The sequence below is a fragment of the Enterococcus sp. AZ194 genome (genome assembly GCF_051713825.1).
Lineage (GTDB): Bacteria > Bacillota > Bacilli > Lactobacillales > Enterococcaceae > Enterococcus_K.
In genome coordinates this window covers 1,920,344-1,978,014 of sequence record NZ_JBIOQR010000001.1, presented here as the reverse complement: position 1 = coordinate 1,978,014, position 57,671 = coordinate 1,920,344, and the positions used below count along the sequence as shown (strand labels likewise).

Genomic DNA, 57,671 nt, shown 5'->3' with positions numbered 1-57,671 from the left:
TGCAGTCGAAAAAGATGGTAAATTTGCGATGGCAGGTGACGGACAAGTCACAATGGGCGAATCAGTTGTTATGAAGGGCACGGCTCGAAAGGTTCGTCGGATTTATAACGATGAAGTCGTTGTTGGCTTTGCTGGAAGTGTAGCGGATGCCTTTACACTAGAAGAAAAATTTGAAGGCAAGCTAAATGAATATAACGGAAATCTTCAACGGGCAGCAGTTGAGCTAGCACAAGAATGGCGAACGCAACAATCTATGCAAAAGCTTGAAGCGATGCTGATTGTAATGAATAAAACAGAGATGCTGTTAGTTTCGGGAACAGGAGAAGTGATTACTCCAGATGATGGTATATTGGCAATTGGCTCAGGTGGAAACTTTGCTTTATCTGCCGCTCGCGCAATGAAACAGTACGGTGGAGAGTTATCGGCCAAACAGATTGCTGAAAATGCGTTGAATATAGCCGCAGATATATGTGTCTTTACAAACCACAATATTATTGTAGAAGAATTATAAAAGAGGGATAAAGATGAATGAATTAAATCGAACACCAAAAGAGATTGTATCCGAATTAGATCAATATATTATCGGCCAACAAGCAGCAAAAAAATCTGTAGCGGTTGCCTTACGTAATCGTTATCGCCGATTGCAATTAGATGAAAAGATGCAGCAAGATATCACACCTAAAAACATGTTAATGATTGGGCCAACAGGAGTCGGTAAAACAGAAATTGCGCGTCGTTTGGCCAAGGTTGTCAACGCACCATTTGTAAAAGTTGAAGCGACAAAATTTACAGAAGTAGGTTACGTGGGACGTGATGTCGAGTCTATGGTTCGTGATCTAGTAGAAAACGGGATTCAAATTGTTGAAAAACAACAATACAGCAGAGTCTATAGTCAAGCTTTGAAAAAAGCCAATCAACGTTTGGTAAAAGTTCTGGTTCCTGGAATCAAAAAGGAACAAAAACAAAGTGGCAATCAGTTTGAACAAATGATGAATATGTTTAATGCTGCACAACAGCCGCAAGAGCCTCAAGAAGAAGTCACTGATGAAATCCGTGTGAATCGAAAGAATATCCTGGAACAACTAGAAAAAGGCCTTTTGGATAGTCGAGAAGTGAACATCGAGATTGAAGAACCTAAAAAAGCTGCGCCTGCGATGAACAATGGTTTAGAGCAAATGGGGATTGATTTGAACGAAACATTAGGGGCATTGTCTCCTAAGAAGAAAGTTGAACGAACAGTCACAGTTAAAGAAGCTCGTGAGTTATTAATTCAAGAAGAGTCATCTAAATTAGTCAATGATGCAGATATCCACAGTGAAGCGATTCGTTTGGCAGAATCAAGTGGGATTATTTTCATTGATGAGATTGATAAAATCACGTCAAAATCTCAACAGTCTGGTGAAGTCTCACGTGAGGGTGTCCAACGAGATATCTTACCGATTGTGGAAGGTTCACAAGTGAATACCAAATATGGGGCGATTCAGACAGATCATATCTTATTTATTGCTTCTGGTGCCTTCCATTTGTCTAAACCAAGTGATTTAATTCCTGAATTGCAAGGCCGTTTCCCAATTCGTGTTGAATTAGATGATTTGACAGCAGATGACTTTGTTAAGATTCTGACAGAACCAAATAATGCCTTAGTGAAACAATATATTGCTTTAATTGGGACGGAAAATGTTTCTGTTACCTTTACCATTGAAGCGATTGAACGAATTGCCAATATTGCCTTTGATGTAAACCGCGATACAGATAACATTGGTGCAAGACGTTTACACACAATTCTTGAAAAATTATTAGAAGATTTGTTATTTGAAGCGCCTGATATGCAAATGGGTGAAATCACGATTACAGAAAGTTATGTGAACGACAAGTTAGCGTCGATTGCTCAAAACGAAGATTTAAGTCGCTACATTTTATAAGACAATGGAGGAGTAAAAATGAGTACCTTACTGGAAAAAACACGTAAAATTAATAAGCTGCTCCAAAGAAAAAATACGTTTGATATGCAAGCTGAGCTTCCTTATGACAAGATGGCGATGATTTTAGGTGATATTTTAGATAGCAATGCATATATAATCAGCGGTGAGGGCGTTTTGTTAGGGTATAACGAAAAACATGACGTGAACAACGAACGGGTTAAAAGTATGTTTGTTGAAAAACAATTTCCAGATTCTTATACAGATGCAGTGGATCAGCTGATTCGGACAGAGTCTAATATTCCGATTGCTAGTGACTTGACGGCGTTTCCTGTAGAATCTAGAGAAAAATATCCGTTTGGTTTGACGACAGTTGTTCCTATATTTGGAGCAGGTGAGCGTTTGGGGACGATTATTCTGGCGAGAATTGAACAATCATTTAGCGATGACGATTTGGTTTTAGCGGAGTATGGTGCGACCGTTGTTGGGATGCAAATTTTGTACCAACAATCACGGAATATTGAAGAGGATGTTCGTAGTACAACGGCTGTTCAGATGGCAATAAACACTCTTTCTTACAGCGAATTAAAGGCGGTTCAAGCGATTTTCAAAGCTTTAAACGGCGATGAAGGTCGTCTGACTGCTTCAAATATTGCAGATGAGATTGGGATTACGCGTTCGGTGATTGTGAATGCGCTCAGAAAATTAGAATCAGCAGGGATTATTGAATCACGCTCTCTTGGTATGAAGGGGACCTATTTAAAAGTCTTAAATAAACGATTCAATGAAGAGCTTGCAAAGCATAATTATTAGGGGGATTTCACTATGACGGTTACAATTCAAAACGACCAACTCATTGCAACAATTGCCGAAGCTGGGGCTGAATTAATTAGCTTGAAATCAAAAGAGACGAACATTGAGTATATTTGGCAAGGGAACCCAGAGTTTTGGGGGCGACACGCGCCAGTCTTGTTTCCTTTTGTGGGGAAATTAAAAGAGAATCGTTATGAGTATCAAGGTAAGACCTATTCTATGGGACAACATGGGTTTGCACGAGATATGGACTTCGCGGTGATTAATCAAGGTGCTGAATCTGTTAGTCTATCTCTGAAAAGTACAGCAGAAACCAAAAAGAGTTATCCATTTGATTTTGAATTAGTGATTACTTACGAATTGGGGGGTGAGGGAATCACGACGCATTATCAGGTTGAAAACACAGGAAAAGAAGAGATGTTTTTTGCAATTGGTGGTCATCCAGCGTTTAATGTGCCTTTAGAAGAAGGTTTGACGTTTGAGGACTATTATATGGCCTTTTCGCCACAAAAATCTCGGTTAAGACTTCCTTTAGATGGACCTTATATCGATTTAGATCAACGGACTTTGGGGCAAACAAATACGAATTTAGCCTTAAATAGGCAATTGTTCGAACAGGATGCGTTGATTTATGAGACAAAAGGGTTAAATGCCTTTTCTATTCGAAGCGAAAAATCTTGTCATAGTGTGACATTAAGCTATAAAGAGATGCCTTATGTGGGGATTTGGTCGCCTTATCCTAAAGAGGCACCCTTTGTTTGTATTGAGCCATGGTGTGGGATTGCGGATACCTTAATAGCAACTGGCAATTTGATTGAAAAATATGGAATTAATCAGTTGGCTGCTAATGAGCTATTTCAAACGAAGTATTCGATTACGGTAAGCTAAAATAAGCTTTGGCCGAAAAAAGTGCTATAAATCCAATTGCGGATTTATAGCACTTTTCGCCTGTTCAATCAAGAAAATCGTTCTGTTTATGTGAGCGTTTTGAACTAATTTTTGAGAAATCAATGTATTTCTCGAAGCTGTGTTAACCTTCTACTAATTTTTCTCGACGTTTTGATAAAAATAAGTGTGTGAGAGCCGCTGAATTCGGCGCTCACACACGATTGATTATTTTTCTTTTTTACTACTATTTAAGCCAAAGGGAACGCGGCTTTCTGTTTTGTTGGCAATACGTTGAATATTTTCTCTGTGTCGATAAAAGATAAAAATAGTGACAGCAAGAGCGATAATCGTTAGTAGCCAGTTTTGCTCAGGTAAAATGACTGGTAAAAAGAGTGGCAATAGAATGGTCGAAAGGGTAATTAGAACGGCACTGACCATACTTGTCAGGCTAACCATGCTGGTGATACATAAACAAATAACAAAAATTGCTGATGAATACAGAAAGAATAAAGGGCTATAACCTAAGAGCATCCCTGCACTGGTAGCAACGGCTTTACCACCTTTAAAACCAGCAAAAATTGGAAAGGTGTGACCTAAAATTGCACAAACACCGAACCAAAGGGGATTGACGGCTGTCTCGTGGAAAAGTAAAGGAAGACTTGTAGCTAAGGTTCCCTTTAGTATATCCATGGCTAAAACAACGATACCGGCTTTTTTTCCAAGTACGCGAAACGTATTGGTGGTACCGCTATTGCCGCTTCCAAATTGTCGAACATCTTTTTTGAAGAATAGTTTTCCAATCCAAACACCGGAAGGAATTGAACCTAATAGGTAGGCAAGAAGGAATAAAATAACTGTTTTCATTACAAGACCTCTTTTTCGTTTAACGTATGGCTCATTTTATCATGAAAGGTTTCTTGGAACAATCCTAAATTAAGCGCCAAAATTAATTCGGCGTAAAAATAGGCAAAACTTAGAATTTGGTGTAACATAATAGGTATTGTGGAGTATACCTCTAGTTTATAAGTAAGGGAGTAAGCAAATATGGCTTTTCAAAATCCAACACAAGAAGTAATTAATACGTATCTAAAAGAAGCAAAAAACATTGCTATCGTCGGTTTGAGTCAAAAAAAAGATCGAGTGAGTTATGAGATTGCTGAATTATTACAGGAAAAGGGTTATAAAATTTTTCCGGTCAATCCGATATTAGCGGGTCAAGAAATTTTGGGCGAACCAGTTGTTGAAAAATTGACAGATATTACAGAACCGATTGATATTGTTGACATTTTTAGACGTAGTGAGTTTTTACCAGAAGTGGCTCAAGAGTTTATTCAAACGGATGCGAAGGTTTTCTGGGCGCAATTAGGATTGTTTAGTCAAGAAGCCGCGGATATCCTTGAAGCGGCAGGTAAAAAAGCAATCGTTATGGATCGTTGCGTGAAAATTGAATTAAGAAATTTGTAAAGTTCACGAGGGTTTTTTAAGGACCCTCTTTTTTTTGGCAACTATTTAGAGTATGATATTAACGATACGGTCAAGACCGTGTATGCTGTGTAGAAGGAGAGTTTGCTTTGGCAAAAAAAATCAACAACGAATATAATGATGCCTCGATCCAGGTACTTGAAGGATTGGAAGCCGTCAGAAAACGTCCAGGAATGTATATTGGTTCGACAGATAGTCGAGGACTTCATCATCTAGTTTATGAAATTGTCGATAATGCGGTGGATGAAGCATTATCAGGCTACGGAAACGAGATTGGTGTAACCATTCATAAAGATAATAGTATTAGTATTCAAGATACCGGTCGAGGGATGCCAGTTGGGATGCACGCTTCGGGGATTCCGACTGTAGAAGTCATCTTTACTGTACTTCATGCGGGAGGGAAATTTGGCCAAGGTGGCTACAAAACTTCAGGCGGGTTACATGGTGTAGGGGCAAGTGTCGTTAATGCCCTTTCTAAATGGTTGACAGTCACGATCGTTCGCGATGGGGTTGAATACCAACAAAAGTTTAAAAATGGTGGGAAACCAGATGGTACGCTGAAAAAATTAGGTAAGACACGTAAGCCGAATGGAACATTGGTTCATTTTTTACCAGATGATACGATTTTCTCGACAACCAAATTTTCATATGAAACGTTAGCTGAACGCCTACGAGAATCAGCCTTCTTATTAAAAGGTGTAAAAATTAACTTAACGGATGAACGCGGTGAAGAAACAGTCGTTGAGTCCTTCCATTTTGAAGAAGGTATTAAAGAGTTTGTTAACTACCTGAATGAAGAAAAAGATACACTAACGCCAGTTATTTACTTTTCTGGTGAAAAAGAAGGCATCGAAGTTGAGGTCGCTTTCCAATATAATGATGGGTATTCTGAGAATGTTCTTTCCTTTGTTAACAACGTTCGAACAAAGGACGGCGGAACACATGAAGTCGGCATGAAGACGTCTATGACCAAATCATATAACGAGTATGCTAGAAAAGTCGGTTTGTTAAAAGAAAAAGATAAAAATCTTGAGGGAAGCGACTTTAGAGAAGGTTTAGCAGGGATTCTATCCATTCGTGTTCCTGAACATTTACTTCAATTTGAAGGTCAGACCAAAGAAAAACTGGGTACGCCGATTGCTCGTTCAGTGGTAGATAATGTTTTAGGTGAACAGATGGGCTTTTATCTGCTTGAAAATAGCGAGATGAGTCAGATGTTGATTCGTAAAGCGATTAAAGCACGTGAAGCGCGTGAGGCAGCTAGAAAAGCGCGTGAGGAAAGTCGTACAGGGAAAAAACGCAAAAAAGGCGAGTCCCTTTTATCAGGGAAATTAACACCAGCGCAGTCTCGTAATCCAAAAAGAAATGAAATTTACCTAGTGGAGGGGGATTCTGCGGGTGGTTCGGCTAAACAAGGCCGAGACCGGAAATTCCAAGCTATCTTACCCTTACGTGGGAAAGTAATCAATACAGAAAAAGCCAAAATGCAAGACATTCTGAAAAACGAAGAAATCAACACCATGATTTATACAATTGGTGCGGGAGTAGGTCCAGAGTTTTCGATTGAAGACTGCAACTACGATAAAGTCATTATTATGACCGATGCGGATACAGATGGTGCCCATATTCAAGTCTTGTTATTAACTTTCTTTTACCGTTATATGAAGCCGTTAATTGAAGCTGGCAAAGTGTACATTGCCTTACCTCCTTTATATAAGGTGTCAAAAGGAGCTGGCAAAAAACAAGTAACCGAATATGCTTGGACAGATGAAGAGCTTTCAGAAGTTACTAAGAAGATTGGTAAGGGCTACATGCTGCAACGATACAAAGGGTTAGGGGAAATGAATGCAGATCAGCTGTGGGAAACGACTATGGATCCAGAAACACGGACGTTGATTCGTGTCAGAATTGATGATGCAGCCCAAGCTGAGCGTCGTGTAACAACATTGATGGGGGATAAAGTTGAGCCTCGTCGTAAATGGATTGAAAAGCATGTCCAATTTACTATGGAAGAAGACGGCAGCATCTTGGATAAAAAAGAAGAAGCTGAAGGGCACGCGCATGTCGAGAATGAAGCATTAATCGACGAAGCAGTGAATGAAACACAACAAATGCTTAAAGAAGAGCAAGATATAGAAGAAATTTCGTTATTTGGTGAAGAATAGGAGGTTGCCCAAATGGAGAAACGACTAGATGTACAAGAATTAACATTAGAAGAAGTAATGGGTGACCGTTTTGGCCGCTATTCAAAATATATTATCCAAGAACGTGCTTTACCAGATATCAGAGATGGATTGAAGCCGGTACAACGTCGGATTTTATTTGCAATGAACAAAGATGGCAATACCTATGATAAGGGATTCCGTAAGTCAGCAAAATCTGTTGGGAATATCATGGGGAATTATCATCCCCATGGAGACAGCAGTATTTATGAAGCGATGGTTCGGATGAGCCAAGATTGGAAACTTCGTCAAGTGCTGATTGAAATGCACGGGAACAACGGAAGTATGGATGGAGATCCACCAGCAGCGATGCGTTACACAGAGGCGCGTTTGTCAGAGTTAAGTGGGGAATTGTTAAAGGATATCGAAAAAGATACAGTTGATTTGGTTTGGAACTTTGATGATACAGAAAAAGAACCAACCGTTTTACCAGCGAAGTACCCGAACCTATTAGTTAATGGGTCGACAGGAATCTCCGCAGGGTATGCCACTGAAATTCCAACCCATAATCTGACAGAAATTATTGATGGCACGATTTATCTAATTGACCATCCAACCGCTAAGTTAGAAAAATTGATGGAATTTATTCCGGGCCCAGATTTTCCAACTGGGGGAATCTTACAAGGGAAAGAAGAAATCCGTAAAGCATATGAGACAGGTAGAGGGAAAGTTATTTTACGTTCTCAAACGCGTATTGAAGCATTAAAAGGAAGCAAACAGCAGATTGTTATCTCAGAAATTCCATATGAAGTCAACAAAGCGAACTTAGTTAAGAAGATGGATGAGATTCGTTTGAACAAAAAGATTGATGGAATTGCTGAGGTTCGTGATGAAAGTGATCGAACTGGGTTACAGATTGTGGTTGAATTGAAGAAGGATGCGAATGCTGAAGGAATCTTAAATTATTTGTTTAAGAATACAGATCTTCAAATCAATTATAACTTTAATATGGTGGCCATCGATAACATGACCCCTCAACAAGTCGGCTTAAAACACATCTTACAAAGTTACATTGATCATCGAAAATTGGTGATTACAAAACGAAGCTTGTTCGAGTTAGAAAAAGCCCAAAAACGCCAACATATCGTTGAAGGGTTGATGAAGGCTTTATCAATTTTAGATGAAGTGATTGCGACTATTCGTGGAAGTAAAGATAAAAAAGATGCTAAGATGAATTTGGTAGCTGAATTTATGTTTACAGAAGAGCAAGCGGAAGCTATCGTCAACTTACAGCTATATCGTTTAACAAATACCGATATTACGCAATTACAACAAGAGTCAGAAGAATTAGCTGCCGAAATTTTTGAACTTCAAAAAATTCTAAATGATGAGAAAGAACTATTCTCTGTCATCAAAAAAGAACTACGTGAAGTGAAAAAGAAATATGGCAATGCGCGAATGACGAAAATAGAGGACGAAATTCAAGAAATTAAGATTGAAACAGAGGTCTTAGTCACTCAAGAAGATGTGGTCGTAACCGTTACGCATGAAGGTTACATCAAACGAAGCAGCTTGCGTTCGTACTCGGCCTCAAAACCTGAAGAGTTGGGGATGAAGGACGGTGATTTTGTTCTTTATACAGGGCAAGCCAATACGTTAGATCATCTACTACTTATCACGAATAAGGCCAATGTGATTTATCGACCGATTCATGAATTACCAGATCTGAAATGGAAAGAAATCGGGGAGCACATCTCACAAACGATTTTAAACCTTTCTATTGATGAATCAATTATTGCGGTCTTCCCATATAAAGAAATTAATCCAATGGCAACTTTTGTGTGCATCAGTAAACAAGGACTCATCAAACAATCAAGAATGAGTGATTTTGAACCTTGGCGCACGTATAAGAGCCGACCGACTTCTTGTATGAAATTTAAAGAGGCCACAGATGAGTTAACAGCTGTCTTTTTGACTGAGCAACAAGAAGAGTTAGATGTCTTCTTAGTTAGTCATCGTGGGTTTGGTTTGCGTTATCCGCTAACCGAAGTGCCAGTAGTTGGAGCAAAAGCAGCTGGAGTGAAATCAATGAATCTAAAAGAAGGTGATTTTGTTGTCAGTGGGTTATTGGTTTATCCAGAAGGTGATACCCCAGTAGTCATTGTTACACAACGTGGCGCAGTCAAACGTATGCTTGCTCAAGAGCTACCACAATTAGGTAGAGCTAAACGTGGTTTAATGGTATTAAGAGAATTGAAAAAGAATCCGCATCGTGTTTCCTATATGGGTGAAGGGGATGATCAACCACTACTCCTAGTCAACCAAAAGGGACAACAACTAGAGATTAATCCGAAACAATCACCAATTAGTGATCGGATGTCAAATGGTTCCTTTGTCTTAGATGAAAAACAAGGTGGAGAAATTATGGCGGTTCATCAGATGAAACAAGTTGCTTTTGTAACTGATGATAAAACTGTTATATAGATTTTAGTACAAACTGCATCTGTTTTAATACAGATGCGGTTTGTTTTTGCTCAAAAAAAGACCTAGTTACGGTGTTCACAAAAAACTGAATAAATTTTTCACAAAGGACAAACCCTTACGTACCAAGGTATTTGGTTTTGTTTTATAAAAAAAATCGTATTGTGTTAAAAAAAAGACAATGAAATCATTGCAATTGATAGAGGATGTGTTATACTAATCACGTAAAGCTGTTATAATCAAATAACAGAATTTTTAAGGAGGCCCATGAAATGGAACAATGGAAAGGCTTTAAAGGCGACAAATGGCAAACATCTGTAGACACTAGAGATTTCATTCAAAGAAACTACACAGAGTACAAAGGTGACGATAGCTTTTTAGAACCAATCGCACCAAGTACAGACAAATTATGGACAAAACTACAAGAATTATTTGAAGTGCAACACCAACAAAACGGTGTGTATGACATGGATAACGATATCCCTGCAACAATCACTTCACATGAACCTGGATACTTAATTAAAGAAGAAGAAAAAATTGTTGGTTTACAAACTGATGTACCATTAAAACAAGCATTCATGCCTTTTGGCGGTATCAACATGGCAAACAATGCATTGTCATCTAATGGTTATGAAGTAAACGACGAAATGACAAAAATTTTTACTGAGTGGAGAAAAACACATAACCAAGGTGTTTTTGATGCTTACACTCCTGAGATGAGATCTGCTCGTAAAAACAAAATCATCACTGGTTTACCTGATGCTTATGGCCGTGGCCGTATCATTGGTGACTACCGTCGTATTGCCTTATACGGGATTGACCGTTTAGTTGCTGAAAAGAAAAAAGACTTAAGCAACACTGGTAACAAAGTAATGACTGATGATGTGATTCGTTTACGCGAAGAAATCTCAGAACAAATTCGTGCAATGGTTGACTTAAAAGAAATGGCTGCAACTTATGGCTGTGATATTTCTAAACCAGCTGCAAACGCTCGTGAAGCAATCCAATGGTTATACTTCGGTTACCTTGGCGCAATCAAATCACAAAATGGTGCTGCGATGTCTATCGGACGTATCTCAGCATTCCTAGATATCTATATCCAACGTGATTTAGAATCAGGAGCTATCACTGAATTTGATGCACAAGAAATGATTGACCACTTAATCATGAAATTACGTATGGTTAAATTTGCTCGTACACCAGAATATAACCAATTATTCTCTGGTTACCCAATTTGGGCAACATTATCAATCGCTGGTATGGGCTTAGACGGCCGTTCATTAGTAACTAAGAATGACTTCCGTATCTTACACACATTAACAAACATGGGTCCTTCACCAGAACCAAACTTAACTGTTTTATATTCGTCTCATTTACCAGAAGGCTTTAGAACATTTGCTTCTAAGATTGCTAAACAAAGTTCATCAATTCAGTTTGAAAATGATGACTTACTACGCGCTAACTGGGGATCAGATGACTGTGCAATCGCATGTTGTGTGTCTGCAACAGTTATGGGTAAAGATATGCAATTCTTTGGTGCTCGTGCCAACTTAGCAAAAGCAGTTCTTTACGCAATCAACGGTGGGGTTGATGAAAAATCTAAGATGCAAGTTGCACCTAAGTTCCGTCCAATGACTGGCGATAGCTTAGACTACGATGAATTCATCGACAGATTTAAAGATATCATGGACTGGTTAGCTGAATTGTATGTAAATACATTAAATGTTATCCACTATATGCATGATAAATACGCTTATGAAGCGCCACAATTAGCCTTTATGGAAAGTGACTTAAAACGCACATTCGCAACAGGTATTGCTGGGATTTCACATGCAACTGATAGTGTTATGGCTATCAAGCATGGTAATGTAAAAGTTATCCGTGATGAAGATGGGTTGGCAGTGGATTATGTTCCTGCAAATGAATTCCCAACTTACGGAAACGACAATCAAGAAGCAGATGCTATGGCAAACTGGATTCTTGATTACTTCATGACTCAAATCAAACGTCAACACACTTACCGTAACGCTCGCCCTACAACTTCATTATTGACAATTACGTCAAATGTTGTTTATGGTAAAGCAACAGGAAATACTCCTGACGGGCGTCGTGCTGGTAAACCATTGGCTCCAGGGGCTAACCCAAGTTATCAAGATGGTAAATTCTTAGGTGAGAAAAATGGCTTGTTGGCTTCATTGAATTCAACTGCACGCTTAGATTACACTCACGCATTAGATGGAATCTCTAACACTCAAACAATTAATCCAAATGGTTTGGGTAAAGATGATGAAACAAGAATTAACAACCTACGTAACGTAATGGATGGCTACTTTGATAAGGGTGGTTACCACTTGAACGTGAACGTATTTACAAACGAATTATTATTGGATGCTCAAGCTCATCCTGAAAAATATCCAAACTTAACTATCCGTGTATCTGGATACGCTGTGAAATTCCGTGATTTAACTCCTGAACAACAAGCGGATGTTATTTCAAGAACATCACACGACAGAATGTAATTAACTAAAAAGGGTGACCCTGTGTCACCCTTTTTATTCGAAAGAAGAGGGATATACTATGTCAACTCCTATAAAAGGTAGAATTCATTCTACAGAAAATTTTGGTACCGTAGATGGACCAGGTGTACGCTTCATTGTTTTTGCTCAAGGTTGTCGCATGAGATGTCAATTTTGTCATAATCCAGATACCTGGAAGATTGGTTCTGGGGGGCGTGAGGTAACAACAGATGAGGTCCTAGAGGAAGCTCTTAAATATCGTTCATATTGGGGTGAAAAAGGTGGAATCACTGTAAGTGGTGGCGAACCTTTACTTCAATTAGATTTTTTGACTGATTTATTTAAGAAAGCTAAAGCGTTGGGCATTCATACAACCATCGATACCTGTGGAAAACCTTTTACAAGAGAAGAACCATTTTTTAGTGAATTTAATGAATTGATGAACTATACTGATCTTTTGTTGTTTGACATTAAACATATCGATGATGAAAAACACAAGGAATTAACTTCTTTAGGAAATGAAAATATTCTTGAAATGGCTAAGTATCTATCTGAAATCGATAAACCAGTTTGGATTCGCCACGTATTAGTGCCAGAGCGTAGTGACTATGATGAATATTTGATCCGACTTGACACATTTATCAAGACATTAAATAATGTCGATAAAGTGGAAGTCCTGCCTTATCATACAATGGGTAAGTATAAGTGGGATGAAATGGGCTTAAAATATCCTTTAGATGGAATTAACCCACCAACTGAAGATCGTGTTCAAAATGCGAAAGAATTACTTCACACAAGTGACTATACAAAACATTTAACACGTTAAAAAAATGACAGGAAAGAGCCAAAGATAGTTGCTCTTTTCCTGTTTTTTGCTTATTATTAAAGATGAATCCATTAAAAGGAGCAAAAGAATATGTCAAAAATTTTAGTTTTCGGTCATCAAAATCCAGATACAGATGCGATTGGCGCAGCGATTGCCTTTTCTCATTTGCAAAATGAATTAGGAAAAACTACTGAAGCAGTTGCTTTAGGAACACCAAGTGAGGAAACACAATATGCGTTAGATCACTTTGGTCTGACTGCTCCACGAGTGGTCGAAGCTGCAGGTGCTGGTACGGACGTAATGTTAGTCGATCATAACGAGTTTCAACAAAGTATTTCTGACATTGCAGAAGTCAATGTGTTGTCAGTGGTTGATCATCACCGTATCGCCAACTTTGAAACAGCAAATCCTTTATACTATCGTGCGGAACCCGTGGGCTGTACAAGTACAATTGTTTTAAAAATGTTCAAAGAATCAGGCGTGACGATTCCCAAAGCTATCGCTGGGATGATGGTTTCAGCAATTATTTCTGATACATTATTGTTTAAATCACCAACCTGCACAGATGAAGATGTTCGAGCAGCAAAAGAGTTAGCGACATTAGCTGAGATTGATTTAGATGTGTATGGTTTAGAAATGCTAAAAGCTGGAACAAAATTGAGCGATAAATCGGCAGAAGTTTTGTTAGACTTAGATGCTAAAAGTTTTCCAATGGCGGATAAAAACGTCCGTATCGCCCAAATCAATACAGTTGATTTGTCTGAAGTGATGGATCGTCAGGCTGAATTAGAAGCAGCAATGGCTGAGACAAGCACAGCAAATGGGTATGATTTGTTTATTTTGGTTGTGACAAATATCTTAGATAGTGATTCAGAGCTATTAGTATTTGGTGAACCAAAAGAAAAAGTCGAAGAAGCTTTTGCGACAAAACTAGTCAATAATCGTGCGTTGCTTAAGGGTGTTGTTTCTCGTAAGAAACAAGTTGTTCCACAATTAACTGAAGCATTTGCTTAATCGATTAAAAAACTTTCTAAGTGGAGCAACTTTTATAGAGGAGGCTCCACTTTTTTTATTTTGAAAAATATGAAAAACGAAGGAAACAAGGATGAATTATTTTTATCAGGGAACAAATGAAAAGCACTATAGAGAAGTTGTTAAAAATCCATTATTTAATGAATTGGTCAGCTATATGTCCGAACAAACAGAGCAGCGTTTAATCTTACGCCAGTTACATGCGCAGTTTCCTGAAAAAAACTTTGAAAAGTTTTTGGATAAGTTGATTTCTTTAGGGATAGTTGTGCGAGAAAACCGCCAATATACATTAGGTTTTCCGATATATAAGGAGACCGTTGCGGTCAATAAGTTGAGCCAAATGTTGGCTGAGATAGTCAAAAATGAAACGATGGAAAATCAGGAAGGTTATCTTGGTGAGATTGTTTGGAATAAATTGTTTCCAGCAGCAGATTACTTTTATGGTGTAGTGGTTGAAACTGATTTCTATACAAAGTCCGAAGTTGGAAACGAAGACCTTCAGTTTGTCAGTCTTGCACTAACAGATAAGCCAATTACTTTGCCAGATTATTTTTCATTCATTCGTCAGCAAAAGGGCTTACCCGAAACGTTTCAAGGCTTGCATCAATTGATTGGAGATGTCAATGAAGTTTACTTTTTTAATCAAGTTGAGATGGTTTTAGAAAAAGTTGAAAAAGGCCGCTTACGAACGTCTAGAAGAAACATCTTTTTAGAGTCTTTGGAAAAAACAGGAGTCGTTGAAGTTGGTGATGAGGTTCGTGTTTTGTGGCCAACTATTGACTATAAGCTGATTGAGAAAATGCCAACAGAAAAATTGACGCATTGGCTGACGGGGATTCCCGCTTCATCTGCTGAGGAACATGATTATTTATTAAAGTGTGTGTTTAAAGAACTTTTAAAAGTTCTTGGAATATCTGCTCTTTATTACATCAAAAAATAAGTAAAATAGACTGGATGAGAGTGCGCTATGGAGACTAGCTTTCTTGTTCAGTCTATTTTTAGTGTTGATCTTGGCGTTTGCGAACTTTTTTTGTCCAGAACCCACCAGAAATATATTTGGGTTCATAGGAGATAATAAAGGCATGTTCTTCAATTTCTTTGATTAATTGATAAAGGGCACGCTCCATTTTTCTAGAAGATAAAATCTCGAGGACGAGTCGTTCACCTTCAAGCCCTTGAGCATAAGTGACAGTAACACCATAGCCGCTTTCACGAAGTATTTTGGGAAGATTTTTTTGTTCTTCTGTTGTTGAAGGTAGAATAGCGGTGACCATAATATAACCTAATGCAAGTTTATCTTCAATTCGTATGCCAACACTAATTCCCACCGCATAACCAAGCGCATAAACAAATAAATTCAAGGGATTATCCAGCCTATTTAAGACCATGGATAGTCCTAGAATATAAATGGTGATTTCAGCCATGCTGACAATTGGTGCAATCAGTCGGTAGCCCTTCATAGTCAGCATAAAACGCAGCGTATTTAAGGTTATATAGGCAAAGTTGATAAAAAATATCATCAAAAGCATTTTGACATCAATCATAGAATCTTCCCCTTTCCTAGTAAGCATAGCAAAAAAAAGTCTATAGGGGAAAAGATAAGTTGGGAAGTTATAAAACCTTAAGGGGTCTTACTCAAACCAGAAATCCAACAAAATAAAGGGACAGGCTTATTTAGTTATGGAAAAAACGCGCGGTAATCTTTGTAGGTTCCATTGAAATCGGAATGAGGCGAATGCAAGAGGGGGAGGCTAAGTGTGTCGTTTGTTTGTCGAAGGTTTTAAGACTAGTCAAAATTGAGCAAAAAATGCAGGTCATATGGTAATATGAATGAGAGGTGAAGAATGATGAATCCACTAGTTCGTAAACGAAAAATTAAAGAAGTACCTATTTTAGAGGTTGTTCTTCAAGAAAAACAATCAGAGGCCTTGCCGTTAATTATATATTATCATGGGTGGCAAACCAGTAAAGAATTGGTTTTAACCCAAGGCAGAAAGTTAGCTGAAAAAGGCTTTCGAGTGGTATTACCTGATGCTATGGGACATGGGGAGCGAAAACAACCAGTTTCACCGATTCCTTCATTGACCTTTTGGAATAGTATCCACTATAATTTATTTGAGTTTCAATCACTAAGAGATTTTTTTATAAAAAAAGGGCTGGCTACTGACATCGTTGGTGTTGGTGGTGTCTCGATGGGTGGGATGACAACCTGTGCATTGTTAACACATCATCCAGAAATTTCAGCTGCAGCCTGTGTTATGGGCTCGCCAGCACCGATTCTTTATCGGGAAAATATTATCAAACGAACAGCTGAGATGGGCATTGATTTACCTGATGATTATGAGGCGCTTTTAAGTTGGATTGAAGCCTATGATTTAAGTGAGCATAAAGAGAAACTCGATAGTAGACCACTGTTTATCTGGCATGGAACGGTTGATGAAAAGATTCGTTTTGAGGATACTGCTCAATTCGTTCGGAAAAATAAACATACGGAAAATGGCAAAAACATCGAGTTTCATGTGGCTGTGAATGAGCCGCATTTGGTTAAGGTACCAACAATGGATAAAATTAGTTCTTTTTTTGAAGCGAAGCTGTTATCCTAGAAAATGTGCAGTCGGCTTAATGATATATTTTAACTTAAAGGAGAGATCGAAATGGCAACCTTATCAGATGTAGCAAAATTAGCAAATGTATCTAAAATGACTGTTTCGCGCGTCATCAATCATCCTGAACAAGTAACAGATGAGTTAAAAGAGCTTGTCTTTCATGCGATGAAGGAGCTAGACTATAAACCGAATATTGCTGCAAAAGCCTTGGTTTCTAATCGTTCGCAAATCATTAAGTTGTTTATTTTAGAGGAGATTGACACAACAGAACCCTATTACATGAACTTGTTGATGGGCATTTCAAAAACGGTTGGCGCGGCCCACTATTCACTTCAATTAGTCACAAATAACGCTTTTGACTTAGGTGCTTGTGATGGTTATATTATTACGGGCTTTCGTGAATCCGACTTTGAATGGATTAATCGTTTGGAAAAACCGGTCGTTCTATTTGGAGAGAATACGCATGGCATTGATTATGTGGATAGTGATAATCAGTATGGAACAGCGATGACAACTTCTTATGCTTTACAGGCTGGTTATAAGCATATTATATTTATTGGTATTGATGTGGACGAACCGTTTTCCTGTTCGCGTAAAAAAGGTTATGTTGATGTGATGAAGGAGCATGAAAAGGAACCTGAAATTTATCACTTTAGAAATCATTCAACAGAAGCCAAACAATTTGTGGAAGAAAACTGGCTGGATTTTAAGAAAAACACTTGTTTTATTTGTAGTTCAGATCGTTTGGCGATTGGTGTAGAACGAGGAATCATCAATAGTGGTGGGCGGATACCGGAAGATTTTGGGGTGATTGGATTTGATGGGGTCTTTTTAGATCAAATTGGTTCACCAAAACTTACAACGGCCAAACAAAGTATCATCAAAATGGGCGAAGTCTGCGGTGAAATGTTAGTGAAAAAAATTGAAGAACATGGAGCAAGCCAAGGTTATCGTCGGTTTTTGCCAGAGTTGATTACTCGAGGCTCAACAAAATAAGATAATAGACATTTATAGAATATACCTAAGGAGAGTCTGAATGGATAAAGTATTTGATAAAATAGCAGCACGTTATGACACACCAGATAGAATTGAAATGGCAAAAATTATAACAGATAAAATCAAAGGAGCACTTAGCGATACGAAAGGAAAAACATTTTTGGACTATGGAGGCGGAACAGGTTTGGTGAGTTTACCGCTAGCCAATTTAGTTCAAGAATTAGTGATTATTGATTCTTCTGAACAAATGATTCAACTGACTCAAGCTAAGATAGAAGATGGAAATTTCAGTAACACAACTGCCAAAGTTGGCGATTTGCTTGTCGAAGACTATGGTGAATCTGTGTATGATTGTGTCATTCTTTCGCTGGTTCTTTTGCATATCCCTGATACAGCGAGTATCTTAGCGCAACTAAATCGTATACTTAAGAAGAATGGCCAGTTAATTTTGGTTGATTTTGTAAAAAATCAAAAGGTTTCTCATCCTAAAGTACATAATGGCTTTGAAAAGGATGAATTGAAGGCAGCGTTGGAAAAGGCGGGATTTGTTTTGACGAATTTTGAACCATTTTATGATGGTAAAGAAATCTTTATGCGACAAGATGCAACACTATTTATAGCAACAGCAAGTAAAAATTGACAGGTGCGGATGTGAAGTGAACATAAAATCACTGGGACATCCGCACCAATTTTTTTGGTAAAAGAAGCTAAAAACAGTGCTTTTTCTAATGGGAATTTAATGATATACTGTAGGAAAGGCGAATAAAGGAAACTATGTTCGCATATTTTGCCAAAATTCGCAGTCTCGCTCTTTATAGGGCGAGTGGATTGAAATAGATATCTTAGCCACTCGGTTTGCGTGTGTGCGGGAGTCTCGCTCTTTATAGGGCGAGTGGATTGAAATCGAGATGAGAGTTCATTGAACTGAAGTACCCTTCGTCTCGCTCTTTATAGGGCGAGTGGATTGAAATGTCTACGTATCTATCTACTTCAAACGATTTAATACGTCTCGCTCTTTATAGGGCGAGTGGATTGAAATATAAAATTAGTTGCATTATTTTTTATCCAAATCCGTCTCGCTCTTTATAGGGCGAGTGGATTGAAATCACCTAATTTAGTAAAGATTGGTTGCAAGCTCGACCGTCTCGCTCTTTATAGGGCGAGTGGATTGAAATTAAGGGTGGACGTGAACCTAAATCCTTTAGTAGTGTCTTGCTCTTCGTAAGGTGAGCATATTGAGAGATATGCCCAGATAACAAAACACCGGTAGGGGGGAGAACAAGTGGTTGTTTCTTTTCGAAAATTAATAGAGCTTGATTGTGAGTTTGTGGCAGGGGTCCTTGAGCAGTCTTTTAACGAGGATAGTGAGCGTGCATTTGGTGTTGGAATAAAAGGGGGTCCTCCAGGGTATAATGATGGGACACTAGTTAAGAGGGTATTCGAAAATAATCAATTGAGTAAACTGGTAATTCAGTATAACGGGATAGATTGTGGCGTGCTTGTTTTTCAAGAAGGGACGCCAAGTGTCATTGAATATTTTTGTGTTCTGCCTGTTTATACAAACAAAGGGGTAGGTAGTGCTGCGTGGCGGCAATTTGAAGCAGAGCACTCAGGGATTTGGGCGCTTGAAACGCCAGATTATTCAAAACGAAATCATCATTTTTACATAAAAAATGGCTTTATAAAGATTTCAGAAAAGGTCTATGAATCAGGGGCTCGATCATTTGTTTTCCAGAAAGATCTAGGACATAGCTGACTTTCAAAATAGTTAAGTGAAAGAAACGAATCACTAGTCAAAAACTGAATAAAATTATTAAACGAAATCATGGGGAGACCTATGATTTTTTATTTTGGTTGCAAACAGCATAGCTTAGTCAAATTCTGTTACCGTTAACAAAGGAATTTGCGTTGATGAGGTAATCGCTTTCGTCTATGATGAAGGGGAAATAAAAGAAAAGGAGAGATTTTGATGAATACATCTGCATTTTATCATCGCCCAGAAAGTGAGTATGCGTATCTTTATACGAAAGATACAATGAAAATTCGTCTACGTACAGGGATAGGTGATGTTCGTAGTGTTAGTTTGATAAAGGGAGATCCTTATCTGATTACGTTTGACAAATGGTATTTGGAAAAAACGCCAATGAAAAAAATGTTAAGCACCGATTTACATGATTATTGGGAAATTGAAACACAAAGTAAGTTCCATCGCTTGCAATACGGGTTTTGTGTAGAAGGAATAGATGGAAACGAAATTTTTTATGGGGACCAAGGAGTTTTTCCTTATCAAGAAGAGTTTTTAGAAGTGGCGAACTATTATTTCAGAATGCCGTTTTTCCAAGAAATCGATCGGTTCCACTCACCTGAATGGGTCAAAGAGACAGTGTGGTATCAAATTTTTCCTGAACGTTTTGCAAACGGCGATCCAACAAATGACCCAGAAGGAACGTTGTCTTGGGGAAGTAAACAGCCGGACCGTGAAGATTTTTTTGGTGGGGATCTGCAAGGAGTTATTGACCATTTAGATTATTTAGTTGATCTAGGTATCAATGGCATTTATTTTTGTCCAATATTCAAAGCAACTTCTAATCATAAATATGATACGATTGATTACTTTGAAATTGATCCTGATTTTGGGGATAAAGAACTTTTCAAAAAGCTAGTGGATGAAGCGCACAAACGTGGGATTCGAATTATGCTAGATGCGGTCTTTAATCATATGGGGGACTACTCCCCACAATGGCAGGATGTCATTAAAAATGGCGAAAACTCAATCTACGCGGATTGGTTCCATATCCATTCTTTCCCAGTGGACGATTACGATATGACCGATATTCCTGAAACGGCTAGAAATTTAAGCTTTGATACATTTGCTTTTACACCTCACATGCCTAAATTAAATACGGCAAATCCTGAAGTTCAAGCGTATTTGTTAGATATTGCGACGTATTGGATTCGTGAATTTGATATTGATGCTTGGCGTTTAGATGTAGCTAATGAAGTGGATCATCATTTTTGGAAAAGATTTCGTAAAGAGGTTACAGCAATTAAAGAAGATTTTTATATTTTGGGTGAAATTTGGCATTCTTCACAAAGCTGGCTCCAAGGCGATGAATTCCATGCCGTTATGAATTACGCATTTACAGATAATATCAAGGACTTTTTCGTGAATAAGAAAATTTCCCCTAGTAAAATGGTTAGTGGGATGAATAGTCAACAGCTATTATATAGAGATCAAACGAACGAGGTCACGTTCAACATTCTTGATTCACATGATACAGCAAGGATTTTAACGATTTGTAACGGAGATAAAGACTTAGCGAAAGCGACGTTAGCCTTTATGTTTTTACAAAAGGGTTCTCCTTGTATTTATTATGGTACTGAAATTGGCATGCTTGGAGACAATGATCCGGATTGTCGTCGTTGTATGGTTTGGGAAGAAGATGGTCAGGACTTAGCTATGTTGGCTTATACGAAGGAGTTAATCAAATTACGCAAAGAGTATTCTGACGTGATTACGTATGGTGATTTACAATGGCAGCGAGTTGAAGATAACGGGCGGCTGTTATTAAGTAAAACGACCGCGGATGGGACACAGTTACTGGCATTTTTTAACGAATCGGCGCAATCGGTTTCGTTAGATGTCCAAGGAGAGATTCTTCTTTCACAGAAAACAACTCCGGATGAAGCAGGTGGGTTTTTTGTGGAAAATCATGGATTTGTCATATATAAATGTGAAAAATAACGGAATAGAATTCTGTTACCGGTAACAATTAGAAAACGCTTGCTTCAAAAGTGAAGCGATTGCATAATATGAGTGTAAACAAATAATTAAGGGGGCAAGGAAAATGAGAAAAGCAAATTGGCGTAAATTAGGTTTAGGATTATTATCAGCAGCAGCAGTGATGACTTTAGCAGCATGTGGTGGTTCAAATGACAAGAAGGATGCCGCAAAGGATGATAAAACATTACAAGTTTCTGTTGGGAAAGATTACGTTGAATATGTGAATGATATTAAAGGGGCTTTTGAAAAAGAAAATGATGTAAAGGTTGAAGTGGTTGAAAAGGATATGTTTGACCAAATGGATGCATTACAGCTTGATGGGCCTGCTGGAAAAGGACCAGATGTTACTATGTCACCGTATGATCGGGTGGGGCAACAAGGATCTCAAGGGAATTTAGCAGAAGTGAAATTAGCAGATGATGGTCGTTATACAGATACGGACAAACGACAAGTAGCGACTGACGAAAAAGTCTACGGCGCACCAGCAATGATTGAAGCAGTTGTTTTATTCTACAACAAAGATTTAATTTCCGAAGCACCAAAAACTTTTGCAGATTTAGAAGCTATTTCAAAAGATAAAAAATATGAAGAAGATGGCAAAAATGTTGGTTTCTTAGCTCGTTGGACTGACTTCTACTACACATATGGTTTGTTAGCTGGATACGGTGGTTATGTGTTTGGAGATGACGGAAAAGATGCTTCTGATGTTGGTTTAGGAAACAAAGGGGCAATTGAAGGAATTACGTATGCGACAGAGTGGTTCCAAAATGTTTGGCCTCAAGGAATGTTAGATGTTAAAGCCAATGAAAACTTGATGTTAGATTACTTTAACCAAGGCAAAACAGCGGCAATCATTTATGGACCATGGGGAGCTAGTGGGTTTAAAGATGCAGGAGTTAACTATGGCGTAGCTAAAATCCCAACATTGAAAAACGGGGAAGCTTACCAAACATTTGGTGGCGGTAAAGCTTGGGTTGTAAGTAACTTTGCCAAAAATAAAGAAGTTGCTCAAAAATTCTTAGACTATGTGACAAATGAAGAGAATCAAACAAAACTTTATGATATGAGAAATGATATTCCAGCAAATGCACAAGCACAAGAAAAGGTAAAAGGCAATGATGATCCAATTGCCGCCGCAGTAATTGAACAGTATGGGGTATCTCAACCAATGCCAAATATTCCAGAAATGGCTGAAGTTTGGTCTGGAGCTGAAAACATGATGTTTGATGCTGGCTCAGGAAACATGTCACCAGAAGAAGCTTCAGGTAATGCAGTGAAAACAATTAAAGAAGCAATTGAACAAAAATATTAAGCAGTAATGACTAAAAAATGATAGGTAAATAGGCTGGAGTGACTTAAGTTCTCTCCAGCCTCAATTTTAAAGGGGGGATTTTCAATGGATAACCAAAAACGTAACCCGCAAAAAGCGATGTTACTATCCATTGTTCCTGGATTGGGACAACTGTATAACAAGCAAGTGGTGAAAGGTATAATTTTTCTTGCGGTATTTTTCTTGTTTGTTTTAGAAATGATCTTATTTGGTGGACAAGCTTTAGCGGGATTTTTCACACTAGGCTCTGTACCTATGCAAGATAATTCATTATTTATGCTCATCGAAGGAACGTTACAGATTATTATCACTGTTATTTTTATTTTTATTTGGGTTCTTAACTTGCGCGATGCCAAAAAAGTCGCTGAGACGATTAATCGTGGAATGAAGGTGACAAATACATCAAAAGAATTAGTTTCGAATGTTTATGAGAATGGGTTTCCGTACTTATTAACGATTCCTGCGTACTTAGTAATGACTGTAGCAATTATTTTTCCCGTTTTAGTGACGCTGTTCATGGCATTTACTAATTACGACTTTAAACATATTCCGCCAGCGAATTTACTGGATTGGGTTGGGTTTAAGAATTTTTCAAATATCTTTACTTTAAGCTCTTACCGTGAAACATTTGTCAAGGTTTTTAGTTGGACAGTCATTTGGACAGTCTGTGCAACGACTTTACAACTTACTTTAGGTATTTTGGTAGCGGTGGTTGCGAATCAAAAATTCTTGAAGTTTCGGCGTTTCTTCGGCGTTATTTTCTTATTACCTTGGGCAGTGCCGGCCTTTATCACTATTATGAGCTTCTCTAATATTTTTAATGATACCGCTGGGGCGATTAATACACAGGTTATTCCATTGCTAAACCAGCTTCCATTAATCAATATTCCGATGATAGCTTGGAAGACAGATCCATTTTGGACGAAAACAGCGATTATTCTGATTCAAGGTTGGTTAGGCTTTCCTTATATTTATGTGATGGTTACAGGGATTTTGCAATCTATCTCAGAGGATTTATACGAAGCTGCTAAAATGGATGGAGCTAATGCGCTTCAACGTTTTAAAAATATCACGTTACCAGCGATTTTCTTAGTTGCAGCACCGACATTTGTGACACAATATACGGGAAACTTTAATAACTTTTCAATGATTTATCTATTTAATAATGGTGGCCCTGGAAGCTTAGGTGGTGGAGCTGGTTCAACCGATATTTTGATTTCCTGGATTTACAAACTAACAACAGGTGGTTCACCACAATATTCTGTGGCTTCTGCGATTACCTTAATTATTTCGTTTATCGTTATTTCTGTGTCGTTGGTTGTCTTTAAACGAACAAATGCATTTAATATGGAGGATTAGACATGAAAAAAAATAGTTCAGAAAAACGCAAGAAATTCTTAACCAAATTTTTTACCTATTTATTTCTTGTCGTCTTATCAATCGTTATTATCTACCCGTTATTAATTACGGCAACTTCCGCTTTTAAGCCAGGAAATCTGATTGCCTTTAAGCTAGACTTTAACACGCAATGGACCTTAGAAAATTTTTCTCGTTTGTTTAATGAGACACTTTATGGAGAATGGTACAAGAATACGCTATTAGTAGCTATTTCCACAATGGTCTTTCAAGTTATCATTGTCACACTTGCAGGTTACACGTATAGTCGTTACCGGTTTGCAGGACGGAAGAAGAGTTTGATGTTCTTTTTGATTATTCAAATGGTGCCTACGATGGCGGCTTTAACGGCTTTTTATGTGATGGCAGTGTTAACTAATGGACTTGACCAATACTGGTTCTTGACTTTGATTTATATTGGTGGCGGAATCCCGATGAATACTTGGCTTATGAAGGGCTACTTTGATACAGTGCCAATCGATTTAGATGAGTCAGCAAAACTGGATGGTGCAGGCCACTTCCGAATTTTTGCACAAATAGTGTTACCCTTAGTTCGGCCAATGGTGGCGGTTCAAGCACTGTGGGCATTCATGGGGCCGTTCGGAGACTTCATGTTGGCCCGTTTCTTATTAAGAACGCCAGAGCGATTAACTGTCGCAGTCGGCTTACAAACATTTATTAATGATGCTAGAAATCAACGGGTGGCTTTATTTGCGGCTGGTGCGATTTTAATTGCTTTGCCGATTTCAGTATTATTCTTCTTTTTACAAAAACACTTTGTGACTGGATTAACTTCGGGTGGAACAAAGGGCTAGAAAGGTTGATTTTCTTTGAAAACAGACGGATTTCCAATCAATTATTTTCAATCAATTCTCTCACCACAAAAGATTTTTAATTTTCGAAAACAATTTAATTGGTTTCAATTACTTGTTCTTTATCTATTTTTGACAGCCTTGTTAGTGATTCCAGCGACGCTTTCTTTTGCAGGGATGAAAACAATCGATGAGACTCAGTTTATGCCTCATGTGAAAGATCTGTTAACAGCACAGGTGGCACGTGAGGTTCAGCAGCTGTCTGTTGAAAAGGGCCAGTTGAAGGAATTACAGACGAAAGTTTTTGAAACGACTAAGACAGAGATAGGTACAGGGATTATCGGTACAAACTTATCGGAAGAACAAGTGAATGAAACGGAGTATAGTCTAAATTTTCAAGAAAATAAGTGGCAAATTCGCGAGCGTATAGATGGGAAATCGTACACCTATCAGATGAACTATTCCAATAAGTTTGCTCCTGAAAAGGTGACGAGCCAGGAAATGTTACAAAAAGTAATTAATGAAGAATTTGTTCGTAATAATCGTTCGTCGTTGATTTTAACGATGAGTGTGACAACAACCTTCTTGTTATTTATGATGAACCTTTTACTTGTCTTAGGTGCGGCCTTTTTCCTTTGGTTAACCAAAAAAAGTCGCTTATCTTCCATCGAATCTTATACTGAAAGCTTGAGTATGGTTTTGATGAGCATGGGGGCTAGTTCAATTATTGCGCTGTTGGTTGGGCTTGTTCATTTTGATATTACTGTGATGATTGGGATTCAGTCATTTGGCCTAATTGTGATGTTATTTGCTAGTTATGTAAAAACACGTTTTAAAGAGAAACGAGAAAGTGGGGCACAACCAGATGTACAAACGACTTTTTGATATAGATCCATGGAAAATCGCGACTCATTCGCTTGATAGAGAAAATAAACGCTTGATGGAGAGTTTAACTTCCATTGGTAATGGTTACATGGGAATGCGTGGCATGTTTGAAGAGACTTATACTGGCGATACGCACCAAGGAACGTATCTTGCAGGGGTTTGGTTTCCAGATAAGACTCGCGTTGGTTGGTGGAAAAACGGCTATCCTGATTATTTTGGAAAAGTCATTAATGCCACGAATTTTATCGGGGTGAAGATTGTGGTAAACAATCAAGAACTCGATTTGGCCAAACAAGAAGTGAACGATTTTTACGTGGAATTAGATATGAAGAACGGCTTGTTAAGTCGGACGTTTATTTATCAAACAGCCGAAACCAAAATCAAATTTACTTTTGAACGGTTTGTCAGCATTGTTCAACGAGAGCTTGCTTTTATTCGTTTGACGATGACTGTTTTAGAAGGTACGCCAAAGCTTTCTGTTAGCTCATTAGTTGATGGTCAAGTAAAAAACGAAGACAGTAACTACGAAGAGATGTTTTGGCTTGAAAAAAATCGTCAGCTTTTAGGGGACGTGCAAGCTTTAACGGTACAAACAATTGAGAATCCTTTTGAAGTTCCTCAATTTAGCGTGACTACAGCAATAAAAAATCTTGGAGACTTACCAAATGGTCAAGAGATTCAAGCACCTTTATTAGTTGGTCAGACATATGAGTGGCAGGCTGAAAAGAGAAGTTATTCATTAGAGAAAATGGTAGCTGTAGTAACTAGCCGAGATGTGGCGGAAGAAAAACAAGTGATAAAAGCGACAGAATTGCTAGAAGTAGCTGGCAATAAAAATTTTGATCAACACTTACAAGAGCAAACGGCTGCTTGGCAAAAACGCTGGAATCGTGCAGATGTTCAAATTAAAGGTGACGCCGAAGCACAACAAGGAATTCGTTTTAATTTGTTCCAATTGTTCTCAACCTATTATGGCGAAGATGAACGATTGAATGTTGGCCCTAAAGGTTTTACGGGAGAAAAATATGGTGGAGCAACTTATTGGGATACAGAAGCTTATATTGTGCCAATGTATTTGTCTGTTGCAGATGCTTCCGTGACCAAACGATTGTTAGAATATCGATATGACCAGCTTCCCGGAGCGTTTATCAATGCGCAACGTCAAGGGCTTAAAGGAGCGTTATACCCAATGGTGACCTTCACAGGAGTGGAGTGTCATAATGAGTGGGAGATTACCTTTGAGGAAATCCATAGAAATGGGTCGATTGCCTATGCTATCTATAACTATACGAACTATACAGGAGATAGAAGCTATATTGATTCTGACGGGATTAAGGTGTTAGTTTCAATTGCTCGTTTTTGGGCAGACCGTGTGCACTACTCCAAACGTCATAAGGCCTATATGATTCATGGTGTGACAGGGCCAAATGAGTATGAAAATAATGTCAATAACAACTGGTACACCAACACGATTGCCGCTTGGGTACTACGGTATACGCTGGAAAACTATGAATTGGCTCAAGCAGAATCAAAAGCGCAGCTGCAGGTCACAGAAGAGGAAAAAGCGCAGTGGCAAGAAATCGCTGCTCATATGTATCTGCCAAAAGATGATGACTTAGGTGTGTTTGTTCAACATGATACATTTTTGGATAAAGAATTGATGTCTGCGGCAGATTTACCAGAAAGCGCGCGACCGCTGAATCAAAATTGGTCATGGGATCATATTTTGCGGAGCTGTTTTATTAAACAAGCGGATGTCCTGCAAGGGATTTATTACTTTGGTCATGAATATACATTAGAAGAAAAAGAACGAAATTTTGATTTTTATGAGCCAATGACGGTACATGAATCCTCATTGTCGCCGTGTGTTCATTCAATTTTAGCGGCTGAATTGGGCAAAGAAGAGAAGGCGGTAGAGCTGTATGCAAGAACCGCTCGCTTAGATTTGGACAACTATAATAATGACACAGAAGATGGTCTTCATGTTACCTCTATGAGCGGGAGCTGGTTAGCGATTGTTCAAGGTTTTGCTGGGATGCGAACATTTGGTGGCCAACTGCGATTTGCCCCGTTTTGTCCGGCGAATTGGGACGGGTATTCTTTCCCGATTGGGTATCAAGATCGTCTAATAGAGGTTAGTGTAACGAAGGAAAGCTTAATGCTTCGTTTATTAGAAGGTGAGCCGCTCGAAGTGGTTCTATTTGAGAAAACGCAGATGTTAAAAACAGTTATTGAACAAACTTTATAAGAAATGAAAGACCACTTGAAATCAGCTGATACTGGTTGGAATAGTGGTCTTTTTGGTGATTTACAAGATACTTACTGTTATTTACTATCCTCAAGCTGTATTACTTGAGTCCTTTTCAAGATGGTGGTAAGCTAAGTTTGTGAAAAAAAGTTCAGTGGGATTTACTGATAAATGATTAGGAGGAAATCAAATGAAGAAACAACTTGGAATTGCCGTGGCAAGTATCGCCGCATTATTTTTATTAGGAGCATGTAGTAGTGATAAATCGTCAAGCAGTGAGTCATCTCAAGCAGCTTCATCAAGTAGTGTTGCGAGTACAGAAAGTTCTTCAACAACTGCTTCTTCAGCTGAAGCAGTCAACTATAAAGATGGCGAATACCGTGCAGAAGCGAAAGAGTTTGACGATAAGGGTTGGAAAGAGTATGTCGTAGTGAAAATTGCGGATGGAAAAATTACAGAAGCAGAATTTAATGCAGAAGATAAAGATGGCAAACTGAAAACAGAGGATGCCGACTATAAAGAAAATATGAACAAGGTCAATAAGACATATCCTGAAAAATACATGAAGGAATTGAGCGACGCTTTAGTTGAAAAACAAAAAGCATCAGATGTAGAAGCTGTTACAGGTGCGACACATTCCTCATCAGACTTTGTGGCTTTAGCAAATGAAGCATTAAGTTATGCAGCTAAAGGAGAAGTAGGAACACACGTTGTCGATTTAAGTGAATAGTCGTTATAATGAATAAAGATAGCTTCAAGGGGGATTTCTGTTGAATTTCTTCTTGAAGTTTTTTTGATGAAGAAAAAAGCTTGTAGAAAAAATGAGGAGAGCTACGTGTGATTTCTTTTATTTTTATGAAAATTCCTTATAATATCAGTATGAAACCTATTAGAATGAGGGAATGTATGGTAAGATAATAAAAAAAGTGTATATAAAAAAGGATGACATTTATGGAGAATAACCCAAATATCAAGCGCAAACATTTTCGCTTTCCTGCGTATGACGATGAAACAGGAGTAAAATTGCCAGCTGAAAATCGCCGTGTCTTATTTGGTAATGAAGAAGATTTTATTACAGCAGAAAAATCAGGAGAGGCCGATGAACGAGGCGTTCGTCGCTCACATAAAATGACGAATGAGAAACAGGGGCACTCCATTCAGCAAAAAGAAGAGCTAGCAAAACATAGAGCTAATTTGCCAGATTATAATAAACCTAGGAAAACGGAGATTACTCCTACTGGGAAACAAAACTTATTTGGTGAACAACATAAACATGTGGCAAACTTAGCGAAAACTAGAACTGCTGAGCATCGTTCAGAGCCGATGCGTTCAACAAAAAAAAATTATTCAGGTCGTTCCTATTTCGTACCCAAATATATTCCAGCCTCAATTATTCCCGATGAACCAACGTCAACGGTTAAAGAGGATGAGTTACTAAGCTCAATGAAAAAAACAGAGCAGTCATTCTTAATGTTTGATACGGAACCAGCTGCCTTCCAAGAACGGACAGATGAGGATCCATCTGTGAAAAAGTTCAATAAACCGAAGTCAACTGAAGTCAAAATCAATCGAAAAGAGTACAAAAAGATGACTAGCCCAAAAGAAGATAATAGTAAAAAATCACGTGCTATTTTGGACCGCTCGTTAAGTGGTTTGATTGAAGAAGAAAGCACAGATTTAGAAAAAAACGGGTATTTTAAATAAAATAAGAGGAGGTTGTAAGAAGCGAAAAATGTTTCTTACAACCTTTTTAATTTTTAACTAGTGAACAAAAAAAAATTGGCGATTTAAGCTCCGTTTAAGCTCAGCGAGGTATGCTGTTTTTATCAAATGAATGGAGGGAAAGTCGATGAGATTGAAATGGTTGAAAAGTTTATTAAAAAAAGCACCTGTTTCCCGAATTGATCCATATGAAGTAGACAACGAATTTATGCTGGTAAAGGATTTTCCGAATACGGATAAGAAATAAAAAAAAGGACACATAATTGCAGCTGGAACAGAGCAGAAATGACTCGGTTTAGCTGGCAATTATGTGTTTTATTGATTGTACACCCGTGGAAAACGTGAATGAACCCTATTTGTGTTAAAGTTGAATTACTCAAAACAACACACAAAAAAAGCTCATTCTATTCTAGCGTGAAATCAACAGAAATTTATTGAGCAAAGCGAGAAATTATTAATTTTTGTCATTAATTGACTCAAGGGGGATCAAACCCCACGAAAAAGTTCATTGCAGACATGATTTACGGTATCGCAAAAAAATAAATCACCTCTTCTCTCTGAAATTAGTCGTGCCTTTGAGGAAGAGATTGACCTGCTTTCGACAATTAAATGGTTAAGTCGAAATGTAAAAGAATTTGAGGACTATGCAAAACTTTATGCCAACTATACAGCTATTATGAAATAGTATTTGAAAGACGATATGTTAGTCATTGTGGACAATTCTGATATCGTCAAACCTTAGGGCGAACAACTTGAAGCCTTGCATCGTGTACATGACGGATCAAAAAGGCGGCACTGAAATAAGCTATATGGCCGCGAACATGTCAGTTGCTACCTAAAAAACGAAACACCCAATTGTGAAGGTCCAAAATTTGTCCGTTTTAAAGTACAAGGAAGTGATAAAGGTAACTATGACTGGTGCCAGCATCGTCATGTTATTTAATTAGAAACACATTAAAATATAAGTGGAATCCCATATTGAATAGATATAATTAAGTGTCCACAAAAAACGATTCAGGAGGAAAAACATTATGAAAAGTTTAAAGATTTCATAATTGTTTTGTTACCTGGCAACATTGATTATGGCGGTCAGTCCATTCATATTTTCTGGAGTTGTTGTTCAAGCATTTGAAATGTCTGGAAATCATTCAAGTATCATGAAGAGTTCTGCAGTAACTATTCCTAACCTAGCAGATGCAGAAACTATTTATCAAGATAAAGATGGTAATATCTACACGAAGAATGAAATAATTGTACAAACTGGACCACTAGATCCAAGATTACAGCCTTTTTCTTCTGCTAGTGTTATCACAGTTGGTATTTTGTGGAAGTATACTTCAAAATCTGATGGAACAAGGCTGAGGAACACTTTTAGGAATGCAGCTACTGCAGAAGGTATCTTGGGAATAATGGCGGCAATTGCAGCTGCCGGTATCGAAACTGGTCCTATAGCTTCAATACTAGCAGTTATTGCTGGACTTGGAGCCTTGGCGTTCTCTAAGCGATTTACTGAAGGCGCAAATTTGATTGCAAATCACCCTAAATCCGGTAAAATATATATGTATTTAGATCATTGCACGTATAGTAAATAAAGATTTTGAGTGAGGAGGATATTATGGATTATTTATTTGGAATCCCTATAATATTTATAATATTCTATATCACTAGTGTTGCGCAAATATAGTCAGAATAATCTGAAAACTATCTTTCGCTAAAATTTTAAAAAAAGTCGAATGCTTACGCAAGGGATGACTTTTTTTCAGAAAATTTTGGTCGTATTTAACTGAATCCTAAAAGCGTCGACAACGTATTTAGTCAAAATCACCCGGGTCTGTGGCGCTCTAACCAGATTTCTGCAGGCTCAAAACGTAGATAATGAAATGAGCGCTTTAACTGGAAAAGTGTCGCTACCGAATTCAATTCGATCTTTACCAAATAGGTTAACAGCGTCGCGATAAGGGTGAGAATCACTTGATTAATTGCACCTTGTTCGCTTCGTGAGTAAAGTTGCTTGATTGCCAGATTCTGTTTTAAATGTTTGAAAAACAGCTCAATTTGCCAACGTGCTTGATACATGTCGGCGACTTCATTTGGCGAAATATCAAAACGATTGGTAACGATTCGCAAGAGACGTTGACCTTTCGTCAAAACGGTCACAAGACGAAATCGTTCGGTGACGTGATTGTTTCCGCCGCCTAAAATGACGTGTTGATCACTGATAAGTTGACCGTCTGTTGTTTTTGGATTCACGAGTTCAATTTGTTCTAAGACTGTAATCGTCGTATTGGATTTTGTTCGTGTCACAAAGAAATAACCGTCATTGTGCAGGCGATCCAGCAGTTTGTAATCAAAATAGCCGCGATCCACAACATAGGTCGCTTCTGTTTTGTCCACTAAACATTCGAAATGATTCCGGTCATGTTCTTCGGCATTAGTAATCGTAAAATGTTCTGGGTATTGATTGGTTTTGTCCAGATAACAGAGGTTCAAATGAAGCTTGATACCTGCTTTAGTTTTCCGAAAATTTGCCCATGGAAACCGCGTCTTATTCAACGGGATCGTGGTTGAATCAACAAGTTGAAGGCTAGTTGTTTTTGAACTTGGTCGTTCTTTTGCCACTTTCTGAGCCAACTGCGCAAAGATCTCCATTAGAACTTCTTGACTGATTTCAGGAATTTTACGAGAAAGTGAACTGTAGCACAGCGAATCTATGCCTATTTCTTGGCGAAGACTTCGATCCATAAAGGATCTGTCCATTTCGAGAAAGCTTGGAAGCTCTTCATAAACGGCATGTAACAGAACTTTAATTGTGGTCGTGAAGTCCAGTTTTTTACTGTAAGAATTAAATTGTTGCATCCAATTTTTGGCTTCTTCCGATAAATTATTCAAATTTATTGAAGAAAACCATTTCTGAAATGAAGTTTTTGAGTTATACTTATCCATGTTGTGGTCCTTTTTATTGGTCTTGGATAAGTCATCCAAGAGTAGTATAAAGGATTTTTTTTTGTCTGGATAGCTTTATATCAAGTTTTAGATAGGTTGAGGAGTCTTTGCAACACTAGTGATTCTATATAATGAAAAAAAAGAGAGTCGTTTGGAAGAATCAGAGAATGGCATATACGATTCTTACAATCTCTCTTTTATTAAGTATCATCATAGTAGTTTATCTATTCTTTTGGTTCAATAATATTGTAGGTAATCAGTGAAAGAATGATGTGGACACTTTACTGGGAGTCTACTAATCTAAACTACGCATTAACCTATAAAAAAATTTGTAATGCTAGCGTAGTAACAGGCAGAGAGGGACTTCCTTCTCTGTTTTTTGGCTTTTCTGGGTGTAACAACTCAGTATAGAGATGAGCGAAGAATCCTCCTAAAATAAACCTACTGCTTAATTGTTTTTGCTAGCAATTTTTCAATAACATGAACCAACTAGGAAAAAAGTATCTCGCACAAAAGATTTTCCAAATACGGATAAAAAATAAAAGGATATAATTGCGACTAAAAAGAGTATAAACATCTCATTTTAACTGCTAACTATGTGTTTGTTTTTTTGAAAGAATAGAAGGCAGTCGGCTAGCTAACTATTGTCAAAAAGCTATTCATCCGAATTTTTGTGATGTTGCCAATAGATAAGGAGGTTTTCTGCCCAGTCCATAGCAATACCAATTATGAACCCTAAACAGATACCAAAGAGTAAGTTAAAAAAAGCTAGGCCAATCAGAATGCCTGTAAAAAGACCTAAACCAGTGTATTTTCCATCTTGATATTCAGGTTCCAAGTTAGCCACCTCCTAAGCGTAGTATAACAGAAAAATAGCCAGAGTAGCTTGACATTCACCCCGTCCATCGGTATCATTTAGAGGTGTTGATTTTGCAGATGTGGTGGAATGGCAGACACGCACGCTTGAGGGGCGTGTGGGCGAAAGCTCGTGTGGGTTCAAATCCCATCATCTGCATAATAATAGGCAGTGCGCGGATTAAATCATCGCGTGCCAAAAAGAATGGATGAATCGCTGAGTAGTGAGCGATTCATTCATTTTTTTGTATAAGTTTATCTGTAGGACAAATAGAGAGGCTGTTTTTTGTGCTCGATTTTTTACTATTCTGTTGGTTCATATTACTTTCCTATTATTTTTTGGTTATTTGTGACGCTGTTCGTGCTATTTGTTACATGTAGAAATATTATGGAAATTATTATGATAGTATTTTATTTAAGAACAAAGCTATTTCAAAAGTATAAAACTAGAAATAAATTTTATGCTAATAACTTTCTAATAAATAAAAGTATGATAATTAACATATCTACAGACGAGAAGTTAACCCATTATTAAAAACGCTACCATTTTTATTAGCTTTAGGCTATAGTAATCAATTAAAAAAATATTGAACTAAAACAGGTTATTATTAAGAGGAATGATTTGTATATGAGGACGGTGAATAATAAATTTCAAAAAGTTTAACTAATTATAATGTTTTTTTGGAGGTCGGACATATATGAATAAATCACCAAATGATTTTTTTAATTTCCAAGTGTACTCACATGAAAATGTGTGCGTAGAGGACGATTATAGTATACTAGAGACATTTTCTCAGTATAATATTAAAAAAAAAGAATAATTTACTCTTATAAACTTTTTTCTAATGAATTAGATTGTATAAAAAAAGTGCTACCAAAGAATACGTACGATTCAGAATTTAAATTTCAGACTAGATTAATGTTATGGGTATCTTCATTTCTCTATAATCGTAGTTCAGGAAGAAAAGATATTGTTCCTCTAGAACCATTAAACACTTTAACTTTTTTTAAAGGGGAAAAAGAATTAGATGTTAACTGTCAAATATTTGCAATATTTCTATCAGAAATTTATTTATATTTTGGATTTAAAAGCAGAGTAATAACTTGTTTTCCTATAGATTTACGATATTCTGACTGTCATTGTGTTACCTTAGTATATTCAAATGAATATGCTAAATGGATTTGCTTTGATCCTTCTATGAATTGCTACTGTACAGATGTTCACAATATTCCATTAAATGTGAAAGAGATAAGAGAATTTCTTATTTTAAATAAAAAAATTAAAAGTCCAATGTTACCTAGAAGGTACTCGAAAAGTTATTTGAACTATTTAGCTAAAAATTTTATACGCTTTTCATCTATCCAAAATAACTGTTTTGGTGGATATGAAAAAAATAGGCAGAGAATAGTCTATTATTTAAATCCTGTCTTACTAAACTTCAAAGATAAAACTGATGGAAAAACAAAGATCATAAATACACAAAATGATGAGGAATTTTGGTCTTGAGTCAAAGAGGAGGGTGAAATTATGTTTAAACTATCTAGGTTTAATTATCATATAAAAAATGGAGCAGGGGATCTCTTGTTATATAATTCGTTAGTAGGACAGAATAGTTTTTTAAAAATACCTATGATTGAGGCTGAAGTTGTAAACAATTTGTTAAAGAAAAAAATTTCCTATAAATCATTCTCATCAGACTTCATCGAAAAGCTTATCGAAAAAGGATATTTGATTAGAGAGAATGTAAATGAAAACGATTTATTGAGAGGGTTATACTTAGAGACGATTGGTTCAACAGAATTAGAATTAATAATTCTGCCTACACTTGAGTGTAACTTTAGATGTAAATATTGCTATGAGACATTTGAAGACGGCCAAATGTTGTCATCGGTTCAAGAAGCAGTTGTCAAATTTGTGGAAATGAATATCAATAAGTATTCTAGAGTACATGTGGAATGGTTTGGTGGTGAACCACTAGAAGGGTTACCTGTAATTGAGTATATATCAAATAAAATTATTGATATATGCAGAAAAAAGGGGAAACCTTACTCTTCTAGTATGACAACGAATGGATACTTACTTTCCGAAAAAATTTTTAGAAAATTATTAAAATATAAAATTTTAGACTATCAACTGACAATTGATGGCTTGAAAAAAATTCATGATTATCAACGGCCGTTATTAAAAGGAGATGATTCTACTTTTGATAAGATAATTGAGAACCTATTGTCAATAAAAAAAAATATAACTAGAAAAGGCTTCAACATCACTATTCGAACTAATTTTTCCAAGGAGTTAATTCAATATATTTCATTCTATAAAGAGTATTTTGCTAGTAGGTTTGGCGAGGATAACCGTTTTACTTTCTTTGCCAGACCAGTAATGGATTGGGGAGGAGAACAAATCAAATCTTTTGAAGGTCACATCTACCAAGAAAATAAGATGATTCATAATATATATAATAATATCATTAATTCATCCGATAAACTTAGATATACTTTTGGAGAGTTTTTGAATCCTTGTGGAGGGGTTTGTTATGCATCAAAAAAAAATAGTTTTGTTATTGCTCCAAATGGTCTTGTTTACAAATGTACATTAGATTTTGTGACAAATCCAGAAGCTAAAATTGGAAAATTGATTGATAATGGAATTATGCAAATTGATGGAAATAAAGCTGCAAGTTGGATTACTCATTCTGAAGTATGTAATGAATTTGAGACCTGTTTTTTTGCTCCAAATTGTTTAGGTGAGCCTTGTCCTGCTCGTAGAGTATTGAGAAAAGATCAAAAAGTAAAATGTCCATTAGAGAAAGTGGCATTAAAGGATACACTATTACTTTTAGATGTAGAAAATAACGTATTTGAAAGGATTTCAATAGGTAATGGCGAATAAAGGCGAGATTATACAAGCACTGGGAAATGTAGGAATCACTATTAGAAATGAATCAAGTGACGTGGATATCAGAGAGTATATTAATGATTCTTTACAATATATGTTAGCTCTAGTTGAATTGGAAGACCAATTTGGTATTGAGTTTTCTGAAGATTTTTATACTTTAGATTTATTTGCTTCACTAAATAATTTAATTATAGTTGTTTCGAATTTTCAGAAGGAAATGTTCTAAAAGAAGTAGTAAGCATTTTAATCTACTCTTTTAATCATAAAAAAATTTCGACTGCTAACCCCATATAGCTTTTGAATTCTACAAGGAGGTGAAGGTTTCCAAAAATATAAAGATAGCGCATAGATAGAATAGAATTTGATACGGTCTTTATTTTAGATGTAGTTAATCAGTCATGTCTTTATTATGGGGACGAAAACATGAAAAAGAGAGAATCGAGTGATGGTTATCAGGTTAAAGTAAGGCATGGATATTTGTTGTCGAAAGTAATGCAAATAGTGAATATACTAGAAGTCAGCAAGTTCAAAAAATAAAACTATAGGAGGATACCAACATGTTGAAGTTATACAAACCAAAAAAGAAACAGAGCAAGAAAGTACACTTATATACAACAGAGCTAGGAACAAATTCTAGATGTCATGGGTGCTGAGAGTCAATTACATGCCAATATATTTTGGCATGTAATAATCGAAGTTATTAATTTCCGCAATAAAGAAAACAGTACAGATTATAACAGATGATAAAAGCTAAATAAATTAATAAACATCCGCTATTTCAATTATGTTTCAAAGAACTAGCGGATTGTTTTCAGGTGGGTGAAAAAGTGAATCAAAAGAACAAACTACTAAGACAACATAAAAAACTGTTAAAATTTTGTCTAGAGCATTCTACTCATTCTTTGTTAACTACAGAAATAATCAAGCTGGTTGTATCAATAGTAGAACCGCTTATTTTATTATATTTAACGGCTAATATTCTAACCATTTTTACTCAAGACTCGTTAACAAAGGGGATGCTGAGTATTTTTGAGTTTTTTTTGATTGTTTCTATACTTAAAATTGTTCGAATTAAAAACACAACTCATCATGCCGTGGCAATAAATCAAAATAATGATCAAGAATTCTTTTTCTATGCGCAAAGTTATGCGTGCATTCCTTATTATGAATTTGAGAAAGAAGAGACTCGCGATTTACAAAAGAGAGTAAGGATCAACACGCATAGTACGTATTTAGTTACGGAAGTCTTAAGTAGCTTTTTAGCAAGTTCTTTTCAATTAGTTGTGTATATGCTCATTTTATTTCAGTTTTCGAAATTATTCTCTCTACTGGTTCTTTGTTCAGTGGTATTCCACTATTTTGTTAGTAAAAAAATAGAAACGGCGCGCCTAAATTTTGCTGAGAGATCAGTGAGCGATGAAAGAAAAGTTTCTTACATTTATCGTTTATTAACTGATCTTGATTGGTCAAAAGAAATTAGATTAGGCAATTTCTTTCCATATTTATTAGAAAAATCAGAAACTATCCGTGCAAAATTGTTGAAAAACGGTGGAACGTTTATAGGAAAGACTCGCACCTCGTTAATTTTTATTGAAGCTGTCGTCTTTCTATTTTCTTTCTTTCAATATGGCTATATTGCTTATCAATTTTTTTCATCCAATTTGGAAATAGGGCAGTTTATTCTCATAATTGGAGCGATAAATAATCTGACCAATATTTTTCAAGCAATGACCGCTAACTTTGGTAAATGGATGATAGCTGTTGCTAAGTTTTCAGAACACCAAAAATATATGGCATTGATTCCTGAAGAAAAAAATGAAACAAGTATTTCTCAAGATGAAGGAGTTATCGAATTTCGGGAGGTTTCTTTTAACTACCCCGATAGTACTGAAACGGCGCTGTCTGAAATTAGCTTCACACTAAAAAAAGGAGAAGCATTGGCAATAGTTGGTGGAAATGGCTCAGGTAAGTCGACTATTATAAAATTGTTATGCCGATTTTATAAGCCGAGTTCAGGAAAAATATTTTATAAAGGAAAAGATATTTGGTTATATTCATCAAATGAGTGGCAGGATTTTTTATCTATTGTCTTTCAAGATTTTCAACTCTATTCTTTTTCAGTAGCCGATAATTTATCTTTAAGTTTACCTAAAAGTGAAGAAAGAATGAAAGAGGTGCTGGATGATTGGGGGATGAAGGAGAAAATCGAGCAGCTTCCTTACGGTTTGGATACGCAAATCAGTAAGCGCTTTTTCGAGGAGGGAGTCGAATTTTCTGGAGGAGAGTTACAGAAAATAGCTGGTAGTAGAGCACAATATAAAGAGGCCCCGATTTTTATATTTGATGAAGTGAACGCGAATTTTGATGTCTTTGCAGAAGAGCTCCTCTACAGCTCTTTAAACCAAATTTTAAATGGTAAGTGGTCTATTTTTATCACGCATCGTTTAGGAATGTGTCGTTTGGCAACTCAAATTATTGTTTTAGATAAGGGGAACTTGATTCAAACGGGAACTCATCAAGAATTAATCAACCAAAAGGGTGTTTATTCGAATCTATTTTGTAAACAAACATCGTATAGTTAGGGTGAATGAGAAATGAAAACATTTATTCAGGAAATATACTTTCTATCAACATTTATTTATCACCTAAACCCGAAATACAGTTTTTACTCTATTTTAGGGAGTTGCTTGCAGGCTTTGCTTGTATTCCTACCACTTTTTGTTGTGCAAGAAATATTAGATGCTCTGACCAATCTTCAGCATTTTGACACGCTAATTTTTCATATTGGCATGTTGTTAACCTTAATATTTGGCGTAAAGCTGCTGAATCGATTGATAGATGCTTCTTTGTTTGTTGGAAAAAAAGATCTAATTATTCAAGCAAAAGAAAAGGTTGCCACAATCGTCCATAAAACTCCTTATGTTCAAGCAGAAGAGAGTGATTTTCGCGATTTTTTAGCATTGGCGGAGGAAGAGGACTGTTTTGTAGATTTGTTTCAATTGCATTCGGAAGTTCTGTTGTCTTTCTTTCAGCTCATCATTTTTTTTATTATTTTGGGAAGATTATCTATTCTTCTATTCTTCTTAAGCCTACTTGTCGCTTTTGTACAAGTCTATATACAAAGTAATAATATCCTTTTATGGGAGAAATGGAAGCCCAAATATCTCCCTTTTTGGAGAAGAATTGACTATTATTTTTCCTTACTTCAGTCTGTTGAGCAAGGTAAAGAAATAAGAATGAACCATTCAAGAGAGTTTGTAAGTGGACAATTTGAGATAAATGAAAAGAGTCATATGTCAGTAAACCAAGCACATTTGACTGCTGTAGAAAAAAACTCTTTCAAAAGTGAATTCTTGTTGCTCACGCAGCAAATACTCCTTTTTATTATTTTAGGGGTTGGTGTTGTAAAAAAAACAATGACAATAGGGGATTTTTCGCTGTATTTAACTAGTGTAGAAAGACTAAATGGTCAGCTAGTTACTGGAATTACTGCAGTTTTTTCGTTACAAAAAAAACAGCTATTCATTCGCCAATTAATGAGTTATGGCCAGAATGTGCTTGGCTCAAAAGAAAAAGAGTATCCAGAAATTCCCAAACTAGTGACACTTGAGTTTCGAAATGTCTGGTTTCGTTATCCAATGAGTAAAGCATATATTTTGAAAGGCTTTTCTCTATTAATTCAAAAAGGCGAGCAGTTATCTATTGTGGGAAAAAATGGCTCGGGAAAGAGTACCTTTATACAACTTTTATCTGGCATTTACCCAATAGAACACGGACAGGTTTTGCTGAATGGAAAACCGATTGATACCTATTCACTAGAGCAACGTCAATCATTGGTTTCTATTTTATTTCAAGAGCACCGTTTATTTTCCTTTTCAGTTGAAGAGAATATTGTGGGTTCATTTGTTAAGGATGACGACCGGTTAAAAGAGGTGCTAGAGGTGTCAGGGTTAAAAGAAAAGGTTGAACAGTATCCTTTATTTTTAACAACGTATGTTGAAAAGGAATTTGATGCGGATGGACTTTCTTTTTCAGGTGGGGAGCGACAAAAAATAGCGTTAGCTCGCGCCCTGTATAAACAGTCAGAAATTATCGTCTTTGATGAGCCGACAGCAGCACTTGATTCCATGAATGAAAGTCAGGTCCTCAACAATCTGTTGGCACGGTTAGAGGATAGGACATGTATTTTTATTACTCATCGGTTTATTTTTACAAATTCCACTCATAAAATTGCCGTAATCGATAATGGAAAAGTAGCAGAGTACGGGAATCATAAAACATTAATGGAGAATCCTGAGGGACTGTATCATTCTCTGTTTAAAAAACAAAGAGAGTTATTGGAGGAGAAATATGAAGACGGTTGTCATTGTAGATAGTGGGTTAAAGCGGGAGATAATCAAAGAGAAAAATGTTCAGGGATTTGGTATACATGATAAAAAGATAATAACAGATTTCTCTGATTCCTTTGGTCATGGGACAGCAATTTATGATATTATCTCAAGAGAGATTGACTGTGAAAAAATACAAATAATAATGGTCAAGCTTTTTGAAGAGACTACTGTTGAAGAGGAAGATCTAGTTTTTGCATTAGAATATATAGAAAGTAATTTTAATGCAGATATTATAAATCTAAGTTTGGGCATAACTCAAACAATTACAAGTAGTTTACAAAAAATTTGTAAACGGCTAACTAATAAAGGCGTTTTTATTGTTTCTGCATTTGATAATGATGGGGCTATGTCATTTCCTGCAGCTTACAATGATGTTATAGGTGTTTCAACAAGCTCAGAGTGTATCTATAAAGGAGACTATGTTTATCTTGAAAATTCACCAATAAATATTTTAGCGAAAGGTAATATTCAGAGGGTATCATGGATAAAACCTAAAAAAATCTTTTTAGGAGGCAATAGCCTTGCTTGTGCACATGCCACATCTCAAATTTTAAAAATAATTCTTGGACATACAAATAAAATATCAAAAGAAAATTTAGACGATTGCTTAAAGAAAGGTGCAAAAAAAATCTGCCATTTTTTGAAAAAGGAAAGAGCACCAATATTACCTCCAATCAAAAAGGCAATATTATTTCCTTTTAATAAAGAAATGCATAGCTTGGTAAGGTTTCATGATTTATTAAATTTTTCAATAGTAGGAGTTTTTGACATTAAATATTCTGTAAATATGAATAAGAGTATTATTAATATTTTAGATGACGATTTTTGTCTAAATCAAAGAATCCAAGATATCAGTACCATTAACTGGGAAGAGTTTGATACTTTAATTATAGGGCACACAGATGCCTTGGACAAAGTGAAAAACTTTAGTAAAAATGTAGAGATGCTTATTGAAAAAGCAGAACAAACAAAGAAAAATATAATTTTTTTTGATGATAGATATAAAGAGTATATAGGCACAAACCGTAATGTTTATATTCCTGAAGTGTTAGACAAAAATATTTGTAAAGGGAAAAACCTGGGAAAATTGTTTCAAATTTCAAAACCAATTTTAGGATTTTTTGGAACGAGTAGCAGACAAGGGAAATTTACATTGCAACTTCGAATACGAAGAAAATTAATTGAAATGGGGTATCAAGTTGGACAACTCGGAACTGAACCAAGTTCTCTTTTATATCAAATGAATGAGGTATTCCCTATTGGGTATAATTCAACAATAAAAACGATTGGCGAAGAAAATATTGGGTATATAAATGAACTGATTCAAGAAGTGTCAACTAAAAAAATAGATATTATTCTGATAGGTGGGCAATCAGGGGTCGTTCCGTATGATTTTGGAAATGCCAATCAGTTTAATTTGTTAAATCAAGATTTACTTTTAGGAACCCAGCCAGATGCTGTTCTTTTATCAATTAATGTATTTGACGATTTGAGCTATATTAGACGTACAATTTCTTATTTAGAAGGTTTAGTTGATTGCAAAGTAATAGGACTTGTAATTTATCCATTTGAATATCCTAATAATTGGCAAGGAAGCTATGGTAAATTGATCAGAATTTCAAATGCTGATAAAAAAGAGATAATAGAAAAATATCAGCAAAAATTTTCATTACCAGTTTTTTTTAATGAGGATGATGAGATTGAAAAAATAATGACTGAAATAGTGAATTATTTTAGCTAGCAGGAGTATGTGTTTATAATTTGGGGCGGTGAATATTTAATGAAAGATAGAGAATCTGTTATGCTTCCTATCAATGAAACATGTACCTTTCAATGTTTTAATTATGAAGCTTTTTTATATAATGTTTTATCGAATTATGAAGAGAATAATCCTGTTTTATTTGAAAATTATTATGGGGTTCAAATTAGTAAAGATTGGAATAACGAGTCTTATCATTTAAGTACAGTCTTACCCTCTATAGATAAATTGGAAGCTTTGGAAGTAAATAAAATACAGAGAGGGAGTTTGAACAGGTTTGGCAATAATATAATAGATATTGTTATAGGTATGATTGAAGATGGATTTTATCTATCATGTTATTTAAATGAGTTCTATCTACCAAAGTTTAGTGCCTTTCAAGAATACTTTTTTTGGCATGATAGTCTTATTTTCGGGTTTAACAGAAATAAGGAAGTATTTCTAGCATATAATTATTTGGAAGATGGCTATTTAGGAAAAGTAGAAATTCGTTTCCAAGATTTTCTTTACGCAACGGATACATTGAATAAAGATATTTTTAAGACAGATGATTTTTATTTTTTCAAACCTAAAAAAAACGAACGAGAAATTGATTTAGAAGTGCTAATAAAAAATTTCCAAGATTTTATTGATGGGACACCTATCGATTTTAAAAAAAGAAAAAAACTTTGCTTCGGTTCTGAGACTTATTCTGTGATTAGACAAGTTTATAATGAGATGGAAGGTAAGATAGACATGCGATTGCCATCAAAAATACATGAACATAAAAAACTACTTTTAGATATAGTAGATTATTTATTAGACAAAAAAATTATTGGTACCACTCAATTGTCGGAGCAAGTGAGTAATCTAACTATAAAATCAGAGATAATCCGGCGCCTTTCGTATAGGTATAATATGTCAGTTGAAAAAAATGATATTAATAGGAATTTACTTGATAAAATTGTGATTAAATTGGATGAATTAGTATTGTCAGAAAAAAAAATATTATTTATGTTAACTGAAGAATTGGAAAATTATGTATTTAAATCAAATTCATAATTAAGATATGTTTATTTTAATCGGTTATATCCAAAGCTACTATACATTATAGACATGTAATAATTGTAAATAGATTTCTTAAGCTTTACTATTTACAGGAAGATTTCACTAATCATCAACAGGAGGTCTCACCATGGAACACTTACAAATTAAACGAATCGACCAGTTCCCTGAGAAACTAATGGAGGCAGCAGAATGGTTTCATGACAAATGGGGCGTTCCTGTTGAAGCCTATACCGAGAGCATGGAAGCTTCTCTTGTGCAAGCGAACGTGATTCCTAAATGGTATATAGTATTAGACGAGTCAGAACAGATAATCGCTGGAGCAGGCGTGATTGAAAATGACTTCCATGATCGACCGGATTTAACACCCAACATTTGTGCGGTTTATGTGAGTGAAGAGAATCGTGGTCAGAGAATTTCTCAAGAGTTACTTTCCTTCATTTGTACGGATATGAACGAAAATGGTGTAAATACACTCTACCTCATAACGGATCATAAAGGATTATATGAAAAATATGGGTGGTCCTTTCTGACGATGGTTCACGATGAAGAAGGGCAGACTCAAATGTACACCATTGACTTATAGCTAAGGAAATCGTTTATCATCAATACGTTTCCTTAGATTAGGGTGATAAATCAGCTTTCTGCTAAAATCAGGAAGTTGATTTTTTTTAAAATAGCGCAAAAAAACCTTCCAATGTTTTTAAGTTGATGTAAAATGGAAATTGACAGAAAATTGGTTCAATAATTTTTGGCAAAACAAAATCAAGTAAAAGCTAGCATTTTCTGTTTTGTGCCTTAATTGTGCTTTTTTTACAGAAGAGTGAAAAACAATCGAAACATGCTGTAATCAATGAGAAGAGGGATACGGATGAAAAAATTTGAAAAATCGACCAAGTTAAACGGCGTCAGCTACGATGTGCGGGGGCCAGTATTAGAAGAAGCTGAGCGGATGCAGGAAGAGGGCGTCAGTATTCTGAAATTAAATACAGGGAATCCTGCGTTATTCGGTTTTGAAGCACCAAATGAAATTGTACGTGATTTGATTATGAACGTTCGTGAATCTGAAGGATATTCAGACTCTAAAGGTGTGTTTTCTGCGAGAAAGGCAATTGAACAGTATTGCCAATTAAAGAATTTTCCGAATGTTACGATTAATGATATTTATACGGGAAATGGGGTCAGCGAGCTCATTACGATGTGTATGCAAGGGTTATTAGACAATGGCGATGAAGTTCTTGTGCCTATGCCAGACTATCCTTTATGGACGGCGGCAGTTTCTTTAGCTGGTGGTAGCCCTGTTCACTATGTTTGTGATGAAGAGGCAGAGTGGTATCCAGATATAGCGGATATTAAGAGCAAAGTGACTAGTCGTACGAAGGCGATTGTAGTGATTAATCCCAATAACCCAACAGGGGCTTTATATCCAAAAGAATTATTGGAAGAAATTGTGGAAGTGGCTCGTCAAAATGATTTAATTATCTATTCGGATGAAATTTATGACCGTTTAGTTATGGATGGTTTGCAACATATCCCAATTGCAACTTTAGCGCCGGATCGTTTTGTGGTGACTTTAAATGGTCTATCAAAATCACATCGCGTAGCTGGGTTTAGAGTGGGCTGGATGGTCTTGAGTGGGGATAAATCAAGAGTAAAAGGGTATATTGAGGGCTTAAATATGTTGTCTTCTATGCGTCTTTGTTCTAACGTATTATCACAACAAATCATTCAAACAGCGTTAGGTGGTTACCAAAGTGTGGATAAGCTTCTCTTGCCTGGTGGGCGTGTTTATGAGCAGCGAGAATTCATTTACAATGCGATTAATGATATTCCTGGACTATCTGCGGTAAAACCTAAAGCAGCCTTTTATATTTTCCCTAAAATTGATACGAAACGTTTTAATATAAAAGATGATGAGCAGTTCGTTTTAGATTTCTTACATGAACATAATGTTTTATTAGTTCATGGGGGTGGGTTTAACTGGAATCAACCGGATCATTTCCGAATTGTTTATCTGCCAAAATTGGAAGACTTAAAACTGACAACAGATAAGATGCGCGAGTTTTTAGCAACTTATAAACAAAAATAATCGGCCAAAATAAAAATAACAACTAACCAGGCTTTGGTTGAACAACAATGTGATGTCGTTTGCCTATCAAAAAGGTTAGTTGTTATTTTTTTATTTTGTGCGGCATACTTTTTTACTAACAATCATACGATTAGTATATTTAGCAACCATCTCAGCTGTCGGGTTATGTACGTGAATCAAAAATGAGTACTCATATTCTTTCTCAATGATTCCTTCATACTCGTTGTCTTCCCAAACAAAATGGATTATTTCTTGATTGTTCATTAGATTCACCTCGAAATGATTAATGAAAGGCCTTTAAAACGTTGAGAAATAATGGTTCTTTCTTGAAGTTTATTATCTGATAAAGTAGAATACATTCATAATGCGAATTCGCATATTTGATGAAATGAGGGGAATTTATGGAAGGGTATTTAGACACCTTTGGCAATGTATTGAAAGCTATCCGAAAAGAACGGAAACTCACACAAAAGATGCTCTCACAAGATATTTGCTCTCAAAGTGTGCTAAGTCGAATAGAAAATGGGGAAGAATTACCGAATGTCTTAGTGATGCAACAACTTTGCCAACGTCTTGGGGTAACGATGGATCAAGTAATGGTCTATAATTCTGTGAATGTCAAAGAAACGGATATCCTGTTAGAATCAATGGCTTATCACTTTGGGAAAAAAGAGTACGAAAAACTAGATGAATTATTACAAAGACCAGGCTTAATTAACCAGCTGTATTTGGATACAGACATTCAACTTTATTTTTATTATGCAGGAAGCTGCGAGTTCTTTTTACATGGTAATTGCGAGAAAGCACTTTCTTTGTTAAAACAGGGCCTGTCTTATACCTTCAAACTAGATAAAATGCATGTCTCAAAAGAAGAAGTCCAATTGATTAGCTGTATCGGCAAAGTTTATGGGGATATGGGCAATCTTGAAGAAGCAGAACAATATTTGAAAAAGAGTATTTACCTGTTTTATCGTTTACCAAATCAACGCGGGAGTGCAGAGCTTACAAAAATTTTTTATAACTATGCCAGCTTTTTATATCAAAAAGAACAATATACACTGGCTAACGAGCAGATTGATTGTGGCATTCATCTGGCTAGACAAAAAAATAGTTTTTATTATTTGGAAGAGTTATTTCTGCTAAAAAGTCGTGTACTGCATCAGCGAAAAGAAGAACAAGAAGCCCTAACTTATCAACAATTATCTGCTGAAGTTAAAAGAATTGCTAATTTTGGTTAAAATGGTCTACACCATTCTTGACTTATTTGGAAAATAAGAGTAGTTTAAAAGTAGAAAAATTGAAGGAGCGAGTAGAATGAAAACATTTATCTATGCAGACAAATTCTTTATGAAGTCCGGTGTGAAGGGTCCAGGGTATTTGGAAATTACAGATGGCTTGTTTGGGGACTATGTAACGCAATTGCCTAAAGAAGAAGTTCATGTGATTGATCAAAAAGGACAATGGATTGCACCAGGATTAGTCGATACGCATATTCATGGTTTCATGAATCATGATGTGATGGATAATGATGCACAGGGGATTCATGTGATGTCAGAAGGTTTATTATCTTGTGGAGTAACTTCATTTTTACCGACAACTTTAACTTCTACTAAAGAACGCTTAAAAGATGTAGCTGAAACGATTGGCAAGATGTATACAGAGGTCAAAGGCGCAAAGATTCAAGGGATTTATTTTGAAGGACCTTTCTTTACAGAAGAACACAAAGGAGCGCAAAACCCAAGTTATTTTGGCGACCCTGATTTGACAACCTTCCACGAATGGCAAGAAGCATCTGGTGGATTAATTAAAAAAATCGCTTTAGCACCTGAACGTCATGGCGTGAAAGAATTTGTTAAACAAGTGACTGATGAAGGGGTAGTGGTGTCTTTAGGTCATAGTAGTGCAACATTAGAAGAAGCACAAGAAGCAGTTGAAGCTGGAGCAAGTGTCTTTGTACATGCCTTTAATGGAATGAGTGGTTTAAACCATCGCGAACCTGGTATGGTGGGTGCTTTGATGAGTTTACATCATGTTTTTTCAGAGTTGATTTGTGATGGTCATCATGTGCACAGAAATGCTGCGGAAATCCTAATGGAAAAAGCAGGACATGATCATATTGCTTTAATTACTGATTGTATGATGGCAGGTGGAATGCCTGATGGAGATTACAATTTGGGCGAATTTCCAGTAGTTGTGAAAGACGGAACTGCCCGCCTTGAAAGTGGCAACTTGGCTGGAAGTATTTTAAAATTAAAAGAAGCAATCAAAAATGTGGTTGATTGGGGAATTGCAACACCAGAACAAGCAATTATGATGGCAACGTTGGTTCCTGCTGTTAGCTGTAAAATTGATGATAAATGTGGTAGCCTTACTAAAGGCCGTGCCGCTGACTTTATCGTCTTAAATCCAGAAATGGAATTACAAGCCACTTATTTAGATGGCACAGAACGTTTCCGCGCGTAAAACGCGACTTAAAAAATTTGGTTGAAGCGTTTATTCGGATGCCAAGAGAGGTTGGGACATAACTTGTAAAGTTGTGTCCCAGCCTCCTTTTTTAAAAGAAGCTGGCGATACTTTTTTGACTAGCTTCATAAGCACGTAAAAGTTCTAGAAAGGTCAAGTTTTTGATTTGAAGATCTTCTTTTACAAGCGAGCGTGGTAGATAGTACGTTTGTTTTTGTTTTTCACCAATATAATCGCCGTCAATCGTTCGTGCAAGAAGCAGTCCTCCATCAGCGAGCCAACGTTCATATTCTTCGATTGATAGGGTGAGTGGTGAGTGAAGCATGTGTAAGCTTTGTTTGAGTGGCTGGTCTTGGGGTAGAAACACGAGCTCTTCCCATTCTTCAGGGCCCTGCGAGGTCAACCAACGAAGGAATTCTGCCAAAGACTCTTCTTTTCGTTCAATAAACATTAACAAACACCTACTTTACATTTGGAATGGTGATAGAAAAATCAATCGTACTATTGTTATCTAAGCCTTTTGCCTCTAAATCAACGGCAGCTGGGATTTTTTCTTTTCCCTCGTATACGGGGGTAACACGATAACGAACAGTTTCCCCTTTGTTTAATGCTTGACGGATTTTTAGCTCGTAAAAATTCATGTATGGGTCATTGACCGGATATTGGTATAAGGTTACAAGATTTTTAGGCTCATCGCCACTACCGCCAAATTGTTTAGCAATTAGATGGCCTCGCGAGTGATCATATTTAGGCCCTGAGATAAAGCCTGGAGGGCGAATATCACGATTGGCACTGGTTCCTGTGTTAATCATCTCCTTGGTTAACAATGCCTCAGCCCCTGTTGGACGGTTGTGTGAGTCAAGTGGGAGATACTCAATCCAACCTTCTTCTTTTTTCAGCTCAGAAGCGGTAAAACTAGCGGAACCATTATCGGTTACTCCGGGATTGTTTAAAACGGGTGCAAGGTCTGCTTCTGTGGGGAGGCCACGCTCTTTTTTAGTATCTGTTGAAGATATAGTCGTGGGTGTGCTCGTAAATTTGTCTATGTTTAGACCAAAGACACCGGATAATAAAACGACGATAATGGCGATGATAGATGTAACGGCTTTTTTCTGCGGTTGTTTGTTCATAAGTCACCTCGATATTTTTCTACTACTTAGTATACGCAAAAAAAGTTTTACTTCAAGAGATAATCAATGGGTGTGGAAGGAACGCCATCTACTCTCCGATCTCATCAATCTCTAAAGGTGAGACACCTTAAGAATTGAAGGACTGCGTTCCGCTCTCAACAACTTCTACGCATGGGACATGCTAGAGTTGAAGGTCTACTCTCCGATCTCATCAATCTCTAAAGGTGAGACACCTTAAGAATTGAAGGACTGCGTTCCGCTCTCAACAACTTCTACGCATGGGACATGCTAGAGTTGAAGGTCTACTCTCCGATCTCATCAATCTCTAAAGGTGAGACACCTTAAGAATTGAAGGACTGCGTTCCGCTCTCAACAACTTCTACGCATGAGACATGCTAGAGTTGTAGGTTTTATTTTTCGGAAGTAGACACTTCTATCCCAACCTCTCATTTTATTGTGGTAAACTACTTATGAGAAGGAGGGTGTATTTGTAATGGCTTATATAGATGTAATTAATGAATATAAACGATATCACATGGGAGACACGGTTATCGCCGCAAATGACGGGATTACCTTTGGCGTAGAAAAAGGGGAGGTTGCCGTGATTTTAGGTCCAAGTGGTGCTGGAAAGTCAACTGTGTTAAATATATTAGGTGGCATGGATAGTTGTGATGAAGGGCAGGTTATTATTGACGGAACTGATATTGCAAATTTTGATGCCAAAAAACTGACGACTTACCGCCGCAATGATGTTGGTTTTGTTTTTCAGTTTTATAACTTAGTCCCCAATTTGACCGCTAAAGAAAATGTCGAGTTGGCGTCCCAAATCGTTGCCGATGCACTTGATGCACAGAGTGTCTTAAACTCAGTGGGTTTAGGCAAACGGATGAATAATTTTCCTGCGCAGTTGTCAGGAGGAGAACAGCAACGAGTGACGATTGCTCGTGCGTTAGCCAAACAGCCCAAGCTTTTATTGTGCGACGAGCCAACAGGAGCACTTGATTATGAAACAGGGAAACAAATATTACAAATATTAGAAGATACTGCGCGTAAAACAGGGACGACAGTCATCATCATTACGCATAATTCACAGATTGCCCCAATGGCAGATCGTGTGATACGAATTAATGATGCTAAGGTTCGAAGTGTTGTTGTGAATGAACAGCCAACGCCGGTTTCAGAAATAGAATGGTAGGATGCGAAAATGATGAAAAAAACAGCCATGTGGAAAACTAGCATTCGTGAGATATGGCAGTCAAAAGCACGCTTCTTTTCTATCTTAGGAATTATTTTTTTAGGCGTTGCTTTTTTTGTTGGGATTGGAGCAACGGGTCCAGATATGATTGCCACTGGAGACCGTTATTTCAAAGAACATCGATTAGCAGACACGACACTCATTTCAACATTAGGAATCGTTGATAAAGATATTGAGCTGATTAGAGAGCAGCCGGAAGTGGCAGAAGTTATGCCTCAATATACTAAGGATGTCAATATTACCGAAAAAAATAGTGTGATTCGTTTTTTTGGCTTAAATTTGAAAAAACAAGGCGTCAACCAATACGTGGTTCAAAAAGGACGTCTTCCTGAAAAAAGTGGCGAAATTGCGCTAGATAGTCTGGCTCAAAGAAGGGGTAGCTATAAAGTTGGCGATACATTTACCTTAGAGGATAAAGATGATACTGAGGGCGCATTTAAGAAGGATAGCTACAAAATTGTTGGTTTTGTCAAGTCAGCGGAATATATCGAAAATGTCTCGAGAGGAAACACCAACGTCGGAACAGGCTTGATTGATTTTTTTGCGGTAATTCCTGAAGAGGATCTATCCTTAAGCACCTACAGTCGGGTCTTGATTCGCTATGAAAATACGGAAAAGATGACCGCCTACTCGAAAGAATATGATGCGTTAGTTAAGAAAAATGAGACGATTTTAAACAAGCAGTTGAAGAATAGACCTGAAGAACGCTTGAAGGAAGTTCAAATTGAAACAAAAACCGAAATTGAAAAGGCTCAAAAGCAGATTGATGAGGGCGAAAAAGTATTAGCAGACGGGCAAAAAAAGTTAGCTGATTCTAAATCAGAGCTAGAAAATGGTAAGAAAAAGTTGTCTGATTCTCAAAAGGAATTAAACAGTAAAATTTCTTCAGGTCAAGAAGAGCTGAAGAAAAACCAAGCGACTCTTGAGGCAAGTCAAGAGTCGTTGAAGCAACAAGAAGAAACACTAAAACAAAAAAAAGCAGAACTTTCAGCCGCTGAGCCTAAAATAACAGAAGCCAAACAAAGCTTGAGTGGGTTAACCGCGCAGCAAGCAGATTTGCAAAGAAAGGCCGGACAGCTAGATAGCGCATTAGCGACGTATCAAGGAATCGAACAGATATTAAACCAAGTTAAGTCAGTAGCTGACGATGAGTTTACAGCAGCTCTTCAGCAAGTATTGGGCAGCCTATCAGGATTACTAACTCAAGTGGATGCTTCAACAGAATTAAAAGAGGCAGTAAGTCAGCTTTCGAAATCCCTGAATGAAGCGGACTTGGATCGAGTTCTTCAACAGGTTCAAGCAGATAAAGGGAAGTTGTTTGGACAACAACAAGAATTGTCAGCAGGACTCACCCAGCTGCAAGACACGATTACAATGATTAATCAACAAGTCGATGAGTATAACTCAGCGAAAACACAAATCTCTAACGGTGAGCTTCAACTGCAAATAGCGCAGTTGAAGCTTGATAATGGACAAGATAAGCTAATGGCTGCCCAAAAAGAACTAACTGCTGCAAAAGCTGAGGGGCAAACACAGATTGATGCCGCTCAAAAAAAGTTAGATGAAGGGCAAAAAAACTATGATCAAGGGGTAAAGACTTTTGAGAAAGAAAAGAAAGAGAATCAGCCAAAATTAGAGGATGCAAAAAAGAAAGTCAAAGACGCGCAAAAACGCGTGGCGGATTTAAAGCCAGCTGAACTTCTTTTCACGCAGCGAAGCGATAACCCCGGGTACCAAGAATATGAAGAAAATGCGAACCGAATCTCTTCTTTAGCTACGGTTTTCCCAATTATTTTCTTTTTAATTGCGGCTTTAGTTAGTTTGACAACCATGACACGAATGGTAGAAGAGAAACGAAATGAGATTGGTACATTTAAAGCCTTAGGGTATAAAAATGGCGAAATAGCGCAGAAGTTTCTATTGTATTCATTTTCAGCAGGACTGACGGGTGCAATTGCTGGTCTAGCCTTAGGATTCTATTTGTTCCCATCAATTATCTTTAGTGCGTATGGTCAAATGTACAACTTGGACGGTTTTAGAACGCCTTGGTACTGGTCCTATTCATTGATTGCGATTGCTGTTGCATTGATTTGTACAGTTGGAACAGCTGTTTTGGTTGTTCGGATTGATTTATTCAGTACACCAGCCAAACTGTTACGACCAAAAGCACCGAAAGCTGGTCAACGAATTTTTATGGAACGAATCACTCCTCTATGGAAACGACTTAGCTTTATTCAAAAAGTGACGATGCGTAACCTATTTCGTTATAAACAACGGATGTTGATGACGATATTGGGGATTGCGGGCTGTATGTCCATGATTATTACCGGCTTTGGCATTCGAGATTCTGTCTCAGATGTCGTAAATGTTCAGTTTAATAAGCTGTGGCATTATCAAGCGATTGTCACATTTGATGAAGAAGCAACCTCTGAACAGACCAAAGACTATGAGGAAGCCGTCGAGAAGTTAAGTGGTTTTAAAGACAATTTGCGATTAAGTACGGATACTTTAACCCTTTCTGAATCTGGCAAAACAAGCCAAGACGTGAATGTTTATGTCCCTGAAACACCGAAAGATATTGATCGATTTGTTTTGTTTAATAATCGAAAAACAGGAGAAAAATATTCCTTAACAGATGAGGGAGTCATTATTAATGAGAAACTTTCTAAGCTTTTTGACTTGAAGGTTGGCGATACGATTGAATTAGCCAATAGTGATAAGAAAAAATTTCGAATGAAAATCTCAGCAATTGCCGAAAACTACACAGGTCATTTTGCTTATATGACACCATTATTTTACGAAAAGGTCTTTAAAAAGAGTCCTACGTATAATTCAGATATCTTATTATTTACCAAGGATTTAAGTAAAACGACGGAAAACGCGATGGCACAAGAGCTAATGGAGAATCCGAAAGTCATTAATGTGACCTTCCTGACGCAATCAATTAACGCATTGGATGAAACGATTGGCAGCTTGAATATTGTTATTTGGGTCTTGATTATTTCTGCTGGTATGCTGGCGTTCATTGTTTTGTATAACCTGACGAACATCAATATTTCTGAGCGAATTCGAGAGCTATCGACGATAAAAGTTTTGGGTTTTTATGACAAAGAGTTAATTATGTATGTGTATCGAGAAAACATTATCTTAACTGCTTTGGGTATATTTGTTGGGTTGTTCCTAGGAAAATGGGAGCATGGCTACATTTTACAAACGGTTGAGGTCGATATGGTCATGTTTTCACCAGAAATTCATTGGCTGAGTTATGTTTACTCGAGTTTGATTACGATTTTATTTACGTTTATTGTGGGTGTCGTGATGTATTACAAATTAAAAAAAGTTGATATGATTGAAGCGCTAAAATCGAATGAGTAGCTCGTTATTTAAAAAAGGCTCTTTTGATTATCTTTTGACTTATCCCCGATTTTCCTAGGTTTTTTATCAGATTATTGATAAAATAGAACTAAGAGAGGAGGGGATAAAAAAATGGCTGGAATTCCTTTAGAGACGATTTATTGGTACACATTAATTGGTAGTGCAATCATTGCCTTACTATTGGTTATTTTTGGTGACATCTTTGATTTTGATGGGCCGATTGATCCGATGCTAGTTGTTCCGTGGTTTGCGTTTACCAGTTTGTTTGGGTATTTGGGCGAGAAGCTGACAAATAGTAACGAGGTCTTGATTTTTGCAGTAAGTGTGATTTTGGCATCTGGGTTAGTCTTTCTTTTGAATTTTTATGTATTACTTCCATTAAGAAATGCCGAAGCGACCATCTCAACTTCAGAAAAAGAGATAGAAGGTCGAGTGGCGACAGTTGTGACAACGATTCCTGTACAAGGAATGGGTGAGATTCAATTAAAAAGTGTTACCGGTTCTATCAACCGACCTGCAGCCTTTTATGAAGCACAGCTAGAAGATGTAGCTCAAGGTTCAAGTGTATTAGTAATCGAAGTCAAAGATCGAGTTTGTTATGTTGTCCCCTACAAAGAAGCACTGAAACTATAAAATGAAGAGGAGAGTCAAGAAATGGAGATACCTGTAATTGTTATCCCGATTGCGATTGTGGCATTTATTTTACTGATGTTATTAATCGTCTTTGTGTCAAAGTATCAAACCGCGAAACCTGATGAAGCATTGATTATCAGCGGAAGTTATTTGGGTTCAAAGAATGTTCACTCAGATGAAAGTAAGAATAAAATCAAAATCGTTCGCGGAGGCGGGGCGTTTGTCTTACCTGTGTTCCAACGTTCGAATCGAATCAGTTTGTTATCAAGTAAGCTGGATGTTTCTACGCCTGAGGTTTATACAGAACAAGGGGTTCCTGTGATGTGTGATGGCACGTCAATCATAAAAATTGGCTCCTCTGTAGAAGAAATTGCTACGGCAGCGGAACAATTTTTAGGAAAAACGCGCGAAGAGCTTGAAAATGAAGCGCGTGAAGTTTTGGAAGGACATCTTCGTTCAATTTTAGGATCAATGACTGTAGAAGAAATCTATCAAAATCGTGATAAATTTAGTCAAAGTGTCCAAGAAGTTGCCTCTGTTGATTTAGCTAAAATGGGCTTAATCATCGTTTCATTTACCATTAAAGAAGTAAGAGATAAAAACGGCTACCTCGATTCATTAGGGAAACCAAGAATTGCTCAGGTTAAGCGCGATGCGAATATTGCGGAAGCTGAAGCCTTAAAAGAAACACGAATCAAAAAAGCACAAGCAGAAAAAGAATCTCAAAAGGCTGAATTAGAGCGTCAAACGGAAATTGCTGAGTCAGTCAAAGAAAAAGAATTAAAATTAGCGACTTATAAAGAAGAACAAGATATTGCCAAAGCGAAAGCAGACCAAGCTTACAATTTGGAAACGGCTCGTGCACAACAAGAAGTAATCGCTCAAGAGATGGAAGTTAAAGTCATCGAGCGTCAAAAACAAATTGAGTTAGAAGAAAAAGAAATTATTCGTCGCGAGAAACAATACGATTCTGAAGTGAAGAAAAAAGCGGATGCGGATCGTTACGCAAAAGAGCAAGAAGCACAAGCACAAAAAGCCAAAGAATTAGCGGAAGCCGAAGCAGATCGTTTCCGAGTAGAATCATTAGCCGAAGCGGAAGCTAGCAAAACACGTTTAGCTGGGCAGGCCGAGGCGGAAGCTATCTTGGCTCGAGGGGCGGCTGAAGCCGAAGCCAAACAAAAAATTGCAGATGCCTTTAAAGAATATGGTGAAGCAGCTGTTCTTAGCATGGTCATCGAGATGTTGCCTCAGTTAATGAAGGAAGCAGCCCAACCATTAGGAAATATCGACAAAATTTCTGTGGTAGATACTGGCTCTGGTGGCGAAAATGCAGGAGCTAACCGAATCTCCAATTATGCTACAAATTTATTAGCTAGCACACAAGAAACCTTAAAAGAAACGACTGGCTTAGATGTCAAAGAGCTAATCGAGAACTTTTCAAAAAAAGGGACAAATAGTTCGGTGAATCTCTATGAAACATCAACAAAAGACGAAGAATAAGTTGGCAGTCTAAACAACCTTATTTAAGGTAAAAACTAAAAAACATCCTCAAAAGCTATCAACTGATAACTTTGGAGGATGTTTTTGAACTAAAGAAAGTATATCGGCTTAGGATACTAGAAAGTTTTTTCGTAATAAGCTTTCTAGCACCTTTCATGTGACCAAAGTAGTAAGGCCACATCCATGATTTCTTCTATCAAAAAATTCGCAGTCTGGTCACAAGCAGTTGGCCAGTTCTACTTTGTTAGTCCCGCTGGCGTGCGCCATATCTCCAGTTCTTTTCTTAATTCGCATTGTCGCACACGGCTGCAAAGGAGGATTATGTTTATTACGCAAAGATAGAAAAATTTTTACCATCCCATTTAATAGTAATAATATCGACATTTTTGATTTTAGGTTTTTTTCGCAACATTTCTCTTGAAAACAAATACAGCAATGTTTTAATAGTAAAAGCATGGGTAACAATCAGGATGTTTGGATTATCCAAGTGAATGAAATCATCAACTGTATCTTTAAGAAAACTTTCTAATCTATCCGTAATCATATGAAACGGTTCAACCATACCTGTTGTGTCGGATTTATAAATAATCTCCTGAACTTCCGGCAGACGGAAATTAAGTTCTGAAAAATCATTTTCGATCTCTAATTCATTCATCATACTGGAAATAAACTTAGTATTATTTTCTGCTTCCCAACAGCCCAAACACCACTCACGGAGCCTTTCATCAGTAACAACTTGCAGTTCATTTTGGCCCTGTGCAGTTAATATGGTTTTTCCAGTTTGTAAAGCTCTGGATGTATCACTGGAAAATGCAGCCGAGAATTGGACATTTTTCAGTTGCAGTCCTAGTTGTGAGGCGGATTGGATTCCTCTTTCAGTTAATGGGGAATCTGCCCAACCTTGTGCTTTATGTAAATGGTTAAGTAATGTTTCTCCATGTCGAGTAATATAGAAAGTAACTGTTGAATTCATGTTTTATCCTCCAAAACAATCCTATGTAACCGCTTTATCTTATCGGTAATAGTCGGACCAATAAATTACTAACATTGTAACAGAACCACCTACCCAAAACAACGTTAAAGTAATTTGAACTTACCCCAAATTTTGAGAAGAAATGTTTAAATAAATGCAAGTGGCTTGGCTTATGCACCTGTAGAAAGCGTGAATAAGCCGCTATAGGGGACTTATATTCTTTTAGGTGGTATAAACAGAACTTTAACGCCGTTCTATGTATTGACACAGAAGACCCAACTTTTTGGTAGCAACAAATTACAGGGAATAGCCAGTATTTCTTTTAAAATAGAGTAACAGATTCCAAAGAGGAGGCCATACAAATTTGTCGCCTCTTTCATTCTGTCTAGTGTTTTAGTATAATAGTCCAGTCAAATAGGAAAGGGGGATTTTATGCGTATTGGACTTCGAACTATCAAAACGAGT

Annotated in this window: 48 protein-coding genes, 1 tRNA gene and 1 CRISPR repeat array (2 of these 50 running past the window's edge); of the genes, 41 read left to right on the top strand and 8 right to left on the bottom strand. The window is 36.9% G+C overall.

The window, feature by feature from the left end:
- The 4 genes in view from hslV to IGI37_RS09120 are tightly spaced (at most 18 nt apart) and all read left to right on the top strand, a layout consistent with a single transcriptional unit that may run on beyond the window.
- A protein-coding gene (gene hslV / locus IGI37_RS09135) for an ATP-dependent protease subunit HslV (RefSeq protein ID WP_438761358.1) crosses the window boundary here: on the top strand, window positions 1–511 show its 3' portion. Its footprint begins 35 nt before the window's first position; 511 of the gene's 546 nt are visible here — the last part of the coding sequence; its start codon lies off the left edge, out of view; its stop codon occupies window positions 509–511.
- Between the two features lie 13 nt (window positions 512–524).
- A complete protein-coding gene (gene hslU / locus IGI37_RS09130) occupies window positions 525–1,922 on the top strand; it encodes an ATP-dependent protease ATPase subunit HslU (protein ID WP_438761357.1) in 1,398 nt (465 codons plus the stop codon).
- An 18-nt stretch (window positions 1,923–1,940) separates the two neighbouring features.
- Window positions 1,941–2,732: a GTP-sensing pleiotropic transcriptional regulator CodY gene (gene codY / locus IGI37_RS09125; RefSeq protein ID WP_438761355.1), complete on the top strand. Its 792-nt coding sequence runs from the start codon at window positions 1,941–1,943 to the stop codon at window positions 2,730–2,732.
- Window positions 2,733–2,744: 12 nt separating this feature from the next.
- Window positions 2,745–3,620 carry an aldose 1-epimerase family protein gene (locus tag IGI37_RS09120; protein WP_438761354.1) on the top strand — a complete coding sequence of 292 codons (876 nt, stop codon included), beginning with the start codon at window positions 2,745–2,747 and terminating at the stop codon, window positions 3,618–3,620.
- 225 nt (window positions 3,621–3,845) lie between these two features.
- Here IGI37_RS09120 and plsY read toward each other — a convergent pair whose 3' ends face one another.
- A complete protein-coding gene (plsY, locus tag IGI37_RS09115) occupies window positions 3,846–4,484 on the bottom strand; it encodes a glycerol-3-phosphate 1-O-acyltransferase PlsY (protein ID WP_438761353.1) in 639 nt (212 codons plus the stop codon).
- 180 nt (window positions 4,485–4,664) lie between these two features.
- Between plsY and IGI37_RS09110 the strand changes: the two genes are divergently transcribed.
- The 7 genes from IGI37_RS09110 (at window position 4,665) to IGI37_RS09080 (ending at window position 15,059) form a co-directional block, all read left to right on the top strand.
- Entirely contained in the window at window positions 4,665–5,084 is a 420-nt protein-coding gene (locus IGI37_RS09110) for a CoA-binding protein (protein ID WP_438761352.1), read from the top strand.
- Window positions 5,085–5,191: 107 nt separating this feature from the next.
- The gene (gene parE / locus IGI37_RS09105) at window positions 5,192–7,267 is read left to right on the top strand and encodes a DNA topoisomerase IV subunit B (protein WP_438761350.1); all 2,076 of its coding nucleotides are present in this window, start codon (window positions 5,192–5,194) and stop codon (window positions 7,265–7,267) included.
- Between the two features lie 12 nt (window positions 7,268–7,279).
- Window positions 7,280–9,748 carry a DNA topoisomerase IV subunit A gene (gene parC / locus IGI37_RS09100; RefSeq protein ID WP_438761348.1) on the top strand — a complete coding sequence of 823 codons (2,469 nt, stop codon included), beginning with the start codon at window positions 7,280–7,282 and terminating at the stop codon, window positions 9,746–9,748.
- 269 nt (window positions 9,749–10,017) lie between these two features.
- The gene (gene pflB, locus IGI37_RS09095; RefSeq protein WP_438761346.1) at window positions 10,018–12,264 is read left to right on the top strand and encodes a formate C-acetyltransferase; all 2,247 of its coding nucleotides are present in this window, start codon (window positions 10,018–10,020) and stop codon (window positions 12,262–12,264) included.
- 58 nt (window positions 12,265–12,322) lie between these two features.
- Complete coding sequence (gene pflA / locus IGI37_RS09090; RefSeq protein ID WP_438761344.1) at window positions 12,323–13,087, top strand: pyruvate formate-lyase-activating protein; 765 nt, start codon at window positions 12,323–12,325, stop codon at window positions 13,085–13,087.
- 90 nt (window positions 13,088–13,177) lie between these two features.
- Window positions 13,178–14,101, top strand: coding sequence for a manganese-dependent inorganic pyrophosphatase (locus IGI37_RS09085; protein ID WP_438761342.1), 924 nt, complete (start codon window positions 13,178–13,180; stop codon window positions 14,099–14,101).
- A gap of 91 nt (window positions 14,102–14,192) precedes the next feature.
- Window positions 14,193–15,059, top strand: coding sequence for a DUF1803 domain-containing protein (locus IGI37_RS09080; RefSeq protein ID WP_438761340.1), 867 nt, complete (start codon window positions 14,193–14,195; stop codon window positions 15,057–15,059).
- 58 nt (window positions 15,060–15,117) lie between these two features.
- On the opposite strand, the gene IGI37_RS09075 is transcribed toward IGI37_RS09080, so the two are convergent.
- Window positions 15,118–15,663: a DUF2179 domain-containing protein gene (locus tag IGI37_RS09075; RefSeq protein WP_438761338.1), complete on the bottom strand. Its 546-nt coding sequence runs from the start codon at window positions 15,661–15,663 to the stop codon at window positions 15,118–15,120.
- Between the two features lie 303 nt (window positions 15,664–15,966).
- Here IGI37_RS09075 and IGI37_RS09070 point away from each other — a divergent pair, with 303 nt between their 5' ends.
- The 13 genes from IGI37_RS09070 (at window position 15,967) to IGI37_RS09010 (ending at window position 31,489) form a co-directional block, all read left to right on the top strand.
- On the top strand, window positions 15,967–16,722 hold the full coding sequence (locus tag IGI37_RS09070) for an alpha/beta fold hydrolase (protein WP_438763621.1): 756 nt from the start codon (window positions 15,967–15,969) through the stop codon (window positions 16,720–16,722).
- Window positions 16,723–16,773: 51 nt separating this feature from the next.
- On the top strand, window positions 16,774–17,721 hold the full coding sequence (locus IGI37_RS09065; protein WP_438761336.1) for a LacI family DNA-binding transcriptional regulator: 948 nt from the start codon (window positions 16,774–16,776) through the stop codon (window positions 17,719–17,721).
- 40 nt (window positions 17,722–17,761) lie between these two features.
- Window positions 17,762–18,361: a class I SAM-dependent methyltransferase gene (locus IGI37_RS09060; RefSeq protein WP_438761334.1), complete on the top strand. Its 600-nt coding sequence runs from the start codon at window positions 17,762–17,764 to the stop codon at window positions 18,359–18,361.
- A gap of 161 nt (window positions 18,362–18,522) precedes the next feature.
- A CRISPR array of direct repeats spans window positions 18,523–18,896; the repeat unit is 34 nt; unit sequence CGTCTCGCTCTTTATAGGGCGAGTGGATTGAAAT.
- Window positions 18,897–19,003: 107 nt separating this feature from the next.
- Window positions 19,004–19,477 (top strand): GNAT family N-acetyltransferase, encoded by a 474-nt coding sequence (locus tag IGI37_RS09055; RefSeq protein WP_438761332.1) that lies wholly within the window; start codon window positions 19,004–19,006, stop codon window positions 19,475–19,477.
- Between the two features lie 213 nt (window positions 19,478–19,690).
- Complete coding sequence (locus IGI37_RS09050; RefSeq protein ID WP_438761331.1) at window positions 19,691–21,466, top strand: glycoside hydrolase family 13 protein; 1,776 nt, start codon at window positions 19,691–19,693, stop codon at window positions 21,464–21,466.
- 103 nt (window positions 21,467–21,569) lie between these two features.
- Window positions 21,570–22,817: an extracellular solute-binding protein gene (locus tag IGI37_RS09045; RefSeq protein WP_438761329.1), complete on the top strand. Its 1,248-nt coding sequence runs from the start codon at window positions 21,570–21,572 to the stop codon at window positions 22,815–22,817.
- A gap of 84 nt (window positions 22,818–22,901) precedes the next feature.
- Entirely contained in the window at window positions 22,902–24,194 is a 1,293-nt protein-coding gene (locus IGI37_RS09040) for an ABC transporter permease subunit (RefSeq protein WP_438761327.1), read from the top strand.
- Window positions 24,195–24,196: 2 nt separating this feature from the next.
- Window positions 24,197–25,045 (top strand): sugar ABC transporter permease, encoded by an 849-nt coding sequence (locus tag IGI37_RS09035; protein WP_438761325.1) that lies wholly within the window; start codon window positions 24,197–24,199, stop codon window positions 25,043–25,045.
- A gap of 15 nt (window positions 25,046–25,060) precedes the next feature.
- A complete protein-coding gene (locus IGI37_RS09030) occupies window positions 25,061–25,927 on the top strand; it encodes a DUF1189 family protein (protein WP_438761323.1) in 867 nt (288 codons plus the stop codon).
- Window positions 25,908–28,175: a glycoside hydrolase family 65 protein gene (locus IGI37_RS09025; RefSeq protein ID WP_438761322.1), complete on the top strand. Its 2,268-nt coding sequence runs from the start codon at window positions 25,908–25,910 to the stop codon at window positions 28,173–28,175. The genes IGI37_RS09030 and IGI37_RS09025 overlap by 20 nt, the downstream gene beginning before the upstream one ends.
- Window positions 28,176–28,365: 190 nt before the next feature.
- On the top strand, window positions 28,366–28,905 hold the full coding sequence (locus IGI37_RS09020; RefSeq protein WP_438761320.1) for an FMN-binding protein: 540 nt from the start codon (window positions 28,366–28,368) through the stop codon (window positions 28,903–28,905).
- A 221-nt stretch (window positions 28,906–29,126) separates the two neighbouring features.
- Window positions 29,127–29,879 carry a hypothetical protein gene (locus tag IGI37_RS09015; RefSeq protein ID WP_438761318.1) on the top strand — a complete coding sequence of 251 codons (753 nt, stop codon included), beginning with the start codon at window positions 29,127–29,129 and terminating at the stop codon, window positions 29,877–29,879.
- A gap of 1,100 nt (window positions 29,880–30,979) precedes the next feature.
- The gene (locus IGI37_RS09010) at window positions 30,980–31,489 is read left to right on the top strand and encodes a hypothetical protein (RefSeq protein ID WP_438761316.1); all 510 of its coding nucleotides are present in this window, start codon (window positions 30,980–30,982) and stop codon (window positions 31,487–31,489) included.
- A gap of 229 nt (window positions 31,490–31,718) precedes the next feature.
- Here the strand turns inward: IGI37_RS09010 and IGI37_RS09005 are convergent, their stop codons facing one another.
- A complete protein-coding gene (locus IGI37_RS09005) occupies window positions 31,719–32,840 on the bottom strand; it encodes an IS4 family transposase (RefSeq protein WP_438761314.1) in 1,122 nt (373 codons plus the stop codon).
- A gap of 655 nt (window positions 32,841–33,495) precedes the next feature.
- Complete coding sequence (locus tag IGI37_RS09000; RefSeq protein ID WP_438761312.1) at window positions 33,496–33,678, bottom strand: hypothetical protein; 183 nt, start codon at window positions 33,676–33,678, stop codon at window positions 33,496–33,498.
- Between the two features lie 94 nt (window positions 33,679–33,772).
- Here IGI37_RS09000 and IGI37_RS08995 point away from each other — a divergent pair.
- The 10 genes from IGI37_RS08995 (at window position 33,773) to IGI37_RS08950 (ending at window position 45,877) form a co-directional block, all read left to right on the top strand.
- Window positions 33,773–33,855 (top strand) — tRNA-Leu (locus tag IGI37_RS08995).
- 759 nt (window positions 33,856–34,614) lie between these two features.
- Window positions 34,615–35,202, top strand: coding sequence for a hypothetical protein (locus tag IGI37_RS08990; protein WP_438761310.1), 588 nt, complete (start codon window positions 34,615–34,617; stop codon window positions 35,200–35,202).
- Window positions 35,203–35,223: 21 nt separating this feature from the next.
- The gene (locus IGI37_RS08985; protein WP_438761308.1) at window positions 35,224–36,588 is read left to right on the top strand and encodes a radical SAM protein; all 1,365 of its coding nucleotides are present in this window, start codon (window positions 35,224–35,226) and stop codon (window positions 36,586–36,588) included.
- Window positions 36,578–36,820 carry a hypothetical protein gene (locus IGI37_RS08980; RefSeq protein WP_438761306.1) on the top strand — a complete coding sequence of 81 codons (243 nt, stop codon included), beginning with the start codon at window positions 36,578–36,580 and terminating at the stop codon, window positions 36,818–36,820. The genes IGI37_RS08985 and IGI37_RS08980 overlap by 11 nt, the downstream gene beginning before the upstream one ends.
- A gap of 601 nt (window positions 36,821–37,421) precedes the next feature.
- The gene (locus IGI37_RS08975; RefSeq protein ID WP_438761304.1) at window positions 37,422–39,176 is read left to right on the top strand and encodes an ABC transporter ATP-binding protein; all 1,755 of its coding nucleotides are present in this window, start codon (window positions 37,422–37,424) and stop codon (window positions 39,174–39,176) included.
- Window positions 39,177–39,188: 12 nt separating this feature from the next.
- Window positions 39,189–40,970, top strand: a complete 1,782-nt coding sequence (locus IGI37_RS08970; RefSeq protein WP_438761302.1) for an ATP-binding cassette domain-containing protein — start codon at window positions 39,189–39,191, stop codon at window positions 40,968–40,970.
- On the top strand, window positions 40,945–42,726 hold the full coding sequence (locus IGI37_RS08965) for a DUF1611 domain-containing protein (RefSeq protein WP_438761300.1): 1,782 nt from the start codon (window positions 40,945–40,947) through the stop codon (window positions 42,724–42,726). The genes IGI37_RS08970 and IGI37_RS08965 overlap by 26 nt, the downstream gene beginning before the upstream one ends.
- 39 nt (window positions 42,727–42,765) lie before the next feature.
- On the top strand, window positions 42,766–43,785 hold the full coding sequence (locus IGI37_RS08960) for a hypothetical protein (protein ID WP_438761298.1): 1,020 nt from the start codon (window positions 42,766–42,768) through the stop codon (window positions 43,783–43,785).
- A gap of 133 nt (window positions 43,786–43,918) precedes the next feature.
- Window positions 43,919–44,374: a GNAT family N-acetyltransferase gene (locus tag IGI37_RS08955; RefSeq protein ID WP_438761296.1), complete on the top strand. Its 456-nt coding sequence runs from the start codon at window positions 43,919–43,921 to the stop codon at window positions 44,372–44,374.
- 285 nt (window positions 44,375–44,659) lie between these two features.
- The gene (locus tag IGI37_RS08950) at window positions 44,660–45,877 is read left to right on the top strand and encodes a pyridoxal phosphate-dependent aminotransferase (protein ID WP_438761294.1); all 1,218 of its coding nucleotides are present in this window, start codon (window positions 44,660–44,662) and stop codon (window positions 45,875–45,877) included.
- A gap of 90 nt (window positions 45,878–45,967) precedes the next feature.
- On the opposite strand, the gene IGI37_RS08945 is transcribed toward IGI37_RS08950, so the two are convergent.
- Window positions 45,968–46,141, bottom strand: coding sequence for a DUF2187 domain-containing protein (locus IGI37_RS08945; RefSeq protein ID WP_438761292.1), 174 nt, complete (start codon window positions 46,139–46,141; stop codon window positions 45,968–45,970).
- Window positions 46,142–46,278: 137 nt separating this feature from the next.
- On the opposite strand from IGI37_RS08945, the gene IGI37_RS08940 reads away from it, so the two are divergent.
- Both IGI37_RS08940 and nagA read left to right on the top strand, forming a co-directional pair.
- Window positions 46,279–47,115, top strand: coding sequence for a helix-turn-helix domain-containing protein (locus IGI37_RS08940; RefSeq protein WP_438761290.1), 837 nt, complete (start codon window positions 46,279–46,281; stop codon window positions 47,113–47,115).
- Window positions 47,116–47,191: 76 nt separating this feature from the next.
- Complete coding sequence (nagA, locus tag IGI37_RS08935) at window positions 47,192–48,340, top strand: N-acetylglucosamine-6-phosphate deacetylase (protein ID WP_438761288.1); 1,149 nt, start codon at window positions 47,192–47,194, stop codon at window positions 48,338–48,340.
- A 91-nt stretch (window positions 48,341–48,431) separates the two neighbouring features.
- Here the strand turns inward: nagA and IGI37_RS08930 are convergent, their stop codons facing one another.
- Entirely contained in the window at window positions 48,432–48,791 is a 360-nt protein-coding gene (locus IGI37_RS08930; protein WP_438761286.1) for a hypothetical protein, read from the bottom strand.
- 10 nt (window positions 48,792–48,801) lie between these two features.
- Window positions 48,802–49,470 carry a DNA/RNA non-specific endonuclease gene (locus IGI37_RS08925; protein ID WP_438761284.1) on the bottom strand — a complete coding sequence of 223 codons (669 nt, stop codon included), beginning with the start codon at window positions 49,468–49,470 and terminating at the stop codon, window positions 48,802–48,804.
- Between the two features lie 493 nt (window positions 49,471–49,963).
- Here IGI37_RS08925 and IGI37_RS08920 point away from each other — a divergent pair, with 493 nt between their 5' ends.
- The 4 genes from IGI37_RS08920 to IGI37_RS08905 all read left to right on the top strand — a co-directional run bounded on the left by IGI37_RS08920 (window position 49,964) and on the right by IGI37_RS08905 (window position 56,233).
- The gene (locus tag IGI37_RS08920; RefSeq protein WP_438761282.1) at window positions 49,964–50,665 is read left to right on the top strand and encodes an ABC transporter ATP-binding protein; all 702 of its coding nucleotides are present in this window, start codon (window positions 49,964–49,966) and stop codon (window positions 50,663–50,665) included.
- A gap of 9 nt (window positions 50,666–50,674) precedes the next feature.
- Window positions 50,675–54,100: an FtsX-like permease family protein gene (locus IGI37_RS08915; protein WP_438761280.1), complete on the top strand. Its 3,426-nt coding sequence runs from the start codon at window positions 50,675–50,677 to the stop codon at window positions 54,098–54,100.
- Window positions 54,101–54,211: 111 nt separating this feature from the next.
- Window positions 54,212–54,733 (top strand): hypothetical protein, encoded by a 522-nt coding sequence (locus tag IGI37_RS08910; RefSeq protein ID WP_438761278.1) that lies wholly within the window; start codon window positions 54,212–54,214, stop codon window positions 54,731–54,733.
- A 21-nt stretch (window positions 54,734–54,754) separates the two neighbouring features.
- Window positions 54,755–56,233 carry a flotillin family protein gene (locus IGI37_RS08905; RefSeq protein WP_438761276.1) on the top strand — a complete coding sequence of 493 codons (1,479 nt, stop codon included), beginning with the start codon at window positions 54,755–54,757 and terminating at the stop codon, window positions 56,231–56,233.
- A gap of 328 nt (window positions 56,234–56,561) precedes the next feature.
- Here IGI37_RS08905 and IGI37_RS08900 read toward each other — a convergent pair whose 3' ends face one another.
- Window positions 56,562–57,206 (bottom strand): histidine phosphatase family protein, encoded by a 645-nt coding sequence (locus IGI37_RS08900; RefSeq protein WP_438761274.1) that lies wholly within the window; start codon window positions 57,204–57,206, stop codon window positions 56,562–56,564.
- A gap of 432 nt (window positions 57,207–57,638) precedes the next feature.
- Between IGI37_RS08900 and IGI37_RS08895 the strand changes: the two genes are divergently transcribed.
- Window positions 57,639–57,671 carry the 5' end (the start) of an aromatic acid exporter family protein gene (locus IGI37_RS08895; RefSeq protein WP_438761272.1) on the top strand. 933 nt of this gene lie beyond the right edge of the window, so 33 of the gene's 966 nt are visible here — the first part of the coding sequence; it begins with the start codon at window positions 57,639–57,641; its stop codon lies beyond the right edge, outside the window.

Excerpts from the sequence above, each read along its gene's own strand:
- hslU (WP_438761357.1), top strand. The coding sequence starts at position 525 with ATGAATGAATTAAATCGAACACCAAAAGAGATTGTATCCGAATTAGAT.
- codY (WP_438761355.1), top strand. The coding sequence starts at position 1,941 with ATGAGTACCTTACTGGAAAAAACACGTAAAATTAATAAGCTGCTCCAA.
- IGI37_RS09120 (WP_438761354.1), top strand. The coding sequence starts at position 2,745 with ATGACGGTTACAATTCAAAACGACCAACTCATTGCAACAATTGCCGAA.
- plsY (WP_438761353.1), bottom strand. The coding sequence starts at position 4,484 with ATGAAAACAGTTATTTTATTCCTTCTTGCCTACCTATTAGGTTCAATT.
- IGI37_RS09110 (WP_438761352.1), top strand. The coding sequence starts at position 4,665 with ATGGCTTTTCAAAATCCAACACAAGAAGTAATTAATACGTATCTAAAA.
- parC (WP_438761348.1), top strand. The coding sequence starts at position 7,280 with ATGGAGAAACGACTAGATGTACAAGAATTAACATTAGAAGAAGTAATG.
- pflB (WP_438761346.1), top strand. The coding sequence starts at position 10,018 with ATGGAACAATGGAAAGGCTTTAAAGGCGACAAATGGCAAACATCTGTA.
- pflA (WP_438761344.1), top strand. The coding sequence starts at position 12,323 with ATGTCAACTCCTATAAAAGGTAGAATTCATTCTACAGAAAATTTTGGT.
- IGI37_RS09085 (WP_438761342.1), top strand. The coding sequence starts at position 13,178 with ATGTCAAAAATTTTAGTTTTCGGTCATCAAAATCCAGATACAGATGCG.
- IGI37_RS09080 (WP_438761340.1), top strand. The coding sequence starts at position 14,193 with ATGAATTATTTTTATCAGGGAACAAATGAAAAGCACTATAGAGAAGTT.
- IGI37_RS09075 (WP_438761338.1), bottom strand. The coding sequence starts at position 15,663 with ATGATTGATGTCAAAATGCTTTTGATGATATTTTTTATCAACTTTGCC.
- IGI37_RS09070 (WP_438763621.1), top strand. The coding sequence starts at position 15,967 with ATGAATCCACTAGTTCGTAAACGAAAAATTAAAGAAGTACCTATTTTA.
- IGI37_RS09065 (WP_438761336.1), top strand. The coding sequence starts at position 16,774 with ATGGCAACCTTATCAGATGTAGCAAAATTAGCAAATGTATCTAAAATG.
- IGI37_RS09060 (WP_438761334.1), top strand. The coding sequence starts at position 17,762 with ATGGATAAAGTATTTGATAAAATAGCAGCACGTTATGACACACCAGAT.
- IGI37_RS09050 (WP_438761331.1), top strand. The coding sequence starts at position 19,691 with ATGAATACATCTGCATTTTATCATCGCCCAGAAAGTGAGTATGCGTAT.
- IGI37_RS09045 (WP_438761329.1), top strand. The coding sequence starts at position 21,570 with ATGAGAAAAGCAAATTGGCGTAAATTAGGTTTAGGATTATTATCAGCA.
- IGI37_RS09040 (WP_438761327.1), top strand. The coding sequence starts at position 22,902 with ATGGATAACCAAAAACGTAACCCGCAAAAAGCGATGTTACTATCCATT.
- IGI37_RS09035 (WP_438761325.1), top strand. The coding sequence starts at position 24,197 with ATGAAAAAAAATAGTTCAGAAAAACGCAAGAAATTCTTAACCAAATTT.
- IGI37_RS09025 (WP_438761322.1), top strand. The coding sequence starts at position 25,908 with ATGTACAAACGACTTTTTGATATAGATCCATGGAAAATCGCGACTCAT.
- IGI37_RS09020 (WP_438761320.1), top strand. The coding sequence starts at position 28,366 with ATGAAGAAACAACTTGGAATTGCCGTGGCAAGTATCGCCGCATTATTT.
- IGI37_RS09015 (WP_438761318.1), top strand. The coding sequence starts at position 29,127 with ATGGAGAATAACCCAAATATCAAGCGCAAACATTTTCGCTTTCCTGCG.
- IGI37_RS09010 (WP_438761316.1), top strand. The coding sequence starts at position 30,980 with ATGGCGGTCAGTCCATTCATATTTTCTGGAGTTGTTGTTCAAGCATTT.
- IGI37_RS09005 (WP_438761314.1), bottom strand. The coding sequence starts at position 32,840 with ATGGATAAGTATAACTCAAAAACTTCATTTCAGAAATGGTTTTCTTCA.
- IGI37_RS08990 (WP_438761310.1), top strand. The coding sequence starts at position 34,615 with ATGTTATGGGTATCTTCATTTCTCTATAATCGTAGTTCAGGAAGAAAA.
- IGI37_RS08985 (WP_438761308.1), top strand. The coding sequence starts at position 35,224 with ATGTTTAAACTATCTAGGTTTAATTATCATATAAAAAATGGAGCAGGG.
- IGI37_RS08980 (WP_438761306.1), top strand. The coding sequence starts at position 36,578 with ATGGCGAATAAAGGCGAGATTATACAAGCACTGGGAAATGTAGGAATC.
- IGI37_RS08970 (WP_438761302.1), top strand. The coding sequence starts at position 39,189 with ATGAAAACATTTATTCAGGAAATATACTTTCTATCAACATTTATTTAT.
- IGI37_RS08965 (WP_438761300.1), top strand. The coding sequence starts at position 40,945 with ATGAAGACGGTTGTCATTGTAGATAGTGGGTTAAAGCGGGAGATAATC.
- IGI37_RS08960 (WP_438761298.1), top strand. The coding sequence starts at position 42,766 with ATGAAAGATAGAGAATCTGTTATGCTTCCTATCAATGAAACATGTACC.
- IGI37_RS08955 (WP_438761296.1), top strand. The coding sequence starts at position 43,919 with ATGGAACACTTACAAATTAAACGAATCGACCAGTTCCCTGAGAAACTA.
- IGI37_RS08950 (WP_438761294.1), top strand. The coding sequence starts at position 44,660 with ATGAAAAAATTTGAAAAATCGACCAAGTTAAACGGCGTCAGCTACGAT.
- IGI37_RS08945 (WP_438761292.1), bottom strand. The coding sequence starts at position 46,141 with ATGAACAATCAAGAAATAATCCATTTTGTTTGGGAAGACAACGAGTAT.
- IGI37_RS08940 (WP_438761290.1), top strand. The coding sequence starts at position 46,279 with ATGGAAGGGTATTTAGACACCTTTGGCAATGTATTGAAAGCTATCCGA.
- nagA (WP_438761288.1), top strand. The coding sequence starts at position 47,192 with ATGAAAACATTTATCTATGCAGACAAATTCTTTATGAAGTCCGGTGTG.
- IGI37_RS08930 (WP_438761286.1), bottom strand. The coding sequence starts at position 48,791 with ATGTTTATTGAACGAAAAGAAGAGTCTTTGGCAGAATTCCTTCGTTGG.
- IGI37_RS08925 (WP_438761284.1), bottom strand. The coding sequence starts at position 49,470 with ATGAACAAACAACCGCAGAAAAAAGCCGTTACATCTATCATCGCCATT.
- IGI37_RS08920 (WP_438761282.1), top strand. The coding sequence starts at position 49,964 with ATGGCTTATATAGATGTAATTAATGAATATAAACGATATCACATGGGA.
- IGI37_RS08915 (WP_438761280.1), top strand. The coding sequence starts at position 50,675 with ATGATGAAAAAAACAGCCATGTGGAAAACTAGCATTCGTGAGATATGG.
- IGI37_RS08910 (WP_438761278.1), top strand. The coding sequence starts at position 54,212 with ATGGCTGGAATTCCTTTAGAGACGATTTATTGGTACACATTAATTGGT.
- IGI37_RS08905 (WP_438761276.1), top strand. The coding sequence starts at position 54,755 with ATGGAGATACCTGTAATTGTTATCCCGATTGCGATTGTGGCATTTATT.
- IGI37_RS08900 (WP_438761274.1), bottom strand. The coding sequence starts at position 57,206 with ATGAATTCAACAGTTACTTTCTATATTACTCGACATGGAGAAACATTA.